Annotated in this window: 47 protein-coding genes and 2 pseudogenes (1 of these 49 running past the window's edge); 25 read left to right on the forward strand and 24 right to left on the reverse strand. The window is 70.7% G+C overall.

The features are described from left to right. A partial coding sequence (locus tag IF78_RS49995; RefSeq protein WP_244889805.1) for a hypothetical protein occupies positions 1–1,278 on the reverse strand: 1,278 nt, incomplete at its 3' end. A 69-nt stretch (positions 1,279–1,347) separates the two neighbouring features. Next, positions 1,348–2,538, reverse strand: a complete 1,191-nt coding sequence (locus IF78_RS0137030; RefSeq protein ID WP_031483164.1) for a PP2C family protein-serine/threonine phosphatase — start codon at positions 2,536–2,538, stop codon at positions 1,348–1,350. Between the two features lie 195 nt (positions 2,539–2,733). On the opposite strand from IF78_RS0137030, the gene IF78_RS0137035 reads away from it, so the two are divergent. Then, positions 2,734–3,192, forward strand: coding sequence for a hypothetical protein (locus tag IF78_RS0137035; RefSeq protein ID WP_031483166.1), 459 nt, complete (start codon positions 2,734–2,736; stop codon positions 3,190–3,192). A gap of 271 nt (positions 3,193–3,463) precedes the next feature. After that, positions 3,464–4,384, forward strand: a complete 921-nt coding sequence (locus tag IF78_RS0137040) for a hypothetical protein (protein WP_031483168.1) — start codon at positions 3,464–3,466, stop codon at positions 4,382–4,384. Here the strand turns inward: IF78_RS0137040 and IF78_RS0137045 are convergent. Next, positions 4,299–5,639 carry an aminotransferase-like domain-containing protein gene (locus IF78_RS0137045; protein ID WP_031483169.1) on the reverse strand — a complete coding sequence of 447 codons (1,341 nt, stop codon included), beginning with the start codon at positions 5,637–5,639 and terminating at the stop codon, positions 4,299–4,301. The genes IF78_RS0137040 and IF78_RS0137045 overlap by 86 nt on opposite strands. A gap of 93 nt (positions 5,640–5,732) precedes the next feature. Here IF78_RS0137045 and IF78_RS0137050 point away from each other — a divergent pair, with 93 nt between their 5' ends. Continuing rightward, on the forward strand, positions 5,733–6,521 hold the full coding sequence (locus tag IF78_RS0137050; protein ID WP_031483171.1) for an alpha/beta fold hydrolase: 789 nt from the start codon (positions 5,733–5,735) through the stop codon (positions 6,519–6,521). A gap of 42 nt (positions 6,522–6,563) precedes the next feature. Here the strand turns inward: IF78_RS0137050 and IF78_RS0137055 are convergent, their stop codons facing one another. Then, positions 6,564–6,764: a hypothetical protein gene (locus IF78_RS0137055; RefSeq protein WP_031483173.1), complete on the reverse strand. Its 201-nt coding sequence runs from the start codon at positions 6,762–6,764 to the stop codon at positions 6,564–6,566. A gap of 155 nt (positions 6,765–6,919) precedes the next feature. On the opposite strand from IF78_RS0137055, the gene IF78_RS0137060 reads away from it, so the two are divergent. Beyond that, complete coding sequence (locus IF78_RS0137060) at positions 6,920–7,921, forward strand: endonuclease/exonuclease/phosphatase family protein (RefSeq protein ID WP_031483175.1); 1,002 nt, start codon at positions 6,920–6,922, stop codon at positions 7,919–7,921. A gap of 29 nt (positions 7,922–7,950) precedes the next feature. After that, positions 7,951–9,894, forward strand: coding sequence for an FUSC family protein (locus tag IF78_RS0137065; protein ID WP_031483177.1), 1,944 nt, complete (start codon positions 7,951–7,953; stop codon positions 9,892–9,894). A gap of 201 nt (positions 9,895–10,095) precedes the next feature. On the opposite strand, the gene snpA is transcribed toward IF78_RS0137065, so the two are convergent. Next, positions 10,096–10,755: a snapalysin gene (gene snpA / locus IF78_RS0137070; RefSeq protein ID WP_031483180.1), complete on the reverse strand. Its 660-nt coding sequence runs from the start codon at positions 10,753–10,755 to the stop codon at positions 10,096–10,098. Between the two features lie 172 nt (positions 10,756–10,927). On the opposite strand from snpA, the gene IF78_RS0137075 reads away from it, so the two are divergent. Next, positions 10,928–11,872: a LysR family transcriptional regulator gene (locus IF78_RS0137075; RefSeq protein WP_031483182.1), complete on the forward strand. Its 945-nt coding sequence runs from the start codon at positions 10,928–10,930 to the stop codon at positions 11,870–11,872. 33 nt (positions 11,873–11,905) lie between these two features. On the opposite strand, the gene IF78_RS0137080 is transcribed toward IF78_RS0137075, so the two are convergent. Next, positions 11,906–13,987 carry a PhoX family protein gene (locus IF78_RS0137080; protein ID WP_031483184.1) on the reverse strand — a complete coding sequence of 694 codons (2,082 nt, stop codon included), beginning with the start codon at positions 13,985–13,987 and terminating at the stop codon, positions 11,906–11,908. 277 nt (positions 13,988–14,264) lie between these two features. Between IF78_RS0137080 and IF78_RS0137085 the strand changes: the two genes are divergently transcribed. The 3 genes from IF78_RS0137085 to metG (IF78_RS0137095) all read left to right on the forward strand — a co-directional run bounded on the left by IF78_RS0137085 (position 14,265) and on the right by metG (IF78_RS0137095) (position 19,509). Next, complete coding sequence (locus tag IF78_RS0137085) at positions 14,265–16,034, forward strand: VWA domain-containing protein (RefSeq protein ID WP_031498663.1); 1,770 nt, start codon at positions 14,265–14,267, stop codon at positions 16,032–16,034. A 134-nt stretch (positions 16,035–16,168) separates the two neighbouring features. Next, positions 16,169–17,884, forward strand: coding sequence for a methionine--tRNA ligase (gene metG / locus IF78_RS0137090; RefSeq protein ID WP_031483188.1), 1,716 nt, complete (start codon positions 16,169–16,171; stop codon positions 17,882–17,884). A gap of 41 nt (positions 17,885–17,925) precedes the next feature. Then, the gene (metG, locus tag IF78_RS0137095) at positions 17,926–19,509 is read left to right on the forward strand and encodes a methionine--tRNA ligase (protein WP_031483190.1); all 1,584 of its coding nucleotides are present in this window, start codon (positions 17,926–17,928) and stop codon (positions 19,507–19,509) included. On the opposite strand, the pseudogene IF78_RS45490 reads toward metG (IF78_RS0137095), so the two are convergent. Then, positions 19,502–20,251, reverse strand: a pseudogene (locus IF78_RS45490) (pectate lyase family protein). The gene metG (IF78_RS0137095) and the pseudogene IF78_RS45490 overlap by 8 nt on opposite strands. Positions 20,252–20,385: 134 nt before the next feature. On the opposite strand from IF78_RS45490, the gene IF78_RS0137105 reads away from it, so the two are divergent. Continuing rightward, on the forward strand, positions 20,386–20,862 hold the full coding sequence (locus IF78_RS0137105) for a hypothetical protein (RefSeq protein WP_031483192.1): 477 nt from the start codon (positions 20,386–20,388) through the stop codon (positions 20,860–20,862). An 84-nt stretch (positions 20,863–20,946) separates the two neighbouring features. Beyond that, the gene (locus IF78_RS0137110) at positions 20,947–21,312 is read left to right on the forward strand and encodes a PH domain-containing protein (RefSeq protein WP_031483194.1); all 366 of its coding nucleotides are present in this window, start codon (positions 20,947–20,949) and stop codon (positions 21,310–21,312) included. 53 nt (positions 21,313–21,365) lie between these two features. On the opposite strand, the gene IF78_RS0137115 is transcribed toward IF78_RS0137110, so the two are convergent. Continuing rightward, a complete protein-coding gene (locus IF78_RS0137115) occupies positions 21,366–21,713 on the reverse strand; it encodes a DoxX family protein (RefSeq protein ID WP_031483196.1) in 348 nt (115 codons plus the stop codon). Positions 21,714–21,893: 180 nt separating this feature from the next. Between IF78_RS0137115 and IF78_RS0137120 the strand changes: the two genes are divergently transcribed. Further along, the gene (locus IF78_RS0137120; protein ID WP_031483198.1) at positions 21,894–22,580 is read left to right on the forward strand and encodes a nucleotidyl transferase AbiEii/AbiGii toxin family protein; all 687 of its coding nucleotides are present in this window, start codon (positions 21,894–21,896) and stop codon (positions 22,578–22,580) included. Positions 22,581–22,774: 194 nt separating this feature from the next. Continuing rightward, positions 22,775–25,927: an FG-GAP repeat domain-containing protein gene (locus IF78_RS0137125; protein ID WP_051828485.1), complete on the forward strand. Its 3,153-nt coding sequence runs from the start codon at positions 22,775–22,777 to the stop codon at positions 25,925–25,927. Between the two features lie 165 nt (positions 25,928–26,092). Here IF78_RS0137125 and aspS read toward each other — a convergent pair whose 3' ends face one another. Further along, entirely contained in the window at positions 26,093–27,856 is a 1,764-nt protein-coding gene (gene aspS / locus IF78_RS0137130; protein WP_031483202.1) for an aspartate--tRNA ligase, read from the reverse strand. A 180-nt stretch (positions 27,857–28,036) separates the two neighbouring features. Here aspS and IF78_RS0137135 point away from each other — a divergent pair, with 180 nt between their 5' ends. Continuing rightward, the gene (locus tag IF78_RS0137135) at positions 28,037–30,217 is read left to right on the forward strand and encodes a SpoIIE family protein phosphatase (protein WP_031483204.1); all 2,181 of its coding nucleotides are present in this window, start codon (positions 28,037–28,039) and stop codon (positions 30,215–30,217) included. On the opposite strand, the gene IF78_RS0137140 is transcribed toward IF78_RS0137135, so the two are convergent. The 4 genes from IF78_RS0137140 to IF78_RS0137155 all read right to left on the reverse strand — a co-directional run bounded on the left by IF78_RS0137140 (position 30,139) and on the right by IF78_RS0137155 (position 34,659). Then, the gene (locus IF78_RS0137140; protein ID WP_078662732.1) at positions 30,139–31,182 is read right to left on the reverse strand and encodes an AI-2E family transporter; all 1,044 of its coding nucleotides are present in this window, start codon (positions 31,180–31,182) and stop codon (positions 30,139–30,141) included. The two genes, IF78_RS0137135 and IF78_RS0137140, sit on opposite strands and share 79 nt — an antisense overlap. A 194-nt stretch (positions 31,183–31,376) precedes the next feature. Next, a complete protein-coding gene (locus IF78_RS0137145) occupies positions 31,377–32,357 on the reverse strand; it encodes a pirin family protein (RefSeq protein WP_031483208.1) in 981 nt (326 codons plus the stop codon). Between the two features lie 191 nt (positions 32,358–32,548). Continuing rightward, entirely contained in the window at positions 32,549–34,021 is a 1,473-nt protein-coding gene (locus IF78_RS0137150; protein WP_234439847.1) for an MFS transporter, read from the reverse strand. Between the two features lie 164 nt (positions 34,022–34,185). Continuing rightward, entirely contained in the window at positions 34,186–34,659 is a 474-nt protein-coding gene (locus IF78_RS0137155) for an SseB family protein (RefSeq protein WP_031483212.1), read from the reverse strand. Positions 34,660–34,790: 131 nt separating this feature from the next. On the opposite strand from IF78_RS0137155, the gene IF78_RS0137160 reads away from it, so the two are divergent. The 4 genes from IF78_RS0137160 to IF78_RS0137175 all read left to right on the forward strand — a co-directional run bounded on the left by IF78_RS0137160 (position 34,791) and on the right by IF78_RS0137175 (position 39,340). Continuing rightward, entirely contained in the window at positions 34,791–35,627 is an 837-nt protein-coding gene (locus tag IF78_RS0137160) for an intradiol ring-cleavage dioxygenase (protein ID WP_031483214.1), read from the forward strand. A gap of 131 nt (positions 35,628–35,758) precedes the next feature. Then, positions 35,759–37,585 (forward strand): acyl-CoA dehydrogenase, encoded by a 1,827-nt coding sequence (locus tag IF78_RS0137165; RefSeq protein ID WP_031483215.1) that lies wholly within the window; start codon positions 35,759–35,761, stop codon positions 37,583–37,585. 136 nt (positions 37,586–37,721) lie between these two features. Next, positions 37,722–39,020, forward strand: coding sequence for a M18 family aminopeptidase (locus tag IF78_RS0137170; protein WP_031483217.1), 1,299 nt, complete (start codon positions 37,722–37,724; stop codon positions 39,018–39,020). 65 nt (positions 39,021–39,085) lie between these two features. Then, on the forward strand, positions 39,086–39,340 hold the full coding sequence (locus IF78_RS0137175; RefSeq protein ID WP_031483219.1) for a DUF6458 family protein: 255 nt from the start codon (positions 39,086–39,088) through the stop codon (positions 39,338–39,340). On the opposite strand, the pseudogene IF78_RS50000 reads toward IF78_RS0137175, so the two are convergent. Beyond that, a pseudogene (locus IF78_RS50000) lies at positions 39,328–39,686 on the reverse strand (hypothetical protein); the annotation flags it as partial. The gene IF78_RS0137175 and the pseudogene IF78_RS50000 overlap by 13 nt on opposite strands. Positions 39,687–39,810: 124 nt before the next feature. Here IF78_RS50000 and IF78_RS0137180 point away from each other — a divergent pair. Further along, positions 39,811–40,188 (forward strand): hypothetical protein, encoded by a 378-nt coding sequence (locus tag IF78_RS0137180; protein ID WP_051828487.1) that lies wholly within the window; start codon positions 39,811–39,813, stop codon positions 40,186–40,188. A 53-nt stretch (positions 40,189–40,241) separates the two neighbouring features. On the opposite strand, the gene IF78_RS0137185 is transcribed toward IF78_RS0137180, so the two are convergent. After that, positions 40,242–41,216 carry an RICIN domain-containing protein gene (locus tag IF78_RS0137185; RefSeq protein WP_031483223.1) on the reverse strand — a complete coding sequence of 325 codons (975 nt, stop codon included), beginning with the start codon at positions 41,214–41,216 and terminating at the stop codon, positions 40,242–40,244. A gap of 92 nt (positions 41,217–41,308) precedes the next feature. Further along, positions 41,309–41,695 carry a cupin domain-containing protein gene (locus IF78_RS0137190; RefSeq protein WP_031483225.1) on the reverse strand — a complete coding sequence of 129 codons (387 nt, stop codon included), beginning with the start codon at positions 41,693–41,695 and terminating at the stop codon, positions 41,309–41,311. A gap of 52 nt (positions 41,696–41,747) precedes the next feature. Here IF78_RS0137190 and IF78_RS0137195 point away from each other — a divergent pair, with 52 nt between their 5' ends. Next, positions 41,748–42,788: a GlxA family transcriptional regulator gene (locus IF78_RS0137195; protein WP_051828488.1), complete on the forward strand. Its 1,041-nt coding sequence runs from the start codon at positions 41,748–41,750 to the stop codon at positions 42,786–42,788. 30 nt (positions 42,789–42,818) lie between these two features. Here the strand turns inward: IF78_RS0137195 and IF78_RS0137200 are convergent, their stop codons facing one another. Then, complete coding sequence (locus tag IF78_RS0137200; RefSeq protein ID WP_031483229.1) at positions 42,819–43,325, reverse strand: hypothetical protein; 507 nt, start codon at positions 43,323–43,325, stop codon at positions 42,819–42,821. A gap of 133 nt (positions 43,326–43,458) precedes the next feature. On the opposite strand from IF78_RS0137200, the gene IF78_RS0137205 reads away from it, so the two are divergent. Next, positions 43,459–43,956, forward strand: a complete 498-nt coding sequence (locus IF78_RS0137205) for an LURP-one-related/scramblase family protein (RefSeq protein ID WP_031483231.1) — start codon at positions 43,459–43,461, stop codon at positions 43,954–43,956. A gap of 4 nt (positions 43,957–43,960) precedes the next feature. Here IF78_RS0137205 and IF78_RS0137210 read toward each other — a convergent pair whose 3' ends face one another. After that, complete coding sequence (locus tag IF78_RS0137210) at positions 43,961–44,758, reverse strand: carbon-nitrogen family hydrolase (RefSeq protein ID WP_031483233.1); 798 nt, start codon at positions 44,756–44,758, stop codon at positions 43,961–43,963. 202 nt (positions 44,759–44,960) lie between these two features. On the opposite strand from IF78_RS0137210, the gene IF78_RS0137215 reads away from it, so the two are divergent. Together IF78_RS0137215 and IF78_RS0137220 are read left to right on the forward strand one after the other, a co-directional pair. Further along, complete coding sequence (locus IF78_RS0137215) at positions 44,961–45,785, forward strand: maleylpyruvate isomerase family mycothiol-dependent enzyme (RefSeq protein WP_031483235.1); 825 nt, start codon at positions 44,961–44,963, stop codon at positions 45,783–45,785. A 259-nt stretch (positions 45,786–46,044) separates the two neighbouring features. Next, positions 46,045–46,821 (forward strand): SAM-dependent methyltransferase, encoded by a 777-nt coding sequence (locus IF78_RS0137220; RefSeq protein ID WP_031483237.1) that lies wholly within the window; start codon positions 46,045–46,047, stop codon positions 46,819–46,821. A 9-nt stretch (positions 46,822–46,830) separates the two neighbouring features. On the opposite strand, the gene IF78_RS0137225 is transcribed toward IF78_RS0137220, so the two are convergent. Together IF78_RS0137225 and IF78_RS0137230 are read right to left on the reverse strand one after the other, a co-directional pair. After that, complete coding sequence (locus IF78_RS0137225) at positions 46,831–48,126, reverse strand: MFS transporter (protein ID WP_031483239.1); 1,296 nt, start codon at positions 48,124–48,126, stop codon at positions 46,831–46,833. Further along, positions 48,123–48,785, reverse strand: coding sequence for a GntR family transcriptional regulator (locus tag IF78_RS0137230; RefSeq protein ID WP_031483241.1), 663 nt, complete (start codon positions 48,783–48,785; stop codon positions 48,123–48,125). Before IF78_RS0137230 ends, IF78_RS0137225 begins: the two co-directional genes overlap by 4 nt. 228 nt (positions 48,786–49,013) lie before the next feature. Between IF78_RS0137230 and IF78_RS0137235 the strand changes: the two genes are divergently transcribed. Beyond that, entirely contained in the window at positions 49,014–49,916 is a 903-nt protein-coding gene (locus IF78_RS0137235; protein ID WP_078662731.1) for a D-alanyl-D-alanine carboxypeptidase family protein, read from the forward strand. 66 nt (positions 49,917–49,982) lie between these two features. Here the strand turns inward: IF78_RS0137235 and IF78_RS0137240 are convergent, their stop codons facing one another. The 4 genes from IF78_RS0137240 to IF78_RS0137255 form a co-directional block, all read right to left on the reverse strand. After that, positions 49,983–51,413 carry a dihydrolipoamide acetyltransferase family protein gene (locus tag IF78_RS0137240; protein WP_031483245.1) on the reverse strand — a complete coding sequence of 477 codons (1,431 nt, stop codon included), beginning with the start codon at positions 51,411–51,413 and terminating at the stop codon, positions 49,983–49,985. Between the two features lie 10 nt (positions 51,414–51,423). After that, positions 51,424–52,416, reverse strand: coding sequence for an alpha-ketoacid dehydrogenase subunit beta (locus IF78_RS0137245; RefSeq protein WP_031483248.1), 993 nt, complete (start codon positions 52,414–52,416; stop codon positions 51,424–51,426). A gap of 1 nt (position 52,417) precedes the next feature. Beyond that, complete coding sequence (gene pdhA / locus IF78_RS0137250; RefSeq protein ID WP_031483250.1) at positions 52,418–53,599, reverse strand: pyruvate dehydrogenase (acetyl-transferring) E1 component subunit alpha; 1,182 nt, start codon at positions 53,597–53,599, stop codon at positions 52,418–52,420. A gap of 502 nt (positions 53,600–54,101) precedes the next feature. Continuing rightward, positions 54,102–55,667, reverse strand: coding sequence for a protein kinase domain-containing protein (locus IF78_RS0137255; RefSeq protein ID WP_031483252.1), 1,566 nt, complete (start codon positions 55,665–55,667; stop codon positions 54,102–54,104). A 352-nt stretch (positions 55,668–56,019) separates the two neighbouring features. Here IF78_RS0137255 and IF78_RS0137260 point away from each other — a divergent pair, with 352 nt between their 5' ends. Further along, positions 56,020–57,671 carry the 5' portion of a protein kinase domain-containing protein gene (locus tag IF78_RS0137260; protein ID WP_031483253.1) on the forward strand. The gene runs 76 nt beyond the window's last position, so the window shows 1,652 of its 1,728 coding nt (coding positions 1–1,652); its start codon is at positions 56,020–56,022; its stop codon lies beyond the right edge, outside the window.

Genomic DNA, 57,671 nt, shown 5'->3' on the forward strand with positions numbered 1-57,671 from the left:
GGTCTGGGGCTGGGTCGGGGGCTGTGCGGGGCGCTGCGGTGGGGTTGGTGCGGGGCTCGGGGCTGGGCTCAGCGACGGTGGGGGATTGTGCGCGGGCATCGGCGGAGAGGCCGGGGCAGGGATCCGTGTGCGGTCTTGCCCGGGGTTCTGCGCGGGGCTCTCCGAGGGGTGCTGCGGCAGAAACCCTGCGGGGAGCCGCGCCGGGAGCCGTGGGGGACCTTGCGCGGGTTGGTGCGGGGGAACCTCTGCGGGGAGCGGCGCGGATTGCTGTGGGAGGACCTGCACTGGACTCTGCCCGGGGGCGCCGGCGGCCGGGCTCTCCGAGGGACACTGCGGCTGAACTTCCGCGGGGACCCGCCCCGGGTTCTGCACGGGCTGCGGTTCGTACGGCCGAATCTGTGCCGGAGCTGGCGCCGCGCTCTGTGCCGGAGCCTGCGTCGGGCTCAAAGCGGGCCGCTGCGGCATGACCTGCGTCGGCGGAGCCGCCGGTACGGGGCCGGCCGTCAGCCTCTGCGGCACGGGATGTGCCGGCGCCTGCGCCTGCGCCTGCGCCTGCGCCTGCCCTGGTACCTGTGCCGGTGCATGCCCTGGAACCGGTGCCGGTGCCGGAAGCCGTGTGAGGTCCCGGGAGGGGAACTGCGTCGGGCCGTGGGCCGTCAGCACGATGTCGGTGCCGACGCCGCCGTCGGGGGAGATGCGGGTCAGTGCCTGCTGGTGGAGCTGGTCGAGGGGTGGGCGGTGGCCGCTGCGCAGGATGGTCGCGATGGCCTTCATGTACGTCGGCACCGCCACCGTACGGCGGCTCGGCGGCGGGGCGATGCGGCCGTGGACCGCGTTGTTGCGGCCCGAGTCGAGGGGGTTCGCGCGCAGCCATTCCCAGGTCTCCGCGTCGGCGTGCAGGTCGAGGACGAGGGACGTCGAACCGGGCGCGCGCAGGCGCAGTTCCTCGCGGATCCAGTGCCAGGGGAACCCGGTGTAGCGGACCGTCGCGGGGGTGGTGCGGGCCAGCGCGAGGTGGGGCAGGTGCTGGCGGCGGTCCAGTTGCAGCTGCCCGGTGACGAACACGGTGAGCGGGGTGTGCGCGGCCGCCGCGGCTCGCAGCCGGGTCAGGACGGCCTGCGGCTCCAGGGGGTCGGCGAGTTCCACGACGTTCGCCGTGTCCGTGCCGGACAGCACCGCGGGCGGTACGGCGGCGAGGACGGGGAGCACGGAGGCGGCGTCCACCAGACAGCCCTTGCCCGCGGGTGCGGCGGCCAGCAGCAGCACGGTTCCGGGCATCGGTCCCTCCCCATCCCCCGTCGATCACGTACGGCAGCACGGTAACCGCTGCGGCTGGAAAGCGGGTTCTCAGGACCGTTTACGCCCGATTCCATCCCCATTTCCCACCCCATTCCCCACACCGGCCCTCCTCCGCACCGCGAACACCGTCGTGTCGTCGGCCAGATGCCCCCCGCAGTGCTGCAGGGTGCGTTCCCGGACGAAGTCGACCAGGCGTGCGGGACGTGCGACACCGGGGTCGGCGGCGACGGCCGCGGCGACATCGGCGGCGAGCGGATAGAAAGCGCCCTCGCCATCCCTGGCCTCGGTCACGCCGTCCGTCGTCAGCAGCAGCGTCTCGCCGGGCGCGAGCGGCACGTGGAGCAGGGGCGGCGGACCTTCGGCGGGGGCGAGTTCGCCGTAGCCGAGGGGAAGGCCGTGGCCGGGCGGCAGGGGCCGTACGCCGTCGGGGCCGACGACCAGCGGGGCGTCGTGGCCGAGCACCACGGCGTCCAGCGCGCCCGGCTGCTCCTCGGGGAAGCCGAGCAGCACGGCGGTGGCGAACCGGTCGCCCTCCTCCCTGCCGAGCGCCGCGCGCATGAGGATGTGCCGCTGCATACGCAGCTCCAGGCATACGGCGACCGTCGTCAGGTCCGCCTCGTGATAGGCGGCCTCGCGGAACGTGCCGAGCAGCGCGGCCGCCGCCTCCACCGCGCCGAGCCCCTTGCCCTGGACGTCGCCGAGGATGACGCGGGTGCCGTGCAGGCCGATCTGGATGTCGTAGAAGTCGCCGCCGACCCTGGCCTCGCTGTCGGCGGAGAGGTAGACGGCCGCGTGGTCGAGGCCGCCCCAGCCCGGGGGCAGCGGGCGCAGCACGGTGCGGCGGATGGTCTCGGCGACGTCCTGGATGTGCAGCATGCGCCGCTCGCCGCGCACCCGGACCACGCAGGCCAGCGTGGCGAGGACGCCGCCGATGCCGGCGAGGACTAGGTCGGGCAGGCCGGCCTCGTACTCGTACGGCAGGACGGCGTCCGCGGCGAGATACGTGAGGGGGGCCAGCACCGCGTACACGGCCGTCCCCCACACCCCGCAGATCGCGGCGGCGATACCGGGCACCAGCACGATCCAGGACAGGATCCGGAAGTTGCTGCTGGTCCTGAAGTCGACCAGCACGATGCCGACGAGCAGCAGCAGCGGCGGCACCCAGGCGACACTCCGGCCGCGCACGCGCAGCAGCGTTCCGCCCTGCGGGCCGGCTGAACCGTCGCTTACGGCCCTCATGAGCCTCAGCGAAGCACGCCGTGGGTTCGGCCGCATCCGGGTGCCCGGGGTTGCGGCGACCGTCCCTGGGGGCTGCGGGCGGGTCGACGGGCTGAGAAGACCGTGACCGGCGCTGAAGACTGACCGCCGACTTGCCACCCGGTCCCCTCAGGTGTGCCCTTGATTGCGGGGGCGACGAGTGAGAGGAGTGCTCTCATGGCTCATGCGGCACCCGCGTCCGGTGGAGGGACGTCAAGGGCGGTGGGGACCGGGGCGAGTGGTCTGCCCGATGTGTTCAGTGCGCGGACGCACCGCATCGCGAGCGTCGCAGTGCCGGTGGTCCTCGGGCTGATCTACGGCTACTGGGCCGCGGCGAACCGGCGCTCCGGCGGCGAGATCACCGGCTGGAACCTGCTCTTCGGCTTCGTGACCTCGATCGCGTTCATGGTGCTCTACGTCGCCGTACGCGCCCTCGCGTCCCGCGTGCGGCGCGAGTTGCACGCGATCCTGTGGGCCGCCTTCATCGGCAGTGCGTTCGGGTTCCTGTACAACCAGAGCGACAACACCGTGCTGAAGTCCACGGCCATAGGGGTCACGGTCGGCGCGGTCTGCTTCGTCGTGCTGTTCTACCGCTACTACACGCACGAGGACGCCGAGGGCCACCGCATCCGGTGACGGACGCACGGATCGGCCCCGGTCACAACTGGCGCCGGGGCCGACCCGTTCCCCTTCATCTCCCCTTCATCCACCCACGGTCACGTCACCGCACAGTCACGCTCCAGTTCCACGACCCGGAAACCGTCACGCTCCACTCCTCGTCGTTCGATCCACTCCCCACATCCATGAGACACCCGTTCGGGTGAACGCTCCACCGGAGAGCGGATCCGTGCGGCCGTATGCACGCACAGTGCTGGCGCCCCCGCCCCCGTGACCCTTGCCTGAGAAGGTGCCCACCCGTCTGCGGAACGCCCTGTCGGCAGCGCTGATCGCCCTGTCGTGCCTCCTCGTGCCGTTCGGCGCGCTGGCGGCCTGGGTGACGTACGGGCTCGCCGACACCGGCCGGTACGTCACCGCGATGGCGCCGCTCGCCGCGGATCCGGCCGTGCAGGGTGCGGTGGCGGACACCGTCGGGGCGGGGATCGTGCAGGAGGTCGTCCCCCGGCTCGACCACGAGCTCGGCGCGCGCGACGAATACGGCGCCGTGCGCCCCTTCGTGTACGACGCGGTGCGCTCGTTCACCCGGACCGAGGCCTTCCGCACGGCGTGGGATGCGGGCAACAGGGCGGTCCACGACGCCGTGCTGAGTGCCCTTCAGGACGGTCGCCAGGGCGCGGTCACCGTCGACCTCGCCCCGGTCACCGCCCAGATCAAACGCCAACTCGCACGGGAACACGTGCCGTTCGCACACAACATCCCGGTCGAGCACACCGCGGTCCCGGTGCTCCCGGCGCACGAGCTGGACCGGCTCAGGAAGGGGTACCACGTGCTCGAAATCGCCGGTTTCTGGCTGCCCGTCTCGGCCGCCGTCCTCGCCGCGACCGGCATCGCCGTCGCCGCCTGCCGCCGTCGCGCCATCACGGCGACCGCGCTGGGCACGGCTCTCGGCGGCGCGTTCCTGCTGCTCGCGGTGGTCCTCGGCCGTCGGCTCACGCTGGCCGACCTGCCCGAGGCGGCCCACCGACCGGCCGCGGGCGCGGTCTACGACGCCCTGACGGCGACCCTGCGCACGGTGTCCTGGCTGCTCATCGCCCTCGGCCTGACGGCAGCCCTCGTCTGCCGGCTCACCGAGCTGCTCGCGCGACGCCGGCGAGCGTCCGCAGTGCCCGCCGCAGATCCGGCTCCGGGGCCGACGCGAGCCCGAGTCTGACCGCGTCCGGGGTGCGGTTCGGGTCGACGGCGAAGGCGGGGCCGGGGGTGATGGCGATGCCGTGCGCTGCCGCGGCGGCCGTGAAGGTGTCCGCGCGCCACGGCGCCGGCAGCTCCCACCAGGCGAAACAGGCGCGCGGATCGGACCGTACGGCGAACCCGCGCAGCTCCTCGCCGAGGATCCGCTGCCGGTGCGCCGCGTCCGCCCGCTTGGCCGCGACCAGCCGCTCCACCGTGCCGTCCGCGATCCACCGCACGGCCGCCTCCACCGCGAACCGCCCCGCACTCCACCCACCGGACCGCACCGCCGCCGCCACCGCCTCGACCCGCGCCTCGGGCACGACGGCGAAACCGACGGTGAGCCCGGGGGCGACGCGCTTGGAGAGGCTGTCGACGACATGGGTGAGGCCGGGCGCGTGGGCGGCGAAGGGGTCGTCGGCCGCTTCGCCCGTGCCACCCATGAGGAAGGACCAGATGCGGTCCTCGACCACGGGGATGTTCAAGTCGATGGCCAGACGGGCGAGTTGGCGTCGGCGCTCGGGGCTCGTCGTCGCCGACGTCGGGTTGTGCAGGGTCGGCTGCAGGTACAGCGCGGCCAGCGGCGCCGTGCGGTGGGCGGCGGCGACGGACTCCGGGCGTGGGCCCTCCTCGTCCATGGCCAGCGGCACCAGGGTGATGCCGAGCCGGGCGGCGATCTCCTTGACCACGGGGTACGTAAGCGCCTCGGCGCCGACCCGGCCGCCCGGCCGGACGAGGGAGGCGAGGGCGGCGGCGATGGCCTGGCGGCCGTTGCCGGTGAACAGGACCTGGGCGGGGGCGGGGCGCCAGCCGGGGGTGGCGAGAAGCGCGGCGGCCGCCTCCCGGGCCGCGATCGTGCCGGTGGCGGCGGCCGGACGCAGGGCCTCGGCCAGCACGTCGGGGCGCAGAAGCGGCGCGAAGGTGGTGGCGAGCAGCTCCGACTGGCCGGGCACGGAAGGGTAGTTGAGCTCCAGATTCACCGGCGCCGCGGTCGCCGCCTCGACGAGCGCCCGCCCGGACCCGGCCGGAGCGGCGGCCCGCACGAACGTCCCACGGCCGACCTCGCCGACGACCAGCCCTCGCCGTACGAGTTCTGCGTACACCCGCCCCGCCGTCGACCCGGCGATTCCGCGCCGCCGCGCGAACGCCCGCTGCGGCGGCAGCCGTTCGCCGGGCTTGAGCCGGCCGGCCGTGATGTCGTCGGCTATGCGGTCGGCGAGGTGCCGGTAGTCGTTCACGTGCGCTCCCCCTGACATTGCACCGAGCTGACATTGCACCGAGAGCAAAGATCTTATTGCACCGAGGAGTTGAGCCGATCTAGGGTCGTTCACATGAGCCCCTTCCTCGCATACGAGGACAAAGGCGACGCCGGCGTCGACACGCCGTCGACTCCCCTCGTCCTCGTCCACGGCCACCCCTTCGACCGCACGATGTGGACCCCGCAGCTCGAGGCGTTCTCCGCCACCCGCCGCGTGATCGCCCCCGACCTGCGCGGCTACGGCGCCTCCCCGGTCGTCCCCGGCATCACGCTTCTCTCGGACTTCGCCCGGGACCTCGAGTCCCTGCTGGACGACCTGAAGGTGGAGACCTTCGTGCTGGCGGGCCTGTCGATGGGCGGCCAGATCGTCATGGAGTGCTACGCCCGCTTCCCCGGCCGCATCCGAGGCCTGGTCCTCGCGGACACCTTCCCGGCGGCGGAGACGCCGGAGGGCAAGCGGGCGCGGGGCGCCATGGCGGACCGGCTGCTGCGTGAGGGCATGCGCGGATACGCCGACGAGGTACTGGAGAAGATGGTCGCGCCGTACGCGAACGCCCAGGTCAAGGCCCACGTCCACCGCATGATGACGGCGACTTCACCCGAGGGCGCCGCGGCGGCCCTGCGCGGCCGCGCCGAACGCCCCGACTACCGCGCCCTGCTGACCCGCGTCACGGTCCCCACCCTGGTCGTCGTAGGCGCGGACGACGCCTACACCCCCGTCGCCGACGCGGAGTCGATGCACACCGCGCTCCCGGACTCGACACTGCGGGTGATCGACGGGGCGGCCCATATGCCGAACCTGGAGCGGCCGGGGGAGTTCAACGAGGCGTTGGGGGCGCTTCTGGCGCGGGTCGACGGGTGAGCCGTAATCCGGGCAACGGTTGACTCGTTGCTCCGCCGCCTCCTATGAACCGCTCACAGCCATGTTCATGACGGCCACGAGCAACACGCAAGTGATCGCCACCCCCTGCATGGCCGTCGCCCAGCCGGGCATCGGTTCGCCCTTCCTGGACGCCGACTGCCTGGCGGTGACGGCGATCACCAGCCCGACGACGGCGATGGGGGCGAGGAGCAGGGTCAGCCAATCGACCTGTACACGCGTCATCCCGGATCTCCTTGCTTCCGCTCGATGACCGGCGCCCCATCATCGACGCGTACCGCCGGGACCCCTCCCGACCGGCCGCCACGCAACCTTCGCCCCACGGTCCCCGTCTTTGAGGGAGGATTCGGGCATCCCACCCGCGAGCGGAAGGCCGGGCCTTGGAGACTGCGGCTGCCGAGTGGACGGCCTTCCCGGACGGCGTGCCGGAACGACGGCGTGGGCGGCGGCTCGGCACCTGGTCGGCCGCCCTGCTGTTCCTCGGCGTCAGCGCGGTCGTCGGCTGTCGCGTCGCCGACACCGACGGCATCACCCCCGTCCCGCAGTTCCTCGCCTTCCTGCCGTGGCTGCTGGTGCCCACCGGCTTCGGGCTGCTGCTCGCGCTGTTCTCCCGCTGGTGGGCCGGCGTCGTGTGGGCCGTCGCGCTGCTCGGGCTGCTGGCGTGGTTCATCGAGCCGTACGGGAAGAGCAGTGAGCCGGGCGGGCCGCCGCTCGCCTCGTTCCGGGTGCTGACCTCGAACGTCGAGTTCGGGCACGCGACCGACGCCCTGGTCGCCGCCGTCCGTCGCGAGAAGCCGGACATCGTGTTCGTCCAGGAATGCGAGTACACCTGCGACGCCACACTCAGGCAGGCCCTCGGCACCGACTATCCGCACCGGGCTGCCCAGGTGGCCGCAGGATCGGCGGGCTCCGTCGTGCTCAGCCGGTTCCCGCTCACGTCCGCCGAGGGCGTCCCCAGCACCATGGCGATGCCCGGCGCCGTCGCCGACGTGCACGGGCACGCCGTACGGCTGCAGCTCGCGCACCCCATGCCGCCGCTGCCCGGCGGGACCGACCTGTGGCGCCGCGAACTGGGCGAGCTGCGCGACTTCGCCGCCAAGGAGGACAGCACCCCCCTGATCCTCGCCGGCGACTTCAACGCCTCCCAGGACCACGCCGCCTTCCGCCGCATCCTCGACACCGGGTTGCGCGACGCCACCCGGCTCACCGGCGACGACCGCACACCCAGCTGGCCCGCGCGCACCGCCCCGACGTTCGGCGTGCAGATCGACCACGTGCTGCTCTCCGCCGACATCTCCGCCCGCACGGCCCGCTTCCTCGACCTGCCCGGCACGGACCACCGCGCGCTGCTCACCGAAGTCACACTTCACCGGCGCCGATAGGCCGAACACGGGTGCTCATAATGGGGCGCATGCCCCGCGAGTTCCCCATCGGCCTCACACCTCCCGACTGGCTGGTGCGGAACCTCCGGGCCCAGCCGGCCCCGGTCAGCCGGTCGGCCGTGGTCCGCGCCGCGATCGCGATCCCCCTGCCCCTGGCCCTCGGGCTCGCCACCGGCCGGCCCGACTACGGCGCCCTCGCCGCGATGGGCGCCCTCAACGGCGTCATCAGCGACACGGCCGCCGCCTACCGCGTCCGCATCCCCACCATCGCGATCCCCCAGCTGTTCGGCGCCGTCGGCATCACCCTCGGCTCCCTCGTGCACGGCCACGGCTGGGCCGCCGTCGCCGCCGTCACCGGCGTCGCACTGGTCTCCGGGATGATCTCGACGATCGGCGCGGTCGCCTCCGTGTCGGGGCTGTTGCTGCTGCTGACCTGCGTGGTCGGGGCGGGGCTGCCGCTGCCGGGCGCGTGGTGGCACGCGCCGCTGCTGATGTCCGGCGGCGGCCTGCTCGTCCTGGTCCTCGGACTGCTCGCCTGGCCGCTGCGGATGGGCGTGCCGGAGCGGAGCGCGGTCGCGGACACCTACCGGGCGGTCGGTGAGCTGCTGAGGGCCGTCGGCGGCACCAGCCGGGCGTACGACGACGCCCGGCACGCCGTCACCCAGTCCCTGAACCAGTCGTACGACACCGTCCTCGCCCACCGCGCCCGCCAGCACGGCCGAAGCCCCGAACTCACCCGCCTGCTCGCCCAGTTGAACGCCATCACTCCGGTGGTGGAGTCCGCCCCCGCCGCCCACCTCGGCGGCAGCCCCCTCCCACCCGAGGTTCCCGAGTCCGTACGGCACCTGGCCTCCGCCGTGGAAACCGGCTACACGGGCCCGATAGGTCTGAAGCTCCCCGCCCCCACCACCGAGGCCACCCGCGCCGTCGACCACGCCCTGCGCCACGCCGCCGAGGTCGTCACCACCCCGGACGTGGACCCCCGAGGCATCGACGACCGCCTCGGCCGACCGGCCGCCCTCGGCATCCGCGCCGCACGCGCCCTGCGCAACGTGACGCTCTCCGCCGCCTCCTGGCGCTACGGCCTGCGCCTCGCCCTGTGCATCGGCCTGGCCCAGACCCTGGTGTCGATCATCGCCGTCCCCCGCTCCTACTGGGTCGCCCTCACCATCACCTTCGTCCTCAAGCCCGACTTCGGCTCCGTCTTCTCCCGCGCCCTGCTGCGGGCCCTCGGCACGGTCGCCGGGCTGGTGATCGCGGCGGCGGTGCTCGCCCAGGTGCCGCGCGGCTGGGCGGACGTACCCACGTTGCTGCTGCTCGCACCGCTGATCCCGGCGTTCACCGCGCGCGGCTACGGCTACCAGACGGCCGCCATCACGCCGGTCATCCTGCTCCTGTCGGACGTCCTGAACCGCGAGGGCACCGACCTGCTGCTGCCCCGCCTCGTCGACTCCCTCCTCGGCTGCGCGATCGCCCTGGTCGCCGGATACCTCCTGTGGCCGGAAAGCTGGCACACCCGCGTCGGCGACCGTCTGGCCGACGCCGTCGACGACACGGCCCGCTACGTGGAGAGCGCCTTCGGCCCGGCAGCCGTCGACCCCCCGGCCCGCGCCCGCATGCGACGCGGGCTGTATCGCAACCTGTCCGCCATCCGCACGGAATTCCAACGGGCCCTGACCGAACCACCCCCGACCGGACGCCGGGCGGCGGCGTGGTGGCCGCTGGTCGTCGCGGTGGAACGGATCGTCGACGCGACGACGGCGGCAAGGGTACGGGTGAAACACGGGGCTCCCCCGCCCTCAGCGAACGAGGTCACCCAGGTCGCACGTCAACTACGGGAGTTGGCGCAAGGCGTACGCGAGGCCGACACCCCGTACCCGGTCCGCACAGACCTCACGGGCCCACCGGACAGCGTCCTGGAGCCCCTACGGCAAGAAGTGGCAGCGGCACGCGCAATCACGTCCCCGCACTGAGGCTCCTTAGGGGCGCGAGGAACTGCGCGATCAACCACCGACAACCCGCAGCCGCAGCCGCAGCCGCACAACGACACACACCACCCGAGCCATTGGCGAACCTGCCCCGCAACACCCCGGCGCGGCCGCCCTGTGCAGGAGGGCGACCGCGCCATGTGGGGGGTGGTTCCTGGTGACCGGCGCTGCCGGCGCGCGGCGTCGCTAGCGCGCGGCCTTGTGCAGCGCCTTGTCCATCGCGGCAGCGAACCCGTTGGCCCACAGCTGCTCGACCTTGGCCCGCTCGTTCGCGTCCGGAATGGCGTTCGTGCAGGACGGCCCGGGCCCGCCGCCCGACATCAGCTCACTGCACGGCCCCTCGTAGTGGTCCGGCAGCCCGAGAACGTGCCCCGTCTCGTGCGCCGTCACACGCGTGGAGTCGTACTCCTGGTTCTGCTGGTAGTCGAGGAAGATGTATCCGTTGCCGTGGCCGTCGGTCGAGGCGTACGAGCCGCGCGGGTCGTTGCCCTCCCGGTAGGTGAAGTCGGCGGTCGAGCCCTCCTGGAGCTTGACGTTGGACACCGAGCCGTTCCATATCTCGGTGCTGCGGGCTATCTGGGCGCTGAACGCGGGCGCGGCGGAGGCGTCGTAGACGACCGTGACGGCCGCCGCGCTCGGGTTCGCGGCGCGCTTCTCGGCGACGGACTTCAGGACCGCCTCGAAGAACGCCCGACTTGCGTCGGATTCGGCCGACTTGGCAACGTAGCCGGCATGGACGGGCGCCGCCGTGGCCGGAGCGGCCGTACCCAGGCCGAGTGCCGCGACACTGAGGCCGACCGCCACCGCCGTACGGGCGGAAACGGACATGGACAGGGACATACGCATTGATGACTCCTAGGTGGGGGGTGAGTCGTCAAGGCGAGTGTCGGCGCCTGTGAGGCGGCTGTGATGATGGCAACCGGTGATAGCCCGGTCCTATCAGGGCCCCAATTGGCAGGCATCAGGGCGGTTTTGTGCGGCTGGTGAAACCGGTGCCTCCGCTTTAGTCTCCGAGGGCATGGACCTCGAGGTCAGACACCTCCGCGCGCTGTGCGCCATAGCCGACACCGGCAGTCTGCACCGGGCCGCCCGCCAACTGGGCGTGGCTCAGCCGTCGTTGAGCACGCAACTGCGGCGGATCGAGCAGGAGCTCGGCGGCGCGCTGTTCCTGCGCGCGAGATCCGGCTGCCGCCCCACCCCGCTGGGCCGCCTGGTCCTCAGCCGCGCCCGCCCGCTGGTGGCCGATATGCGCTCCCTGGTCGCCGAGGCGAGGGCGGCCGCGGTGGGCGGCCCGGAGCTGCGGATCGGCTCGACGGCCAGCAAGGCCCTGGCGGGCTGGCTACGACGCCTGCGCGCGCACGGCCAGGACCCGACCCTCCATATGAACGTCTCCCCGAACGCCCTGCTGCGCATGGTCGCCGACGGCCAGCTCGACGTGGCCTTCGTGCACGAGGTGGAGGGCTGCCCCCTGCGCATCCCACCCGAACTCCGGCTACGCGTGTTGATGGACCGCGAGCCGCAGTTCGTGTCCCTGCCCGCCGACCATCCGGCCGCGGCGAAGCCGGTGGTCGCCCTGCCCGACCTGGCCGCCGACCGCTGGATGATCGACCCGACGGTCGACGGCGAATGGGACGCCGTGCAGCGGATGTTCCGGGCGGCCGGGGTCAACCCCCATGTCCTGCACGGCGACTACCACACGGCCGGCGCCCTGGTCGCCACCGGCGAGGTGGTCACCGTCTGCCAGCCGACCCACGCGTCCAGCGCGGACATGGCGGTACGGCGCCTGCACGGCGACCCCCTCGGCGTACGGCTGCTCCTCGCGGCCCGTACGGAGACGGACCTGGACGGCGTCTATCCCGCCCTGGAGGAGGCGTACTGGGAGGCGGCACGGCAGGCGCCGGCGTACCGGGAGTGGCTGGAACGCGACGGTGAGCGGCAGCCGCCGGTCCCAGCACTCCCGTAGAACCTCTACCGGTTCTCTCGGCTTCTCCTCGGCTCAGACGCCGATGTCGCAACCGTCCTTGCGCCAGACCGCCACGACCGCCGGGCGGTTGATCTTGCCGGCGCCGTCGGGCCAGGCGCTCAGCGGCTGCTCGGCCGTCGCGCCGTCGATCTCGCCCGGGTGCTGCACGGCGACGAGCACGCGGCGGTCCTGGATGACCGGGCCGCAGGTCTCCGCGCCCTTCGGCACCGTCAGGAACTGCTTGAGCTCACCGCGCCGCTCACCGCGCGTAGCGACGCCGAAGAGGCCGTCGTGCGAGCCGAGCTGGTTGCCGTCGGTGGAGATCCACAGGTTGCCGTACGAGTCGAAGGCGACGTTGTCCGGGCAGGAGATCGGGGAGACCTGGTCCTTCGGGAACCCGGCGAAGTAGGTGGCCGGGTCGGTCGGGTCACCCGCGACCAGGAACAGCGACCAGGCGAACTTCTTGCTGTCGGCGCAGTTCCAGCGCTCGGTCAGCTCCAGGACCTGGCCGTGCTTGTTGCTGTTGCGCGGGTTGGCCTCGTCGGCGGCGGCGAAGCCGGTCTTGCCCCGGTTGGAGTTGTTGGTGAGGGCGACGTACACCTTGCCGGTGTGCGGGTTCGGCTCGACGTCCTCGGGCCGGTCCATCTTCGTGGCGCCGACCTTGTCACCGGCGAGGCGGGTGAAGACGAAGACCTCCTCGGCCGTCATCCCCTCGACGTGCGACTCGGCGCCGTCGGCGGTGGCGGTGGCCAGCGGGATCCACTCACCGCTGCCGTCGAACTCGCCGTCGGACGGCAGCTTGCCGGTGCCGTCGATCTCGATGGCGGGCGAGTCACCGGTGAGCTTGGCGACGTAGAGCGTGCCCTCGTCGAGCAGCGAGAGGTTGTGCTCGCGCACGGCGCGGCTCGTCCCCTTCTTCATCCGCTTGCTGCCGACGAACTTGTAGAAGTAGTCGAAGCGCTCGTCGTCACCGGAGTAGACGACCGGGCGGCCGTCCTCGGTCAGCCGGACCGTGGCACCCTCGTGCTTGAAGCGGCCGACCGCGGTGTGCTTGCGCGGCTTGGAGGTGGGGTCGTACGGGTCGAGCTCGACGACGTACCCGAACCGGTGCGGCTCGTTCGGCTCCTGGGCGACATCGAAGCGCTTGTCGAAACGCTCCCACTTGCGCTCGCTGGCGCCGGTCCCGAGGCCGTACCGCTTGTCCGTCGCCCGGGTGGCGTTGGCGAAGTACTGGTTGAAGTTCTCCTCACCGTGCAGCGTGGTGCCCCACGGGGTGACGCCGCCGGCACAGTTGTTGAGGGTGCCCAGGACCTTGGTGCCGGTCGGGTCGGCGGAGGTCCTCAGCAGGTCGGAGCCGGCGGCGGGACCGGTGACCTTGAACTCCGTCGTTGCCGTGACGCGGCGGTTGAGCGGGTGCCGAGGCACGGCGGTGAGCTTGCCCGTCCTGCGGTCCCCCTCCACGACGACGGCGGAGAGCCCGTGCGCGGCCCAGGCGACCTCGACCTGCTGCTTGGTCGGGTTGGCGGCATCGTACCCACGGAACATGAGCACTTCATCCGTGTACTCGTGGTTCGCGACGAGGATCTGCCGGTTCCGCTCGCCCGGCAGCGGGAGCAGCGCGAGGAAGTCGTTGTTGTACCCGAACTGCTTGGACTGCGCCTCGCCGGTCTGGTTCTCCGGGTCGAAGGCGGGGGCGCCGCGCAGGATGGGCTCGCCCCAGCGGATGACGATGTTCTGCGCGTAGCCGTCCGGGACGGTCACGGTGTCGGCGGTGTTCGGCGCGACGGGGCTGAAGCGCAGGCCACGCGCACCGCGGCCGAATGTGCCGGTCCGCTCGGTGGCGGCGGCGCCGGCGGCCTCGGCGGCATCGGCCTGCGGCGCGGCGACGGTGGCGGTGGCGCCCACGGCGGCGGCCGCGCTGACGACGGCGGCGGCGCGCAGCGTCGTACGGCGGCTGATGGCCTCAGCGATGACGTCACCGACGTACGGGTTCGTGGAGGTGTTGGGCACCTCGTGGAAACAGGCGTCACCGCACCGGAACCGACAGGTCAGAGCGGACCGGTTGGCATGGTGCGAGTCGCTGTTCGTTCGGATGATCGGCAACGGTATGCGCATGGCGTTTCGTTCTCCCCTTGCTTCCCCTTGAGTGCAGCGTGGGGGACGGTAGGGGCACGTTTGTGCGGGAGCGGGGCGACCGGGTGAACGACAGGTGAACCAGAGGTAGATGTACGGCAGTTGGGTGCGCGCCCCGACTCGACTCGATGCAGCCCTTGACGGACCAGGACCCCTAGTGTCCGCCCCTCCCCAAGATCACCATCTGGGGCCGCTAACCTTACGTGTCCGTCCTGGCCAGGGATCGACGGGCATCAACTCATCGCGAAGGGTTGCGCACATGGGCATTCTCACTCTCCTGCGGAACGCGTTCGGCCGGTCACGCAAGGGGCGTACCGCCGAAGCAGAGGGTGCGGTCTCTTCGCCGGAACCCCAGCGAACGGTTCCGTCCCCGTCGCCGGAACCCCAGCCGACGGCTACCGCGCAGGTGCCGGAACCGCGGGTTTCGGAACCGAGCGCGCCGGAGGCGTCGTCGCCGGAGCCGGCACCGGCGGACAGGGCCGAGAAGTCGGACAACTCGGACAAGTCAGAGCACGAGCTGGTCTCGGCCGCCTTCGACAACGTCACGGTGCCGAAGCCGGCGCAGCCGGTGGATACGGCGGAGACGGCGGCGGAGACGGCGGCGGAAGCGGCGGTGGCTGAGGAGCCGGTCACCGAAGAGCCGGTGGTGGAAGCGCCGGTCGCTGAGGAGCCGGTCACCGAAGAGCCGGTGGTGGAAGCGCCGGTCGCTGAGGAGCCCGTGGCGGATACGTCGGTGGCTGAGCAGCCTGTGGCGGATACGTCGGTGGCTGAGGAGGCCGTGGCGGAGGCGGCGGCGGTCGAGGAGCCGGTTGCCGAGGAGCCTGCTGCCGAAGAGACCGTCGCCGACGAGCCCGTCACGGAGACGGCCGTGGTCGAGGAGCCGGTCGTAGAGGAGCCGGCTACCGAAAAGCCTGCTGCCGAAGAGCCCGTCACGGAGACGCCGGTCGCCGAAGAGGCCGAGCCGGTCGCGGAGACCCCCGTCGACCAGGAGACCGTCGTAGCAGAGCCTGCCGCGGAGACCCCGGTCGCCGCAGAGCCCGAGCCCGAGCCGGTCGTCGAGGAGCCAACCCCGGTTGCCGCAGCCGAGGAGGCCGCGCCCGAACCGGAGCCGGTCGCCGAGGTCGCGCCCGAGCCGCACGACGAGCCCGCGGCCGCCGACGGCGAGAACGCCCCACAGGGGCCACTCGCAGCCGACGACGAAACCAGCACGGGTGGTGCGGGTGGGAACACGGACGCCGAAGGCGAAGCCGAGGCGACGCCTGCCACAGACACCCCCGCGGCCGCCGACGGCGAGAACGCCCCGCAAGAACCACTCGCAGCCGACGACGAAACCAGCACGGGTGGTGCGGGTGGGAACACGGACGCCGAAGGCGAAGCCGAGGCCCCGACCCCGCCCCTCCCCGCCGGCCTCCTCACCGCCTACAAGGCCGCCCGAACCGCCCTCCAGAACCGCGACCTCACCACCACCCGCGCCAAGGTCTACCTCGTCCTCGACCGCTCCGCGAGCATGCGCCCGTACTACAAGGACGGCTCCGCCCAGGCCCTCGCCGAGCAGACCCTCGCCCTCGCCGCCCACCTCGACCCCGAGGACACCAAGGTCCACGTCACCTTCTTCTCCACGGAGGTGGACGGCACCGGCGAGCTCACCCTCCCCGACCACGAGAACAAGATCGACGACCTGCACGCGGGCCTCGGCCGCATGGGCCGTACCAGCTACCACGCCGCCGTGGAGGACGTCCTCGCCCACCACGGCAAGGAAGCCCCCGGCACCCCCGCCCTGGTCGTCTTCCAGACGGACGGCGCCCCCGACGCGAAGACCCCCGCCACCCACGCCCTGACCGAGGCGGCGAAGAACCACCCCACCGTCTTCTTCTCCTTCGTCGCCTTCGGTGACCCGGCGAACAAGGCCTTCGACTACCTCCGCAAGCTGAAGCTGGACAACACGTCCCACTTCCTGGCCGGCGAGACCCCGAAGGAGCTCACGGACGCGGAGATCTACGAGGGCATCCTCGCCACGTGGCGCCCGTGACGCCGTAGCACCGCCCAACCGTCGGAGACAAGCGGCCGCCCCTTCCACCCCTCAAAACAGGAAGCGGGCGGCCCACCCATGTCGGCTACCATTTCGAGGTTCCTAAAACAACCCCGACCTGGGAGCAGCCCCCGATGGCTCGACACCTCATCACCAGCGCCCTTCCGTACATCAACGGAATCAAGCACCTGGGCAACATGGTGGGGTCCATGCTCCCGGCGGACGTGTACTCCCGGTACCTCCGCCAGCGCGGCCACGACGTCCTCTACATCTGCGCGACGGACGAACACGGCACCCCGGCCGAACTGGCGGCCAAGGAGCAGGGCCTCCCCGTGGCGGACTTCTGCGCGCAGGCGCACGACGCCCAGAAGGCGGTCTACGACGGCTTCGCGCTGGCCTTCGACTACTTCGGCCGCAGCTCCAGCTCCCAGAACGTCGAGATCACCCAGCACTTCGCCCGCAAGCTGAACGAGAACGGCTTCATCGAGGAGCGGGCGATCCGCCAGGTGTACTCGCCCGCCGACGGCCGCTTCCTCCCGGACCGCTACGTCGAGGGCACCTGCCCCCACTGCGGCTACGACAAGGCCCGCGGCGACCAGTGCGAGAACTGCACCCGCGTACTCGACCCCACCGACCTGATCGACCCCCGCTCCGCGATCTCCGGCTCCACGGACCTGGAGGTCCGCGAGACCAAGCACCTCTTCCTCCTCCAGTCCAAGCTGCAGAGCGAGGTCATGGAGTGGGTCGCCCGCCACGACGGCGTCTGGCCGCACCTGGCGTCCTCCATCGCCCACAAGTGGCTCACCGAGGGCCTGCACGACCGCGCCATCACCCGTGACCTGGACTGGGGCGTCCCCGTCCCGGCGGACACGTGGCCGGAGCTGGCGGCCGAGGGCAAGGTGTTCTACGTCTGGTTCGACGCCCCGATCGAGTACATCGGCGCGACGAAGGAGTGGTCGGACCAGGACCCGGAGAACCGGGACTGGAAGTCGTGGTGGTACGACGTCGACGCCGACGTCCGCTACACGGAGTTCATGGCGAAGGACAACGTGCCCTTCCACACCGTGATGTTCCCGGCCACCGAGCTCGGCATCCGCGAGCCGTGGAAGAAGGTCGACTTCGTCAAGGCCTTCAACTGGCTGACGTACTACGGCGGAAAGTTCTCCACGTCCCAGAAGCGCGGCGTCTTCACCGACCAGGCCCTGGAGATCCTCCCCGCCGACTACTGGCGCTACTTCCTGATCGCCAACGCCCCGGAGTCGGACGACTCGTCCTTCACCTGGGAGCACTTCACGGCGACGGTGAACAAGGACCTCGCCGACACCCTCGGCAACTTCGTCAACCGCGTCCTGTCCTTCTCCCGCAAGCGCTTCGGCGACGACGTCCCCGCGGGCGGCGAGCCCGGCGAGGCGGAGGCGAAGCTCGGCGAGGAGATCGCCCGCCTCCTCGCCGAGTACGAGGAGCACATGGAAGCCCTCCAGTTCCGCAAGGCCGCCGCCGCCCTGCGCGCCCTGTGGTCGGCGGGCAACTCCTACCTGGAGGAGAAGGCCCCCTGGCTGGAGATCAAGACCGACAAGGACGGCGCCGCCCTCACCCTCCGTACCGCGATGAACCTGATCCACCTGTACGCGGTGGTCTCGGAACCGTTCATCCCGTCGACGGCGAAGACGATGCGCGAGGCCTTCGCCCTGACGGACGACACCGCCACCTGGGTGAGTGCCGACGAGGCGAAGTCCCTGACCGCCGTCCCCGCCGGCACCCCCTTCACCGTCCCGCCGGTCCTCTTCGCCAAGCTCACGGACGAGGACCTGGAGGCGTACAAGGAGCGCTTCGGCGGCGAGCCGGCGTAAACGATGTGAGGGCCGCTGCGAGGGTGTGATGGAGTGAGGTCATGACGTACTACGTCACGACCCCCATCTACTACGTCAACGACGCCCCGCACCTCGGCCACGCCTACACCACCCTGGCCGCAGACGTCCTCGCCCGCTGGCACCGCCGGCGCGGCGAGGACGTCTGGTTTCTGACCGGCACGGACGAGCACGGCCAGAAGATCCTGCGCACCGCGCAGCAGAACGGGGTCGGCCCGCAGGAGTGGGCCGACCGGCTGGTCCATGACTCCTGGCAGCCGCTGTGGCAGCACCTGGAGATCGCCAACGACGACTTCATCCGCACCACGCAGCGACGCCACACGGACCGCGTCCAGGAGTTCGTCCAGGACCTGTACGACAGGGGCGAGATCTACAAGGGCGGCTACGAGGGCCCGTACTGCGTGGGCTGCGAGGAGTACAAGCTCCCCGGTGAGCTGATCGACGGCGAGGGCGAGTACGCGGGGCAGAAGCTCTGCCCGATCCACCGCAAGCCGGTCGAGATGCTCCAGGAGGAGAACTACTTCTTCAGGCTGAGCGCGTACGCCGACAGACTGCTCGACCACTATGCGGCGAACCCCGACTTCATCCAGCCGGAGTCCGCGCGCAACGAGGTCGTCAACTTCGTACGGCAGGGCCTGCAGGACCTCTCCATCTCGCGCTCGACGTTCGACTGGGGCGTCCCGGTCCCGTGGGACGACAAGCACGTCATCTACGTCTGGGTCGACGCGCTGCTGAACTACGCCACGGCCGTCGGCTACAACGAGAACCCGGAGAAGTTCGCGTCGACCTTCCCGGCCGACGTCCACCTCGTCGGAAAGGACATCCTCCGCTTCCACGCGATCATCTGGCCGGCGATGCTGCTGGCGAACGGCCTGCCGCTGCCCGGCCGGATCGCGGCCAACGGCTGGCTGATGGTGGGCGGCGAGAAGATGTCGAAGTCCAACCTCACCGGGATCAGGCCACAGGATCTGACCTCGCACTTCGGTGTGGACGCGTACCGCTGGTACTTCCTGCGCGCGATCGCCTTCGGCCAGGACGGCTCGTTCTCCTGGGAGGACTTCACCGCCCGCTACACCAGCGAGCTGGCGAACGACTACGGCAACCTCGCCTCCCGCGTCACCGCGATGGTCGGTAAGTACTTCGGCGGCACGCTGCCGGAGGCCACCGCCGTCGGTGAGGCCGAGCAGGCGATCCACGACGGCCTGACCAGGGCGGTCGCCGAGGCCGACCGGAGGATCGGCGACGAGCTGGACTTCCAGGGCGGCATCGTGGCGGTCTTCGGCTTCATCAAGCAGGTCAACGGCTACCTCACGGAGCAGGAGCCGTGGAAGGTCGCCAAGGACGAATCCCCGGAAGGCCGGGCCCGCCTCGCGACCATCCTCTACACGGCCGCGGAGTCCCTGCGGGCCATCGCCGTCCTCCTCGACCCGGTCATGCCGGAGACCTCCCGGAAGCTCTGGGACTCCTTGGGCGCCGAGACATCCCTCGGCGCCCTCGCGGACCAGAGGATCCAGGAGTCCGGCGAGTGGGGCAGGCTGCCGGCCGGCACCACGGTCACGAAGGGCGCGGTGCTCTTCCCTCGTCTGGAAGAGGCGCCGGCTACTTGAGGACGCCGACGCCCGTCGTCGTCGCCAGCTCCGTGACCAGGTTCTTCGCCGAGGTCTGCAGGCCCGCCGTCAGCGCCGGCTTCCAGTTCACCGTCGTCTTGATCTTCTTCGAGCTCGCGGCGTTGTAGGCGGCTACGAGGTCGGTCGCCGTGCCGTTGACGAGGTTGCCGCCGCCGGCGATCGCGCCGGTGCCGTCGCCGCTCAGCAGCTTGGCGGCCTTGGCGCCGGCCGGCAGCCGCCAGGCGTTGTGCTCGGCGACGACCTGGGCCTTGGCGCGGGAGTCGATGCTGTACTTCGGCGCGTAGCCGTTGAGGGTGGTCGTGTCGTAGAGGTTGTTGTAGAGGTGGATCTGGCCGATGCGGGCCAGGGGCGCCCGCTGCACGATCCCCTTCCACACGTTGTGGTGAATGGTGACGCGCAGCTTGCCGGTGCTGTCGCTGTCGGTCGTAGGCCTTGAGGTAGGCGGAGAGGGAGTAGAGCTGGGCGCGGGTGCTGACGGTGTACGTGTGCGCGGAGTCGGCCTTGGCGCCACCCGTCGTACCGGAGCCGGAGGCCGCCCAGCCGTCCTTGGCGGGCAGGGTCTGGTGGTACAGGTCGACCGTCCCGGCGTTCCGTTCATCACGAGGACACCGGCGCCGAGGCCGGCGGCCGCGACGGCGGCGGTGCCGACGACGGTGCGGCTCGCGCGTCTGCGAGCCGGCCCGCGTGAGCGGGCGTCCGCCCCCTCTGTGGTCGCGAAGATCTGAAAGGTTGCCGTGAATTTCTTGGCTGACCGGTGATCAACCCGGGGACATCACGGGGATGTTGGCCATTGGCTTGGCATCGATCTCCCCCCACCGGCACCATGCCCCCGGCCACGACCGTAAGGTTTCCGCCATGGCAGTCCCAGAGGTCATCCCGATCGCCTACGAGCCGCACGGCCGTACCGAGGCGATCGGCTGTTACGCGGACGGGCAGTTCATGGGATCGGTCACGTACGCCTTCCCCAAAGGGTTCGAGCTCGAGGCCGGCTGGGAGGACCACAAACGCCTCTACTCGGTCCTGCACACCTTCGACGCCGACGGCAGGCACCGCGACTCGGAGATCTGGTGCGCCGGCACCTGGGCCGAGCAGCAACGCGCCCCGCACGGCCCGGAGTCCGTCCTCGCCCGCGCCCGCGCCCACCTGGCGACCATGCTGCGCAGCCTCCCCCGGCGCACCTACACCGACATCGCGATACGTCCCTTCCAACTCACCGTCGAGGGCGTGCTGTTCGGCCTGCTGACCGGAGAGGACGAGGGTGAGCCCTGGGCCGAGCTGTACCCCGACCACCTGGGTTTCGGGGCGCCCTGGGACGGTACGTACGACACCTGATCGTTTACGCCTCTATGCCTGGACACCCCCCAGGCGCTATACATTGCGAAGATCATGTGAAGCCATTAGTGGGGGGATCCATCCATGGCACTGTTCGGAAACGCGCACACCATCGATCAGGGGCAGGCGCAGCAGGACTACGCCCGTCTGCTGGGCCAGGGTGAGCAGGTGCACGCCGCGTACCTGCTGATACGCGACACCATCCTGTTCACCGACCGCCGTCTGATCCTGGTCGACAAGCAGGGCATCACCGGCAAGAAGGTGGAGTACCACTCCATCCCCTACCGCAGCATCACGCACTTCGCGGTGGAGACCGCTGGCACGTTCGACCTGGACGCCGAGCTGAAGATCTGGCTCTCGGGTTCGGCGACCCCGGTCCAGAAGACGTTCACCAAGGGCGTCGACATCTACGAGGTGCAGGCGATCCTGACGCAGTTCGTGGCGAAGTAGCCGCGAGGGGCGGTTCGGGTCCCGCGCCGGAACCGAACCGCCCCACCCAGGCATCAGGCGGCGTAGCCCAGGGCGAGCGCACCGACGATCGGGGCCGCGTACACCAGGGGGAACGGGATGTGCGCGTACCGGCGGGCCCTGGCCACGGTGACGGCGGCCCCGGCGAAGTAGAGCACCAACCCGGCACCGGCCACCGCCCCGATCATCGGCAGGAACAGCCCGGCCAGCAGCCCCACGGCTCCCGCGGCCTTGGCCAGCCCGAGCCAGGTCCACCAGGCGCGGGGCACCTGGTAGTCGGTCAGCGCCTCGACGATCCACCGGGCCCGCAGAAGCAGGACGGTGCCGGAGAATCCGGCCATCAGCGCGGCAAGAACAGTGACGACGACGTGGGCGACATGCATGGCGGGGCTCCTCGACGAGTGAAGGCCGGTACGACGGTGTTTCCGTCACCTGCCTGACGCCGGGCGCCGGAAGAGTGTGACGGAGACGTCCACTCGTCATGGACGTGAGGTGGACCACACCTGTACGGCGGCATGTTGGCGCCGGGCCGATACGGACGCCGCCGCGATAATCGGGGCACCATGCTCCCGCCCCCGCCTCGCGATCTGCTGACCGACATCCTCACGGTCGGCGCCCGCTACCCGCTCGTCCTGGCCGGCGACTGCGCGGTCCGGGCGCACGGTCTGGCCCCGGAACCCTCTCGGGAGACGGTCCCCCTGGAGCTGGCGACGGAAAACCCCGAGCCGATGGACCAGATCGCGGCCATGGTCCGTTACGGCCTGACGGAGCGAGGCCGACGGGTACGTCCCCTGGAGACCGACCCGCTCTCCGCCCGCATGCTCGTCACGGACCCCGACACGGGTGAGGAACGTACGGTCGACCTCCTGAAGGAAACCTTCTGGCGCCCGCCGGTCATGACCGACCTCGGCCCGGCGCTCGCTCTCGAGGACCTCATCGGCACGAAGGTCCGCGCCCTCACCGACCGCGGCGCCGCCCGCGACCTGATCGACGTCCACGCCGCCGCCGCTCACTGGAGCTTCCCCGACCTGGAGGAACTGGGCCGCCGTCACGCGTGGGACGAACTGGACCTGGCGGACCTCCAGTCCCGCCTGGAGGCGACGGAACTCCTGGACGACAGGGAGTTCACGGCCCGTGGCCTCGCCGAGGAGTCGGTGGCGTCGCTGCGCGGGTGGGCCCGGGCGTGGGCCGACGACATCGCGGAACGGCTCCTGGAGGAGGAGGCACTCAGGCCGCCGACGGAGGAGTGACGAGGCCCGGGTGACGGGCCCTGCCGCCCCTCTTCTCACCTGCGGGAACACCATCCCCTCCAACCCCACCCCCTGGTAGGATCCGGCCACTTGTGCGAGGGCACGTGCCCTCGTAGGGGAGGGAAACTCACGTGGGCAGACACGCCCTGAGACGGGGCGGTCGGGCCGCTCTTGTCTCTGCGCTCACGGTCGCCGTGGCGGCCGGATCCATCACCTTGTTCTCCGGGACCGGGGACGGCGGGGGCTCCGCGCAGGCCGCCATCAGCACCACCGCGGCCACCGCCGGCGCGGCCACCGGCACCGCCGAACTCGGCTTCGACGATCCGCGGAACGAAACCCGCCGCTCCGACCGCCTGCTCTCGGCCGGCGAGACCGGCTTCCTGCACCGGCAGGCCGGTACCGCCGGACTCCTGTGGACCGACTACGACGACGGCACGACCGTCACCGTCCAGGGCCCGTTCGGCGTCTACAAGCCGACGACCACCTCCTGCTGGGACATCGCCGTGCGCTGCCCCTCGGGCATGTACGGGCAGGGCACCGACACCGTGGCGCTGCCGGACCGCACCTACACCGAGCCGGTGTCCCTGTGGCGCCCGGACGGCAGCGCGCTGCAGACCGTGGACCTGGGGTCGACCGACTACGTGGGCACGTACGGCAGCACGGTCGTCGGGGTCGACCGGGAAGGTGTCTACAACGGCGAGAGCTTCGACGGCACCCGGCTGTTCCTCTTCGACCTCGTCGACGGCAAGGTGCGGCAGCGCCCGGTGACGGGTTACCCGTCCGAGCGGCACTGGTGGTCGGACAACTCCCGCACCGGCGACGACACCGGCATGATCTTCGCCTACCCCATCCCCGACGCGGTCGGCGGCATCGCGTCGTACTCCGTCGGCTACCTCGACTTCGCCACGGCGCAGTTCACCACGGTCTTCACCGACCTGCCCACCAAGCCGGAGCTCGTCCTCACCGACGACCGCATCGGCTGGTACACCGTCTCCGGCGGCCTGCACCTGAAGCCGCGCGCGGACCTCACCGCCGAGGAGACGGTGCCGGTGGCCGCCGGGTTCGCGGGATCCGGCTACCCCACGCTCGTCGGCGACTGGCTCATGATCACCACCGACAGCCGCGTGTACGCCGTGTCCCTGACCAACGGCACCAACAAGACCCTGCTGACCAGGTCCTACGGCACTCCGCTGGCCACCCCTGACGGCAGTGCCCTCGTCACCGGCGGCACGGACGCCGCCGACTGGTGGATCCAGCGCGTCTCGATCGGCACCGACGGCACCCCGCAGCTGCAGAAGCTGTACAAGGTCGCGCCGTACGAGAACCCCAAGACCGGTCTCGCGCTCAGCCGCGGCAGCCTGCGCATCGCCGAGGAGAACCCCGGCAGCAGCATGGACACGACCTCGCTGCGCACGCTCACCACCAACGGCGGCACCGAACTGACCGCGTCCGCCGCGACGGACGGATCGTCGATCATGCCGGTGTGCCCGTACCCGGGCGCCGACTGTTCCGCGATGTGGGGCAACTACACCGGCAAGCCCCGGGACGCCTACCTCGAGACCTTCGACGACTCCAACGAGGGCGGCACCGGGCTGAACAACGTGGACCGGGTGGCCCGCACCGGTGACGGATCGGGCGTGCCCGACCTGGAGTTCGGCACCCGGGACGGCGGCATCGTCGACGTCTCCGACGACTACGCCGTCTACAACTCCGGCGGCGACACCGCCATGCAGTACGTCGGCCAGTTCGGCTGGGGCCAGCAGCTCAAGCGGTCCGTCCGCGCCGCCGCCCTGAACGGCTCCACGCTCTGGAGCGCCACCGCCACCTCCGGACAGCTCACCTCGTACAGCCTGGCCACCGACAAGACCCTCGCCACGGTGACCGTCCCGGGCCTCGGCTGCGTGCCGAGCGAGCTGCAGGCGGCCGGCCGGTGGGTGTACTGGGCGTGCGGGACGGGCTCGGCGGGCGTGTACGACACCCAGGCGGCCACGTCGCGCCCGGTCACCCCCGGTGATGTCCTCCTCGGCGACGGCTTCACCGTCCGCCACGACCACGACGCCGACCAGCTCGTCCTGACCGAGGCGGCCACGGGCACGACGCGGGTGATCGCCTCCGGGCTGCCCGACAGCGGGCTCGCCGTCGACCGCCGCTACCGCTGGGCGGTCGACGAGTACACGGGTCTGGTCGCCTGGTTCGACGCGTACGAGCAGACGCACGTCGCCACCACCGGCGTGACCCCGTCCGCGGTGACGGCCTTCGAATCGGAGGCCACCTACTACGTGTCCCCGACGGTGCCGTTCACCGGCCGGTGGCTGCCGTCCCGCCCGGTCACCTCCTGGTCCCTGACCTTCACCTCGGTCCAGAGCGGCGCGAACGGCAAGGCCACCCGCACCGTCACCGGCGGCGCGTCCCCGGCGTGGATCTCCGCGGACTGGGACGGCAGGGCGGCGGACGGGAGCCTCTTCCCCAACGGCCGGTTCACCTGGACCCTCAAGGCGACCGGCCTCGGCACCTCCACCCCCGTCACGCTGACCGGCGGCGAGGGCCGCCTGACCGGAGGAGCGCCCGTACGCCGGGACTTCACCAGCCCCGACGGCCCCGACGGCCGCGGCGACCTGCTCACCCTGAACTCCTCGGGCGGCCTCACCTTCCACAGCGGCACCGGCACGGGCAAGGTCAACGCGAAGTACACCGGCACGGGCTGGGCCACCGGCATCACGGCCGTTCCCTTCGGCGACCTGAGCGGCGACCGCTGCAACGACGTCCTGGTCCGCTACAGCAGCGGCGCCCTGCGCCTGTACAAGCCGGGCTGCGGAAAGGCCGTGACGCCCTCCACGTCGTACACCACGCTCGCGAGCAGCGGCTGGACGCAGTACAACGCACTCACCTCGCCCGGCGACATCAGCGGTGACGGACGCCCCGACCTGATCGCCCGCCAGGCCTCCACCGGCACGGTCTACCTCTACAAGGGCACCAGCACCGGCAAGCTCGCCGCCCGAGTGAAGCTCTACGACAACTGGAAGGGCTACAAGAAGATCGTCGGCGTCGGCGACATCACCGGCGACGGCAGGCCCGACCTCCTCGCCCAGGACACGGCGAACACCCTCTGGCGCTACAACGGCAAGGGCGACGGCACCTTCGCCGCCCGCGCGAAGCTGTTCACCAACTGGGGCGGCAACTACAACGTCGTCGTCGGCATCGGCGACATCACCGACGACGGCAAGGCCGACATCGTCTCCCGCGACACCAGCGGCAACGTCTGGCGCAACAGCGGCGACGGGAAGGGGTCGTTCGGCTCGCGGGCACAGATCGCGAGCGGATGGAGCGGCTACAAGTCCTTGAGCTGACAGGCTCGGTGAAGCGAAAGGGGGGCGGTCCTTCGGGGCCGCCCCCACCACGCCGCACACAGAGCGCTGTAAGCAACATGGGTATGGGCTGTGGCTACCTGTGAAAGCTGAAAGGGCCCGGAACCGTGATCGGTTCCGGGCCCTTCCTCGACTGCCTGCTGCCGCCTACTTCGGCTGCGGCTTGCGCACCGACAGGTGCAGCTCCTTCAGCCGCGCCTCCTCCAGCTCCGTCGGCGCGCCCATCATCAGGTCCTGGGCGTTGCCGTTGAGCGGGAAGGCGATGGTCTCGCGGATGTTCGGCTCGTCGGCGAGCAGCATGACGATGCGGTCGACGCCGGGCGCGATGCCGCCGTGCGGCGGGGCGCCGAAGCGGAAGGCGCGCAGCATGCCGGCGAACTTCTCCTCGACGGTCTCACGGTCGTAGCCCGCGATCTCGAAGGCCTTGAGCATGATCTCCGGCTCGTGGTTCCGGATCGCGCCGGAGGACAGCTCGACGCCGTTGCAGACGATGTCGTACTGCCAGCCCAGGATGTCCAGCGGGTCCTGGGTCTCAAGGGCCTCGAGACCGCCCTGCGGCATGGAGAACGGGTTGTGCGAGAAGTCGATCGCGCCGGTCTCCTCGTCCTTCTCGTACATCGGGAAGTCGACGATCCAGCAGAACCGGAAGACGCCCTCCTCGAAGTGCCCGGCCCGCTTGGCGGCCTCGACCCGCACCGCGCCCATGATCTTCGAGACCTCGTCGAACTCGCCCGCGCCGAAGAACACGGCGTGACCGGCCTCCAGGCCGAGGCGCTCGGTGAGGACCTTGACGTTCTCCTCGGTGAGGAACTTGGCGATCGGGCCGGTGAGGGAACCGTCCTCGGCCACACGCACCCAGGCCAGGCCCTTCGCGCCCTGCGAGACCGCGAAGTCACCGAGCTGGTCGAAGAACTTCCGAGGCTGAGCGGAGACGTCCGGCACCGGCAGCGCGCGCACGTGCTTGCCGGCGAACGCCTTGAACTCCGAGCCCTCGAACACGTCGGTGATGTCGACGAGCTCCAGCTGGGCACGCAGGTCCGGCTTGTCGGAGCCGTACTTCAGCATCGCCTCGCGGAACGGGATCCGCGGGAACGGGGACGTCACGTGACGGCCGTTGCCGAACTCCTCGAACAGCTCGGTCATCAGCTTCTCGACCGGCTGGAAGACGTCCTCCTGCTCGACGAAGCTCATCTCGATGTCGAGCTGGTAGAACTCGCCCGGCGAGCGGTCGGCACGCGCGTCCTCGTCACGGAAGCAGGGCGCGATCTGGAAGTAGCGGTCGAAGCCGGAGATCATCAGCAGCTGCTTGAACTGCTGCGGGGCCTGCGGCAGGGCGTAGAACTTGCCCGGGTTGAGTCGGGAGGGGACGACGAAGTCGCGGGCGCCCTCGGGGGAGGTCGCGGACAGGATCGGCGTCGCCATCTCGTTGAAGCCCAGCGCCGTCATCTTGTGGCGGATCGCCGAGATGACCGACGTACGCAGCAGGATGTTCTTGTGCATGCGCTCGCGGCGCAGGTCCAGGAAGCGGTACTCCAGGCGCCGCTCCTCGTTGACCCCGTCCTCGGTGTTGATCGTGAACGGCAGCGGGGCGGCGGCGCCGAGCAGCTCGACCTCGCCGACCTCGACCTCGACCTCGCCGGTGGGCAGGTCGGGGTTGATGTTCTCGGTGCCGCGGGAGACGACCTTGCCGTCGATACGGACGGTCGACTCCTTGGAGAGCTTGTCCAGGGCCTCGTACGCGGGCGTGCCGGGACGGGCGACGAGCTGCGTGATGCCGTAGTGATCGCGCAGATCGATGAAGAGGATGCCGCCCAGGTCGCGCCGATTGTGCAGCCAGCCACTCAGCCGGACGTCGGTGCCGACGTCAGAGGAGCGGAGCTCGCCGCAGGTGTGGGACCTGTACCGATGCATCGTCGTTCATCCAGTCTTCGCGGATCGGGGGGCTTGTTTCACGTGAAACTCCCCCCAAGCCTACCGGGGACCCCAAGATCGCCTCCCCACCATTTCCCCGCGCCCCTTGACCCTCTCCCGACCAGATGCCCCATACAGCTTCGGTGGCAGTGTGCGATCACCTGTTCTTAAAGTAGGGCAATGCGCACTGGTGAGCCCCTGCCCACCGTGGGGGAGGTTCTCGCCGCCCTCGCGACCGGACTGTGGCACTGGAACACCGCCACGGGACTCGTCACGGTCGACGCGGAGGCGGCACGACTGCTGGGGCTGCCCGCCGAGCGGGCCACCCTCAGCCAGGCGCAGGTGCGCGCCCGGCTGCACCCGGTCGACTGGAACGAGATCAGCGGAGTGATCCAGCTGGCCGTCGCCGAGGGCACGCTCGGCGAGGTGCGGGTGCGGATCATGGACGGGCAGGGCCGGGTCATCCGGGTCGGCCGCAGCCGCTTCCACGCCTCCTTCGACCGCGAGAAACGGTCCTACGAGGTGACCGGCTCCCTCCAGGAGGTCACCGAACCGGCACCGGGCACCTCCGCGGGGCGTACGGCGGTCACCGGTGACTGGCGGCGCTCGCGGGAGGCGTTCCTGCTGGACGCCGGCCGGGCGCTGGCCGAGGCGCGCTCGACGGCGGAGGTGCTGCGGGTCGCGGCCGGTCTGTCGATGCCGGGTTTCTCACCGGACGGGCTCGCGGTGTTCGGGGTGACCGGCGATCGCCTGACGATCATCGGCCACCACGGCCATGAGCCCGGCGACGAGGACCCGTTCACGCACATGGCCCTGGACACGGACTACCCGGCCGCGGAGGTCGTCCGCACCGGCCGTGCCGTCTACCTCTCCTCCCCCGAGAGGTACAAGGAGCGCTATCCGGCCACCTGGCCCCTCGCGGCGCACTTCAAGCGGCAGTCCTGGGCGTTCCTGCCGCTGACCGTGGCCGGCCGCACGATGGGCGCCTGGATGGCGGCGTTCACCTATCCGGTCGCCTTCACACCCGACGAGCGGTCCGTGCTGACGACGGTCGCCCGCATGCTCGCCCAGGCCCTTTCCCGCGCCGAGGCCGCCGAGTCCGCGCGGGAGCTGACGGACGGCCTCCAGCGCTCGATGCTGCCCAAGCTGGGCCCCGAGATACCGGGCATGAGCGTCGCCGCCCGCTATGTCCCGACCGGCGGCGGGCTCCAGGTCGGCGGCGACTGGTACGACATGATCCCGCTGCCCAACGGCCGCTTCGCCCTGGTCATCGGCGACGTCCAGGGCCATGACGTGCGGGCGGCGGGCCTGATGGGCCAGCTCCGTATCGCCCTGCGCGCCTACGCCTCCGAGGGCCACCGCCCCGACGCCGTACTCTCCCGCGCCTCCCGCTTCCTGCACGGCATGACGTTCGGCTCCCTCGACGAGGACCCGTCCGACCTGCGCTTCGCGACCTGTCTGTACGTCGAGGTGGACCCCACGACCGGCCTGCTGGACATCGCCCGCGCCGGCCATCCGGACCCGGCGATCCGTATGAGCGACGGCACGGTGCTCGCCCGCCCGACGGCCGGCGGTCTCCCCCTGGGCATCGACCCGGACGCCGACTACCCGACGACCAGGATCACCCTGGAACCCGGCGAGACCATGCTGATCTGCACGGACGGCCTGATCGAGACCGGCGGCCACGACCTGGAGACCGGCTGGAAGCGCATCCGCACGATCCTGGAGGAGCACGACGGTGACCTGGAGGCGCTCGCCGACGGCCTCGTCCAGGCCGTCCACGGACCGTCCTCCCACCACACCACCGGCCCGCTCGCCGACCGGCGTGAGGACGACATAGCGGTGCTGCTGCTGCGCCGGCAGGGGGAGGGCTGCGGCTGCGGCGACACCCTCGTCGTCCCGCCGACGATCCGGCGCACCATGCTGTCGGTGGCGCAGGCCGAGCCGGAGCGGGTCGCGGCGGCCCGTCAGCAGCTGCGGGAGCTGCTGCACGACTGGGCCTCCGAGGACCAGGTCGACTCGGCGGTCCTGCTCCTCTCCGAGACGCTCACCAACGTCCTCGTCCACACCGACGCGGACGCCCTGCTCCTCGCCGAGGTCCGGGGCGATCCGGGGGACCGCCGGCTGCGCGTCGAGGTCACGGACACCAGCGACGACCTGCCGCACAAGCGCCGGCCCGGGGAACTGGCGTCGTCCGGGCGGGGGTTGATGCTGATCGAGCTGCTCGCACACGGGTGGGGCGTGGATCCGCGGGGCGAGGGCAAGAGCACGTGGTTCGAGCTCTACGAGTCCAAGGGCGCGGACGGCGGCGTGGACGGCTCGGAGGGCTCCGGCGACTCGGGGGGTTCCGGGCTTCCGTAGAGCTCGCGCAGTTCGTGTACGACGCCGGTGGCGGCGGCGGTGAGCGGTACGGCGAGCAGCATGCCGAGGACGCCGGCCACCGAGGCCCCCGCGGTGATCGTCACCATGACGACGGCCGGGTGCATCTGCACCGTCCGGCTCTGGATCATGGGCTGCAGGACATGCCCTTCCAGGACCTGCACGGCGAGCACGACTCCCAACACCCACAGCGCGATGACGAACCCCCGGTCGGCGAGCGCGACCAGCACAGCGACCGCCCCCGAGATGAAGGCGCCGAGATAGGGGATGTAGGCCCCGACGAAGACGAGCGCACCGAGCCCGACCGCACCCGGCACGTCGAGCACGAGCAGCCCTACGGTGATGCAGACGGCGTCGATGAAGGCGATGAAGGTGGTCCCCCGCATGAACCCCTCCACCGCATGGAAGGCACGCCGGGCCATGGCCTCCACGACGTCCCCGCTGTGGCCCGGGACGACGGACCGCAGGACGCCGGGGGCCCGATGGGAGTCCCGCAGGAAGAAGAACACCAGCAGCAGCGCGAGCACCGCCATGGCGACGGCCTCGCCTACGACGCTCACCCCGCTGATGACTCCCGAGGCGGCCGTCCCGCCGAACTTGGTCAGCAGCTCCTTGGAATTGGACGCGAGGTCGTCCAACGAGGTCCCGGCGGCCCCGAAGTGATCGGCGAGGTCCTGGCCGGCCTGCCTGAGCGAATCGACGATCTGGTCGCCGGTCTCGACGATCGCGGCGACGACGATGTACACGGCCCCACCGACGACGGCCACGACGGCGACGCAGGTGAGCCCGGCGGCCACCGACCGATTGACCTTGGCCTTCACCAGCCGCCGGTGCAGCGGCCTGAGCAGACCCGTCCCGAGCAGCGCCAGCAGCACGGGCACCACAGCCGTACGGAACTCCACGGTCAGCCGGATCGCGACGTAGACGACCCCGGCGACCAGCAGCATGACGACACACCAGGCGGCGAGCCGCCGGACGGGGTCGGGGAGCAGCGGGGTGGGGGCCGGCACGCTTCCAGCTGATCATGAGCGCGGCGGTGTTGTCGTGCGCGGGCGGACCGGGTGGGTGACGAGGAGACGAAAAGGCCGGAGCCGCACACCAGGGGTGCGGCTCCGGCCTAGGCCCTGTCGTACTGCCCGGATCAGGCCTCGGACGGCCCGCTCTCGCTCATTCCGTGCACCGCGGGGATCGTCCCCAGCCGGCCCTTCTGGAAGTCCTCGAAGGCCTGCTGGAGTTCTTCGCGCGTGTTCATCACGAAGGGGCCGTAGTGAGCCATCGGTTCGCGGATCGGCCGGCCGCCCAGCAGGACGACCTCCAGGTCCGGCGTGTGGGAGTCCTGCTTCTCGTCCGCACGGACCGTCAGCGAACCGCCCTCGCCGAAGACCGCGGTCTGGCCGAGGTGGATCGGGCGGCGCTCGGCGCCCACCGCGCCCCGCCCCGCGAGGACGTAGGCGAGGCCGTTGAAGTCCTCGCGCCACGGCAGGGTGATCTCCGCGCCCGGCGCGAGGGTCGCGTGGATCATCGTGATCGGGGTGTGGGTGACGCCGGGTCCCTGGTGGCCGTCCAGCTCGCCCGCGATGACACGCAGGAGCGCGCCGCCGTCGGGGGAGGTGAGCAGCTGGACGCTGCCGCCGCGGATGTCCTGGTAGCGGGGCGCCATCATCTTGTCGCCGGCCGGGAGGTTCACCCACAGCTGCAGGCCGTGGAAGAGACCGCCGGACATGACCAGCGACTCCGGCGGCGCCTCGATGTGCAGGAGGCCCGAACCGGCTGTCATCCACTGCGTGTCGCCGTTGGTGATGGTGCCGCCACCGCCGTTGGAGTCCTGGTGGTCGAAGATCCCGTCGATGATGTAGGTGACGGTCTCGAAGCCGCGGTGCGGGTGCCACGGGGTGCCCTTGGGCTCGCCCGGCGCGTAATCCACCTCGCCCATCTGGTCCATCATGATGAACGGGTCCAGGTAGCGGTAGTTGATCCCGGCGAACGCACGGCGCACCGGGAAGCCCTCACCCTCGAAACCGCTCGGCGCGGTCGTGACGGCGAGCACGGGACGGGCCACGGCCTCCGCGGGCGCGGCGACACGGGGCAGCGTCAGCGGGTTCTCGACGGTCACTGCAGGCATGTCGGTACCTCCTTGTGCGGCCAGTTTAGTTGAGCGTTGAACTTTCTGCCACCTCTAACGGGAAAAGCCGGGCTGCCATTCCCTCCGGGCACGACCGAAGGCCGGCACCCGGGGCGGGCGCCGGCCTTCGTCACGAGGACCCGGTGCTTCGGCGGCGGCTCAGTGTGTCAGCAAGAGCCGGGACGGTGGGGTCAGACAGCTGGTTCGGGCTGCTTCTCGCGGGTGCTGTCCGCCTCAGCGGTCCCGTCGGCATCACCGGCACCCTCCGCCTCCTCCCGCGGCTTCCTCCGGTCGTCCCGCGTCACCAGCGTCGCCAGCAGCGCCGCGGCCGCGACCCCGATCGCGCTGACCGTGAAGGTGGTGGACATCGAGGCGGTGAAGGCCTCGCGGGCCACCGCGACCAGCCCGGCGTCGCCACCGGCCACCGCCCCGGCGATCGAGTGCCTCGCCTCGTCCGGCACACCCTCGGGCATCCGGTCCGCGAAGCCGCTCGACAGCAGCGAGCCCAGGATCGCGATGCCCAGCGCCGTACCGGCCTGCTGGATGGTGTCGTTCAGGGCCGAGCCGACGCCCGCCTTGTCCTCGGGGATGGTGCCCATCAGGGCGCCGACCGCGGCCGGCATCGCGAGACCCGCGCCGAGCCCGAGCAGCCCGAGCGCCACCGCCGGGACCGTGAAGCCGGAGTCCGCCGAGACCGTGGCCAGCAGGGCGAAGCAGGCCACCATCACCAGCATCCCCGCGAGGATCACCCACCGGTTGCCGTACTTCGCGGCGAGCTTGACGCCCACGCCGTTGCCGACGAGGGCCGTGATCGCCAGCGGCAGGAAGGCGAGGCCCGCCTTGACCGGCGAGTAGCCGAGCACGAACTGCAGGTACTGGGTGAGGACCAGCAGCAGACCGCCGTTGCCGATCTGCACGAGGGCCAGGGAGAGCGAACCGCCGCTGAAGTTGCGGTGCTTGAACAGGACCAGCGGGACCATGGGGGACTTGGTGACGTTCTCCCAGATCACGAAGCCGGCCAGGGACACGACGGCCACGGGCAGGGCGACGGTCCACACGCCGTTCTGCGGGAGCTCGATGATCCACCAGACCAGGGCCGTCATCCCGGCCGCCGACAGCACCGCGCCCAGCGGGTCGGCCTTCTGCCAGGGCGCCCTGGACTCCGGCATCAGCGTCAGACCGGCGACGATCGCGAGCGCCACGATCGGGACGTTGATGAAGAAGATCGACTGCCACGAGAAGTGGTCGATCAGGACACCGCCCAGGACCGGGCTGCCGACCAGGCCGAGCATCGACACCGAGCTCCAGGCCGCCATCGCCTTGCCGCGCTCCTCCTCGTCGAAGACGGTGATGAGGATCGACAGGGTGGACGGCATGATCAGCGCCCCGCCGACGCCCATCGCGACGCGTACGGCGATCACCTCACCTGGATTCGTGCACCAGGTCGCGGCGAGTGAGGCCGCCCCGAAGAGCAGGAGCCCGATCAGCATCACCTTCCGGCGCCCGAACCGGTCACCGAGGCTGCCGGAGGTGAGCAGGAGACCCGCGAACACCAGGATGTAGGAGTCCAGGATCCACTGGGTCTCCTGGGCACTCGCCCCGATCTCCCCGGTCATCACGGGCACCGCGACGGTCAGCGCCATGCTGTCGACGACCAGCACCAGCGGACATCGTGCTGGACGGACTGACCCTGCGCCTCAAAGCAACGGCATCCTGAACGCCCTTGGGGGCGCGGGGCCCTATCAATATGCGGCTCCGCCGCGTGGGCGCGACCAGCCACAACGAACCCGCAGCCGCCGAACAACCCGGCGCGGCACCCCGCAAGGCGCTACCCGTACATCCGCCGCATCGCGAACTCCACCATCTGCTCCACAGCCTTCGCATCGAACACCATCCGGTGCTCGCCCTCCATGTCGAGAACGAACCCGTACCCGGTCGGCAGCAGGTCGATCACCTCGGCACCGGTGATGACGAAGTACTTGGACTCCTTGCCCGCGTACCGCCGCAGCTCCTTCAGCGAGGTGAACATCGGGATCACCGGCTGCTGGGTGTTGTGCAGGGCGAGGAATCCGGGGTTGTCGCCGCGCGGGCAGTAGACCTTCGACGTCGCGAAGACCTGCTGGAAGTCCTCCGCGGACATCTGCCCGGTGGTGAAGGCCCGCACCGCGTCCGCGAGGGAGGGCGGGGACGGCTCGGGGTAGAGCGGCGGCTGCTGGCCGTATCCGCCGACGCCGCCGGCCATGGGCTGTTGCGGCGGGGCGTATCCCTGCTGTGCACCGACGTTCTGGTCGTAGCCGTACATGGGCGCAAGCGTACCGAGCGCGGCCGGGAGGACGGGCCGGTACCGCCATGCGGGCAAACCGACAGTGACTTGACAGCGACTCGACAGTCCGCGCGCTGGTTTCCGACAGCTGCCGCTCCTAGCGTCTTTCCATGCACCGAGACCACGCCGAAGCAGTCCACGAGCACGACCGTGGGCTCTCCTACGACCTTCCGGTCCTCGCCCGCCGCCGGATGATCCGGCTGATGGCGGGGGCGGGCCTGATCCCGTTGGTGGGCTGCACCTCGGACGAGGAAACCTCCGCATCCTCCACGGCCACCTCCTCCGCCCATGGCGCCTCGCCCTCCGCGACCGCCGAGTGCGCGACCATCCCGGACGAGACCGCCGGCCCCTTCCCGGGCGACGGCTCGAACGGTGTGAACGTCCTGAAGGAGAGCGGTGTCGTCCGCAGCGACATCACCAAGAGCTTCGGCGACTCCGCGGGCGGCACCGCCGAGGGCGTGCCCCTGACCGTCACGCTGACGGTCGTGGACGCCGCCTCCGGCTGCGGGACGCCGAAGAAGGGCGCCGCCGTCTACATCTGGCACTGCGACCGGGACGGCGACTACTCCCTCTACTCCGAGGGCGTCACCGACGAGAACTACCTGCGGGGCGTCCAGGAGACCGACGACAAGGGCCAGGTCACCTTCACCAGCATCTTCCCCGGCTGCTACACGGGCCGCTGGCCGCACATCCACTTCGAGGTCTACGGCAGCCTGGCCGACGCCACGGCCGCCACCTCCATCACCAACACCTCGCAGCTCGCGTTCCCGAAGGACGTGTGCGACACGGTCTACGCAACGGACGGATACGACCAGAGTGTGACGAATCTCGCCGAGCTGTCCCTGGAGACGGACGGCATCTTCAGCGACGGTTACGAGCAGCAGCTGGCGGCGATGAAGGGCAGCGTGGCCGACGGCTACACCGCGACGCTGACCGTTCCGGTGTGACCTGTCACAGATGACGGGATCGGGGTTGCGTCTTATTACTGACGGGTAGCATCATCGTAGCTACTTGTTGGTACGTGAACTAGCGCGAGGATCCAAGTGCCTCGCCGATCCCTCTCTACGGAGCCGTGACCATGGGGCACTACAAGTCGAACCTCCGCGACATCGAGTTCAACCTCTTCGAAGTACTCGGACGCGACAAGCTGTACGGCACGGGTCCGTTCGAGGAGATGGACGTCGACACCGCGAAAAGCATCCTCGAGGAGCTGACGCGGCTCGCGGAGAACGAGCTGGCCGAGTCCTTCACGGACGCCGACCGCAACCCGCCGGTCTTCGACCCGGAGACCAACACCGCGCCGGTCCCGGCGTCCTTCAAGAAGAGCTACAAGGCCTTCATGGAGTCGGAGTACTGGCGGCTCGGGCTGCCCGAGGCGATCGGCGGCACCACCGCCCCGCCGTCGCTGATCTGGTCGTACGCGGAGCTGATCCTCGGTTCGAACCCGGCCGTGTGGATGTACTCCTCCGGTCCGGCGTTCGCCGGGATCCTCTACGACGAGGGCAACGACGTCCAGAAGAAGATCGCCCAGATCGCGGTCGAGAAGACCTGGGGCTCCACCATGGTGCTGACCGAGCCGGACGCCGGCTCGGACGTGGGCGCCGGCCGCACCAAGGCGATCCAGCAGGAGGACGGCTCCTGGCACATCGAGGGCGTGAAGCGGTTCATCACGTCCGGTGAGCACGACATGGAGGAGAACATCCTCCACTACGTCCTCGCCCGTCCCGAGGGCGCCGGCCCCGGCACCAAGGGCCTGTCCCTCTTCCTCGTCCCGAAGTACCTCTTCGACTTCGAGACCGGCGAGCTGGGCGAGCGCAACGGCGTCTACGCCACGAACGTCGAGCACAAGATGGGCCTGAAGGCCTCCAACACCTGCGAGATGACCTTCGGCGACCAGCACCCCGCCAAGGGCTGGCTGATCGGCGACAAGCACGACGGCATCCGCCAGATGTTCCGCATCATCGAGTTCGCCCGCATGATGGTCGGCACGAAGGCGATCTCCACGCTGTCGACGGGCTACCTGAACGCGCTGGAGTACGCCAAGGAGCGCGTCCAGGGTCCCGACCTCGCGAACTTCATGGACAAGACCGCGCCCAAGGTCACCATCACGCACCACCCGGACGTCCGCCGCTCGCTGATGACGCAGAAGGCGTACGCCGAGGGCATGCGCGCCCTCGTCCTCTACACCGCCTCGATCCAGGACGCGATCGCCGTCAAGGAGGCGGCCGGCGAGGACGCGAAGACCGAGCACGCGCTCAACGACCTGCTCCTGCCGATCGTCAAGGGCTACGGCTCCGAGAAGGGCTACGAGCAGCTCGCCCAGTCGCTGCAGACCTTCGGCGGCTCCGGCTTCCTGCAGGAGTACCCGATCGAGCAGTACATCCGGGACGCCAAGATCGACACCCTGTACGAGGGCACCACGGCGATCCAGGGCCAGGACTACTTCTTCCGGAAGATCGTCCGCAACCAGGGTGCGGCGCTGAACTCGCTCGCCGAGGACATCAAGAAGTTCCTGGCGCTCGGTGAGGGCGGCGACGAGCTGGCCGGCGCCCGCGAGCACCTCGCGAAGGCCGCCGTCGAGCTGGAGGCGATCGTCGGTCTGATGCTGACCGACCTCGCGGCCACCGAGCAGGACGTCAAGAACATCTACAAGGTGGGCCTCAACACCACCCGCCTGCTCATGGCCTCCGGTGACGTCGTCGTCGGCTACCTGCTGCTCAAGGGTGCCGCGGTCGCCGCCGAGAAGCTGCAGACGGCGTCGGCGAAGGACAAGGCCTTCTACACCGGCAAGATCGCGGCGGCGAAGTTCTTCGCGGCCAACGTCCTGCCGGGCGTCACCGGTGCGCGCAAGCTCGCCGAGGGCGTCGACCTGGACCTGATGGAGCTGGACGAGGCGGCCTTCTAGGCGATCCGGCCGCTCGGTTCCAGCGGCAGACTTCGGCCACTGGTTCCGGTCACTCACGGACAATCCACATCGCCCTCACGAGGGCCCGCTCTCCTTCACCGGGAGCGGGCCCTCGTACGTCGTTAAGGTGAACCCCATGAGCGCACCCCCCCGCTTCGACCGCGGCCATACCGACGACCTCATGTCCTTCCTGGCGGCGAGCCCGTCGCCGTACCACGCCGTGGCGAACACCGCCGAGCGGCTGGAGAAGGCCGGCTTCCGGCAGGTCGCCGAGACGGACGCGTGGGACGGGTCGAGCGGCGGCAAGTACGTGCTGCGCGGTGGCGCGATCGTGGCCTGGTACGTGCCCGAGGGCGCGGCGCCCCACACGCCCTTCCGGATCGTGGGCGCGCACACGGACTCCCCCAACCTGCGCGTGAAGCCGCTGCCCGACAGCGGGGCGCACGGCTGGCGGCAGGTGGCCGTGGAGATCTACGGCGGACCGCTGCTCAACTCCTGGCTCGACCGCGACCTGGGCCTGGCGGGCCGGCTGACGCTGCGGGACGGTTCGTCGCGGCTGGTCAACGTGGACCGTCCGCTGCTGCGCGTCCCCCAGCTCGCCATCCACCTGGACCGCTCGGTGTCCGCCGAGGGGCTGAAGCTCGACAAGCAGCGGCACCTGCAGCCCGTCTGGGGTCTCGGCAACGACGTGCGCGACGGCGATCTGATCGCGTTCCTGGAGGAGACGGCGGGGATTCCGGCAGGGGAGGTCACGGGCTGGGACCTGATGACGCACTCCGTGGAGCCGCCGGCGTACCTGGGCCGGGACAAGGAGCTGGTCGCGGGCCCGCGCATGGACAACCTGCTGTCGGTGCACGCGGGCGCGGCGGCGCTGACCGCGGCGGCGACCTCGGGCGCGGCCCTGCCCGCCATCCCGGTGCTGGCCGCCTTCGACCACGAGGAGAACGGCTCGCAGAGCGACACGGGGGCCGACGGGCCGCTGCTGGGCAGCGTCCTGGAGCGCTCGGTGTTCGCGCGCGGGGGCTCGTACGAGGACCGGGCACGCGCCTTCGCGGGCACGGTCTGTCTCTCCTCCGACACGGGCCACGCGGTCCACCCCAACTACGCGGAGCGCCACGACCCGACGCACCACCCGCGCGTCAACGGCGGACCGATCCTCAAGGTCAACGTCAACAACCGCTACGCGACCGACGGTTCGGGCCGCGCGGTGTGGGCGGCCGCCTGCGAGAAGGCGGACGTGCCCTTCCAGTCCTTCGTCTCCAACAACTCCATGCCCTGCGGCACCACCATCGGCCCGATCACCGCGGCCCGGCACGGCATCAGGACCATCGACATCGGCGTGGCGATCCTGTCGATGCACAGCGCACGGGAGTTGTGCGGCGCGGACGACCCGTGGCTGCTGGCGAATTCGCTGGTGGCGTTCCTGGAGGGGTAGTCCCTACGGGACGGGGTACCCGCCTCCGACCGGAAGCACCGGACCGGACAGGGAGGCGACAACTCATGGGCCTCGGCGGGTGCATCATTCTCATCGCCGTGGGAGCCATCCTCACGTTCGCGACCGACTGGGAGATGGAGGGGGTCAATCTCGACCTGGTCGGGATCATCCTGATGATCGTGGGGCTGATCGGCACCACGACGTTCAGCAGCATCGCCAGGCGCCGGCGCGTGGTGGTGCCGCCCTCGACGCCGGTCGTCGACGAGGAGGGGCACCACCATCGGCACCGGGAGGGCTACAGCGACGGTTACGGCGTCTGAGCCACTGCCGTCTCCATTCCGGCGAGCACCAGGGGCAGGCGATCGGCGCCGCCCTCGGTGAGCCGGACCGGCACACCCAGTCCTGTCGATGGACGTGACAGGCCGGGTACTCGTCGGTCCCCGCGGCGGAACCGCCGTCGGACGCGGTGTCGTCGCAGGACGCGGCCATCGCGGAGATGTGCAGGACGCCCTCCGGCACGGAAGGGTCGAGTTCGAGGGTGCGGGAGAGATCGGTTCCCGCACCCTCACCCGTGCGCAGCAGCCCGGGCGGGGTCCACCCGGCACCGACAGTCCGGTTCGTGGAGGTGTCCTGCCTGGTCAGGGCTGTCCCGGACAGGGGCCGCTGTCCGGGACAGTCCGGGACACGGCGTATGCGTTGCCCGGCGTTGTCGGCGCCTGTCAGCGTCGGTTCTGCCCGGCCGATCCGGCCCACGGGCACCACCTGTCACAGCGACTCATGGAGAGAACGCATGCGTGTACGTCATGCCCTGATGGGCTCCCTCGCCGGTGCGGCACTCGTCCTCGGCGGACTCGCGGCGCCGGCCGCACAGGCGGCCGACGTCGGCGCGACCGCGGTCACGTGCGGCAACGCCAACTGGCCGCACAGCAACAAGGACAGCGGCTCCGGCAAGGTGACCAAGTCCGGCAGCGCCGCCGTGCACACGGGACCGTACGGTGCCTGCACCATCGTGGGATACGTCTCGCAGGGCGCCACGGTCCACTACGACTGCTACGCCGTGAACGACTACGGCAACACCTGGACCTGGGTCCGCGACGCGGGCGGCAGCAGCCTCGGCTGGATCTACGACGCCTACCTGGACGACGGGGGCGCCACGGCCCGCTGCTGACGACCGGTCACCGAGCCGGTCCGGCGGGGTGGGGGGTGCCCCGGCGGACCGGCTCAGTCGCCCGCAGGGCCGATGAGGTACTGCTGGGCCTTCGCGCCGTCACATGTCTGCACGGTGGCCTCGGTCCCCGCCTCCGGCCGCGCGGCCGCCACTCCCACGCACCGGCTTTCGTCGACGCGCAGCATGTACGTCGTCGCCTTCGACACCGACATCGACCTGCCGCCCTCGGGCCGTGCCCGCACGGGCTCGATGCGGAACACGGTCGCCGCGGCGCAGTTGTTCTGCGGTTCCAGCAGGCCACGGGTCGTTTCGCCGGTCAGGACCTTCAGGCAGCCCGAGGCGTGCACCGGGTGGGTCCACCGCACGCGGTAGGTGCCGTTCCCGGCCGCCACCAGATCGGTCACCGGCGGTTCCGCCTTGGCGCACGGGCGGTGCACCGCCACCTGCGACTCGTAACGGCCGTCCTGGAGGAAGCCGTCGGTCAGGCACAGCGTGGGGGACTGGACCGGCCGGATGCGCAGCGGACCGTCCCCGAAGGGGGAGGCCGTGGGGGAGGCCGAGGCGTCGCCTGCCCCGGCCGGGTCGGTGGCGTCCGGGTCGTCGGACCAGGGCCGGGCCAGGAGGCCGACCGTCGCCAGGGCCAGGCACGCGACCGCGGCGGTGGTGATCCAGCGGAAGCTCCACGCGCGCGTGCCCCGTTCACGGGCGGGGGGTCCGGCCGCACCGGGGACGGCCGGGGCCTGCGCCGTGGACGCCGCGATCCGCTCCCGGGCTTCGAGCCACTGCGGTACCCGGTCGTCGCCCTCGCACGCCCTGACGAACGCGGCGACGAGTTCGGCCCGGGGCAGGCCGTCCCGGGCGAGCACGTTGGCGAGCGTGCTCTTGGCCAGGACGTCACCCCGGGCCGCCGCCCGCTGCTCCAACTCCCGGTAGGTCAGACCGGAACGTTCCTTCGCCCGCCGCATCGACGCGACGAACTCAGCGGCGTCGGAGGCCTCTTCGGGCCGCGGAAATCTCTCGCTCCCCATGAACTCCAATGTCCCGGGCGCCCAGGAGAAAGCGCAATCCAAGATCCCGTCATTCCCGTGCGCACCGCCACGCGCGCGTGCGGGTGGTTCGGTCAGGTGAGCGCATGCCCCGGGGTCACGTCCACGTGGTCCGGTACGTCGTCGTGCCGGTCGCCGACGGTGAGGGTGCCCGTGGGTTCGAAGAGGAGGAGGGCGGTGGGGACGGGGGCGTACGGCTTGTGCTCGGTGCCGCGCGGGACGGTGAAGACGCTGCCCTTGGGGAGGACGACCGTGCGTTCCCCGGAAGGCTCCCGCAGGAAGATGTGCAGCTCCCCCTCCAGGACGAGGAAGAACTCGTCGGTGTGGTCGTGCACGTGCCAGAGGTGCTCGCCCTCGACCTTCGCGATGCGTACGTCGTAGTCGTTGACGGCGGTGACGATGCGGGGGCTCCACCGGTCGGTGAAGGAGGCGAGGGCGTCGGACAGCGCGATGGGTTCCATGGGTTCATCGTCGGGCGTGGTGGGAGCGCCCCACGAGTGCTAGGAATCGCACATGCCGCAAGGATCCTCTCAGCAGCCGCATCGTGTGGTTCTCGTGGTCGACGAGAACTCGAACCCCTTCGAGATGAGTTGCGCCATCGAGATCTTCGGGCTGCGCCGCCCCGAACTGGGCCGGGAGCTGTACGACTTCCGGCTGTGCGCCGCCGAACCGCTGACGCGGATGCGGGACGGCTTCTTCACGCTCACCGGGGTGGCCGGTCTCGAGGCCGCCGAGGAGGCCGATACGCTGATCGTGCCGAACCGGCCGGACACGGAGGTGCCCCGCTCCCCCGAGGTGCTGGACGTCGTAGGCCGGGCACACGCGCGTGGCGCCCGCCTGCTCGGCTTCTGCTCCGGGGCGTTCACGATCGCGGAGGCCGGGCTGCTGGAGGGGCGGCGGGCGGCGTGTCACTGGATGTGGGCGGAGTCGTTCCGGACCCGGTTTCCCCTGGTCCGGCTGGAACCGGACGTCCTGTTCGTCGACGACGGCGACATCCTGACGGCCTCCGGGAGTGCGTCGGCACTGGACCTGGGCCTGCATGTCGTACGGCGTGACCACGGGGCCGAGATCGCCAACCATGTCTCCCGGCGCCTGGTCTTCGCCGCCCACCGCGACGGCGGTCAGCGGCAGTTCGTGGAGCGGCCGGTCCCGGACGTGCCGGACGAGTCCCTGGCCCCGCTGCTGGCCTGGGCGCAGGAACGGCTGGGCGAGCCGCTGGCGGTGGCCGACCTGGCGGACCGGGCGGCGATGTCGCCGGCGACCCTGCACCGCCGCTTCCGGACACAGTTGGGGACGACTCCGCTCGCGTGGCTCACGGGGGAGAGGGTGGCGCTGGCCTGCAGGCTGATCGAGCGGGGGGAGGAGCGGCTCGATGTGGTGGCCGCGCGAAGTGGGCTGGGGACGGCCGCGAACCTACGCGCGCACGTGCGGCGCGTCACCGGGCTCAGCCCGTCGCAGTACCGGCGGCGTTTCGGGCCGTCGGCCGTCGGACCGTCGGCCGCGGGAATGCCGGTGGCCGCGTGGGATGACGCGGTGACGCCCGGCCCGTCCTGAGCAAGGAGCCGGGCGTGGAGTTCCCCGGGATCAGGGGGACACGGAAGGGTCGGCCGCCGCGGTGGCCCCGGACCTGACCTGCTGGAGCCAGGCCGCCGAGATGTTCTTCGGGACCTCCGGCATCAGACCGTCCTCCTTGGCGAAGGCGAGGGCCCGGTGGTACGCGCCGCCGCCGCAGCCGTCGGACTGGTGAAGGAGCTTCACGTCGACGGAGTCGTCGATGACGGGCGTGGTGGCGTCGTCGCGGGTGACGCGGAGACGGACCGGGGCGGTGTCGGGGTCGACGTCGTCCGGCAGCCGGAGACTGACATGCGAGACGCCCTCCTGCCTGAACTCGCCTTTGACGCACTCACCGCGCGTGCACAGCTCGTAGGACGCGCCCGCGAGACCGTCGTAGCCGTCCTGCACGACGTACACGCCGACCTCGGACACCACGCCGACCCCGGCGCAGACCTGTGTGCCCGCGCATCCGGACACGCCTGCGACCATGGCGGCGACACCGCCGAGCACGCGCGCGTATCCGATCCGGATCACCACTTCTGCACCCCTCCTGGAAGCACCTTCTCCACGAGGGAGACGTCGGTGCAGACTACGCGGCGCGGCCCGTCGTGATCATCCTGTCGGGCTACCGGTTGAGTCCGGCTCCGGTCGTCGGGGAAGCCGTAACGGCATGAGATTCCTCGTACGCGACCGGATCCTCGGCATCGGTGACGACTACTGGATCGAGGACGACCGGGGCAACAAGGTGTTCCTCGTCGACGGCAAGGCGATGCGGCTGCGGGACACCTTCGAGCTGAAGGACACGCAGGGGCGCGTTCTCGTCGACATCCACCAGAAGATGCTCGCCCTGCGCGACACGATGGTGATCGAGCGGGACGGCGCGCCGCTCGCGAAGATCCGCCGCAAACGGCTGTCCCTGCTGCGCAACCACTACCGGGTGTCCCTGGCGGACGGCAGCACGGAACTCGACGTCAGCGGCAAGGTCCTGGACCGGGAGTTCGCCATCGAGTACGACGGCGAACTGCTGGCCGTGGTCTCCCGGCGGTGGCTGCACGTGCGGGAGACGTACGGCGTGGACGTCGTACGGGACGACGCGGATCCGGCGCTGCTGATCGCGGTGGCGGTGTGTGTGATCCATCTCGCGGAGAAGGAGAGCGGGGACGACTGAGCCGTCAGCGGCGCGGCGCCGCCAATCCCAGCACCCGGTCCTTCAGCGCGGGGAACTGATCCCGCGTCACCGCGACCTTACCCGGATCGAACTCCACCGTGAGGACCTGCTCCCCCGCCCCGGCCTCCGCCAGCACCTCGCCCCACGGATCGACCACGATCGAGTGACCGGCCTGCGGAACTCCCGCATGTGTCCCGGCCGTTCCACAGGCGAGCACGAACGCCTGGTTCTCCACCGCCCGCGCCTGAGCCAGCAGCGTCCAGTGCGCCCGGCGGCGCTCCGGCCAGCCCGCCGGAACGACCAGGGTCTCGGCGCCGGCGTCGACGAGGCCGCGGAACAGCTCGGGGAAACGGAGGTCGTAGCAGGTGGCCACGCCAAGAGTCGTCTCGGGCAGACGGACCGTCACCAGTTCCTCGCCCGCGCCCATCAGGACGGCCTCGCCCTTGTCGAAGCCGAACCGATGGATCTTCCGGTACGCGGCGACCAGCTCACCGGAGGGGGAGAAGACCAGAGAGGTGTTGTAGAGCGGCCCCTCCGGGTCCCGCTCGGGGATCGAGCCCGCGTGCAGCCACACTCCGGCGTCGCTCGCGGCCTTCGCCATCGCCTCGTACGTCGGCCCTTCGAGCGGCTCGGCCTCGCTGCCGAACTCCTCGTAGGCGAAGGCGCCGGTGGTCCACAGCTCGGGCAGGACGACGAGGTCCGCCGCCCCGGCCTGGTCCCGCACGAGCGAGGCAATCCTCACCCGGCGCGATTCGATCGATTCGCCCTCGTTTACGTCGATCTGGAGCAAAGAGGCGCGCACACTACCACCGTCCTGGCATTCGAGCGGTCCACACGGGCTTCCAAGCGGGCCTACGATCGTCACACGAAAGCACTGCCGGGGTGCCTCACAGCAGCGTAACTTAGCGTTTCAAGACACCCGCCGACAGCTGCCGCCTCCCACTGGCAACGCCGCCACAACCTGCCCGCGTACCGACGTACCAACCGCCGAGGGGTCCCGTTCCGTGAGTCTGCATCCCACCCTCCAGCCCTACGCCGACGCCTGGACCCACTCCATCGAAGCGATATCCGAGCTGGTGACGCCGCTCGTGGAAGGCGAGTGGAACCGGCGCACACCCTGCCCCGGCTGGTCGGTGCGCGACGTGGTCTCCCATGTCATCGGCCTGGACTGCGAGATGCTCGGCGACCCGCGCCCCATCCACACGCTCCCGCGCGACCTCTTCCACGTCACCAACGACCACCAGCGCTACATGGAGATGCAGGTCGACGTCCGCCGCCATCACACGGCGCCGGAGATGACGTCCGAGCTGGAGTACACGGTCATCCGCCGCAACCGCCAGCTGCGGAACGAGTCCCGCGACCCCGGCACGAAGGTGCGCGGCCCGCTCGGCGCGGAGCTCACCCTCGAGGAATCCATGCGGGGCCACGCCTTCGACGTGTGGGTGCACGAGCAGGACCTGCGCGCCGCCCTCGGCCGCCCCGGCAACCTCGACTCCCCCGGCGCACACGTGGCCCGCGACGTACTGCTCGGCAAGCTCCCCGACCTCGTCGCCAACAAGGCCGACGCCCCGCGCAGCTCGGCGATCGTCTTCGACGTGCACGGCCCGATCGAGTTCCTGCGCACGATCCGCGTCGACATCCAGGGCCGCGGCACCCTCGAAACGGCCCCCGCCCTCGGCCCCGCGGCCACCCTCACCCTCGACTGGGAGACGTTCGTCCGCCTGGCCTGCGGCCGTGTCACGCCGGAAGCGGTCGCGGACCGGGTGAAGGCGGAGGGTGACCCCGGCCTGACGACGGCGATTCTGCGCAACTTCACGGTGACGCCGTAGCGAGGGCCACCCGGGGGGCTCCGCCACACAGCACCAGCGGTCACTTCCCAGCGCCGGCCGGCATCTTCCAGCCCGTCCGGCGTTTGAGGACGAGGCCCCTTCAGGTCCGAAGCGGGGGTCCCCGGGGCGGCAGCCCCCTGGCGGGGTCGAAGGGGCAGCGCCCCTTCAGGATGGGACGGGTAGGGGCGGCGGGGCCGAGGAAACCAGGACCCCGGAAAACCGCTGTCCCCCCGTACCCGCCCGCGGCTAACGTCCCGCCGTGACCAACACCACTGACGCCACCACCAGCCACCCCCCACGCCTCACCCGGCTGACCTTCCACGGCCCCCTGTCCGAGACACGGGCGAACGCCCTCGTCCAGCGCCTCACCCGCACGAACCCCCGCACCGTCCTGGACATCGGCTGCGGCTGGGGCGAACTGATGCTGCGCATACTGACCGCCGCCCCCGAAGCGACGGGGGTCGGCATCGACATCAAGGCCGAGGATCTCGCCCGCGGCCGCCGCGACGCCGAGGCCAGAGGGCTGACACAGAGGGCGGAATTCGTCGAGGAGTCCGCCGTCGGAACCTCACGCGGACCCGCCGACCTGGTCCTGTGCGTCGGAGCGAGCCAGGCCCTGAGCTCGGCCCGGCCGCCGGAGTACACCACCGAGGCCCTGCGCGCACTACGCCGCCTGGTCACCGACGACGGCCGCGTGCTGCTCGGGGAGGGCTTCTGGCAGCGCACACCGACCCCCGCCGAACTCTCCGGCATGTGGCCGGGCGCCTCCGCCACCGACCATCACGACCTCGCCACCCTGCTCGATCTCGCGGTCGACGCGGGCTTCCGCCCGGAATGGACCGAGACGGCGAGCCTCGACGAATGGGAGGAGTTCGAGTCGGCGTATCAGGCGGACGTCGAGGTCTGGCTCGCCCAGCACCCCGGCCATCCGCTCGCCGCCGAGACCCGCGACCGCCTCGACCGCCACCGTGCCCAGTGGATGAGCTACCGCGGGGTCCTGGGGCTGGCCTACCTCACTCTCGCCCCGGCCCGCTGACCCACCGGCTCACGCGGGAACGTGCACCGTCTCCACCCTGCTGGCGACCAGCCGTTCCCGCTCCCTGCGCGCCGCCCGCCGCCGCAGCCGCAGGATCTGGCTGACCCCCAGCGCCTGCAGCACGAACACCACCGAGAAGGCGACGGCGTAGTCCCCGCCCGTCGCGTCCAGCAGCACGCCGATCGCAAACAGCGTCGTCATCGAGGCGACGAAACCGCCCATGTTGGTGATCCCGGACGCCGTTCCCTGGCGCTCCGGCGGATTCGCCGGGCGCGCGAAGTCGAACCCGATCATCGAGGCCGGCCCGCACGCCCCGAGCACCGTGCACAGCACGATCAGCAGCCACATCGGCGCCGTCTCACCGGGCCAGGCCAGAGTCGTCGCCCACAGCACCGCCGTCGCCCCCACGGTCCCCAGCGCCAGCGGCAGCCGCGCCCCGTGATGCCGGGCGACGATCTGGCCGTAGACGAGCCCGACGACCATGTTGGACAGCACGACCAGGGTGAGCAGCTCACCGGCCGCCGCCCGGGACAGCCCCTGCGCCTCGACGAGGAACGGCAGCCCCCACAGCAGCAGGAACACCATCGCCGGGAACTGCGTCGTGAAGTGCACCCACAGCCCCAGCCGCGTGCCCGGCTCCCGCCAGGACGCGGTGATCTGGCGTCGTACGTAGGCCGCGCCCAGATGCGGAAGCGGCTCCGGCTCGTGTCCCTCGGGGTGGTCCTTGAGGAACAGGAGCAGCAGGACGAGTACGACCACGCCCGCGCCGGCGCTGCCCGCGAACGCCGCCGTCCAGCCCACCCCGTGCAGCAGCCGCGCCAGCACCAGCGTGGAGACGAGGTTGCCCGCCATGCCCGCGAGGCCCGCGAGCTGCGCGATCAGCGGACCGCGCCGGGCCGGGAACCACCGGCCGCCGAGCCGCAGCACGCTGATGAACGTCATCGCGTCGCCGCAGCCGAGCAGCGCGCGCGAGGCCAGGGCCATGCCGTACGACGGCGAGAAGGCGAAGCCCAGCTGGCCCGCCGTGAACAGCACCACGCCGATGGTCAGCACCTTCTTGGTGCCGAGCCGGTCGACCAGCAGGCCGACGGGTATCTGCATGCCCGCGTACACGAGCAGCTGGAGGATCGAGAACGTCGACAGGGCCGAGGCGTTCACGTCGAAGCGGTCCGCGGCGTCGAGGCCGGCGACCCCCAGGGACGTACGGAAGATGACGGCGACGAAGTAGACCGAGACACCTATGCCCCAGACGGCGACGGCGCGGCGGCCGCCCGGAGGATCGCCGGGGAGTGCGGCGGGCTTCAACGCTCCTCACCTCGCGCGAGGTGCGAGAACCAGTCGATGTGCCGGTGGACCAGCCCGACCGCCGCCTCGGCGTCCCCGGAGCGCAGTGCCTCGAGGATCTCCTCGTGCTCGACGAGGGTCTTGGCGACCCGGTCGGGGTGGGAGTGCAGTACGGCGACGCCCATGCGCAGTTGCCGGTCGCGCAGTTGGTCGTACAGCCGCGACAGGATCTCGTTGCCGCCGCTGCGGACGATCTCGGCGTGGAAGCACCGGTCGGTGACGGCGGCTCCGGCGAGGTCTCCGGCGGCGGCCTGCGCCTTCTGCTGGGCGAGCAGTTCCTCGAGCCGCTCGATGAGGCCGGGCGGTGCGGGGACGGCCTTGCGCGCCGCGTGCTCCTCGACGAGGAGCCGCGTCTCCACGACGTCCTTGATCTCCTGCGCGGAGACCGGCAGGACCAGTGCGCCCTTCTTCGGGTAGAGCTTGATCAGCCCTTCGACCTCCAGGCGGAGCAGCGCCTCCCGCACCGGTGTGCGCGAGACCCCGACGGCCTCGGCGAGCTCGCCCTCGGTCAGCAGCGTCCCGCCCTCGTAACGGCGCTCCAGTACGCCCTGCTTGACGTGGGTGTAGACGCGGTCGGCGGCTGGCGGCTGCTTCAGGGGTGCGGGCGGGGCGGTAGGCATGCGCACAGCATAGATACAACAGGTACGCATCGGGGTTCCGGTCCATCATGCGGACGCCCCCGGAGGCCCGTATCTATCAAATTCCTGTCAACCGCCCCCTAAAGGCAACCCGCCTCATCAACCACACAACCTTCTGTGCTACTTACGTGTCACATACGTGCGGCCCACTCGCCTTCCCCACCAACTCGGCCGCATTCTGGGGCATTCGACGCAATCGGGGTATTTCAGTTGATAACCGCCACCAAGGGCTTCCGTGCCCGCAGAGCCGCAGCCGTCGCCGTGACGACCGGCGCGATGCTCGTCGCCGGAGCCCTCACCGCGGCGCCCGCGCAGGCCGTGACGGCGCCCACCATCACCGCCAAGGGCGGGTTCCTGATGAACAGCGCGACCGGCACGACCCTCTTCACCAAGGCCGCTGACACCAAGAGGCTCACCGCCTCCACCACGAAGATCATGACCGCGAAGGTCGTGCTCTCGCAGTCGAACCTGAACCTCGACACCAAGGTGACGATCAAGAAGGCCGTCAGCGACTACATGGTCGCCAAGGGCTACCCCTCGTCGGCCCGTCTGATCGTCGGCGACAAGGTCACCGTCCGTCAGCTGCTGTACGGGATGATGCTGCCGTCCGGCTGCGACGCGGCGATGGCCCTCGCCGACAAGTTCGGCACCGGCACGACGGTGAACGCGCGCGTGAAGTCGTTCATCGGCAAGATGAACACCATGGCCAAGAACCTTGGCATGACCAACACGCACTTCGACTCGTTCGACGGCATCAGCAACGGCTCCAACTACTCGACGCCGCGCGACCTGACGAAGCTCGCCCGGAGCACGATGAAGAGCACCACGTTCAAGACCGTCGTGAAGACCAAGTCGTACACGGCGAAGACGATCACGAGCTCCGGCTCCACCCGCACGATGGCACCATGGACCAACACCAACACCCTGCTCGGCTGGAACGGCACGCTGGGCATCAAGACCGGCTCCGGCACCGAGGCCAAGTACTGCCTCGTCTTCGCCGCCACCCTCAACGGGGAGTCGGTGATGGGCACCGTCATGACCGCCCCCTCCGCGACCGACCGCACGGCGGACGTGAAGAAGCTCATCAACTACGGCTACGCCAGGATCAGCTGACGCCCGCGGTGACGTGAAAGGGGCGGCCACCCGTCGGTGGCCGCCCCTTTCATTGCCGCTTCTGTCTCACGCCCAGGTGATCAGCCGCTTGGGCTGCTCCAGGATCGCCGCCACGTCCGCCAGGACCTTGGAGCCCAGCTCGCCGTCCACCAGGCGGTGGTCGAAACTGAGCGCCAGGGTCGTGACCTGGCGGGGCTTCACCTTCCCCTTGTGAACCCACGGCTGGAGCTTGATCGCGCCGACCGCGAGGATCGCGGACTCGCCCGGGTTGAGGATCGGGGTGCCGGTGTCGACTCCGAAGACGCCGACGTTGGTGATGGTGACCGTGCCGCCCTGCATCGCGGCCGGCGTGGTCTTGCCCTCCCGAGCCGTCGACACCAACTCGCCGAGCGCCTCGGCCAGTTGCGGCAACGTCTTGGCGTGGGCGTCCTTGATGTTCGGGACGATCAGACCGCGCGGGGTCGCCGCCGCGATGCCCAGGTTGACGTAGTGCTTGCGCACGATCTCCTGGTTCGCCTCGTCCCAGGACGCGTTGACGTCCGGGTTGCGCCTGATCGCGACCAGCAGGGCCTTGGAGATCAGCAGCAGGGGGTTCACCCGCAGGCCGGCGAACTCCCTGTCCTCCTTGAGCTCCTCGACCAGCTTCATCGTGCGCGTCACGTCGACCGTGACGAACTCGGTGACATGCGGCGCCGTGAACGCCGAGCCGACCATCGCCGCAGCCGTCGCCTTGCGCACGCCCTTCACCGGGATACGGGTCTCACGGACCGCGTCGTACGTGGCTACCGGCGCCGGGGCGGCGGCGGGAACGGCGACCGGGGCGGCCTGGGGCACCGGCTCGGCAGCCGGGGCCGGGGTCGGCTGAGCCACCGCCGCGTGCACGTCCTCGCGCGTGATGATGCCGTCCGGGCCGGTGGGCGTCACCGTGGCCAGGTCGACCCCGAGATCCTTCGCCAGCTTGCGCACCGGCGGCTTCGCCAGCGGGCGGGGCGGCTGCACCACCTGGGCGGGACCATGCCCGTTCAGCCCGTTCAGCTCGGACTGCAGGGCCTGTGCCGCCGCCGCGGGCTCCTGGCGTGGGACATCGGCCCCCTTGCGCGGGCGGCGCTTCGTCGAGGACGCGGCCACGCCGTAGCCGACCAGAACCGGCTGCCGGCCCGAGCCCTCCGGCTTGGGCTCCTCCGCCGGGGCCGCCGCCGGCTGCGCGACGGGCGGCTCAGCGGCCGGCGCCGTCCCGCCCGCGACGTCCACCGCGATGATCGCCGTACCGACGTCCACCGTCGTGCCCTCGGGGAAGTGCAGCTCACTGACCACCCCGTCGTACGGGATGGGCAGTTCGACGGCCGCCTTGGCCGTCTCGACCTCGCACACCACCTGGCCGTCGGTGACCGTGTCGCCCGGCTGGACGTACCACTTGAGGATCTCGGCCTCGGTGAGTCCCTCGCCCACATCGGGCATCTTGAACTCGCGCACGGACGCTTCAGTCATCGTCGTCATGCCCCTCTCCTCAGTACGCCAGGGCACGGTCGACGGCGTCGAGCACCCGGTCCAGGCCCGGCAGGTACTCCTCCTCCAGGCGCGCCGGCGGATACGGGGCGTGATAGCCGCCCACCCGCAGCACCGGGGCCTCCAGGTGGTAGAAGCAGCGCTCCGTGATCCGGGCGGCGATCTCCGCGCCCGAGCCGAAGAACACCGGAGCCTCGTGGACCACGACCAGGCGGCGGGTCTTCTCGACGGAGGCCTGGATGGAGTCGAAGTCGAGCGGGGAGACCGAGCGCAGGTCCAGGACCTCCAGGTTCCTGCCCTCCTCGGCGGCCGCGTCGGCGACCTCCTGGCACAGCTTCACCATCGGACCGTAGGCGGCCAGGGTGAGGTCCGTGCCCTCGCGGACGACCTTCGCCTTGTGCAGCGGGCCCGGGATGGCCTCGGTGTTGACCTCGCCCTTGTCCCAGTAGCGTCGCTTCGGCTCGAAGAAGATCACCGGGTCGTCGCTCTGGATGGCCTGCTGCATCATCCAGTACGCGTCCGACGCGTTGGAGGGGCTGACGATCTTCAGGCCGGCCACGTGCGCGAAGAGCGCCTCGGGGGACTCGGAGTGGTGCTCCACCGCGCCGATGCCGCCGCCGTAGGGGATGCGGACGACGACCGGCAGCTTGACCTTGCCCAGCGAGCGCGCGTGCATCTTCGCGAGCTGCGTGACGATCTGGTCGTAGGCCGGGAAGACGAAGCCGTCGAACTGGATCTCCACCACGGGGCGGTAGCCGCGCAGGGCGAGGCCGATCGCCGTGCCCACGATGCCGGACTCGGCCAGCGGGGTGTCGATGACCCGGCTCTCGCCGAAGTCCTTCTGCAGGCCGTCCGTCACACGGAAGACGCCGCCGAGCTTGCCGACGTCCTCGCCCATGATGAGGACCTTGGGGTCGGAGTCCAGGGCGCGGCGCAGCGACTCGTTGATCGCCTTGGCCAGAGCCATGCTTTTGAATGTCACAGTCTCTGCCATCTCAGTGACCCCCCTCTACGTCCGCGAACGACGCCTGGTAGGCGGCGAACTGGGCGCGCTCCTCGTCGACGAGCGCATGCCCGTCCGCGTACACGTTCTCGAAGATGGCGAAGTGGTCCGGGTCCGGCATGGCACGGACCGCCTCGCGCACTCGTTTGCCCAACGCCTCGCTCTCGGCCTCCAGTTCCGCGAAGAATCCCTCGTCCGCGTGGTTTGAAGCCTCGAGATAGCGGCGAAGGCGCAGGATCGGGTCCTTCGCCTCCCAGGCCTGGCGCTCCTCGTCACCCCGGTACCGGGTGGGGTCGTCGGAGGTGGTGTGAGCGCCCATGCGGTACGTGTACGCCTCGACCAGCGTCGGACCCTCACCGCTGCGGGCACGTTCCAGCGCCCACTTCGTCACGGCGAGGCAGGCCAGGACGTCGTTGCCGTCGACGCGGACGCCGGGGAAGCCGAAGCCCTGTGCGCGCTGGTAGAGCGGCACGCGGGTCTGCTTCTCGGTCGGCTCGGAGATCGCCCACTGGTTGTTCTGGCAGAAGAACACCACGGGGGCGTTGTAGACCGCGGAGAAGGTGAACGATTCCGCGACGTCGCCCTGGCTGGAGGCGCCGTCGCCGAAGTACGCGATCACCGCGCTGTCGGCGCCGTCCTTGGCGATGCCCATCGCGTAGCCGGTGGCGTGCAGCGTCTGGGAGCCGATGACGATCGTGTAGAGCTGGAAGTTGTTGCTGTTGGGGTCCCAGCCGCCGTTGTTCACGCCGCGGAACATGCCGAGCAGGTTGGTCGGGTCGACCCCACGGCACCAGGCGACGCCGTGCTCACGGTAGGTCGGGAAGACGTAGTCGTCCTCACGGGTGGCCCGGCCGGAGCCGATCTGGGCGGCCTCCTGGCCGAGCAGCGACGCCCACAGGCCCAGCTCGCCCTGGCGCTGCAGGGAGGTGGCCTCGGCGTCGAAGCGGCGGGTGAGCACCATGTCGCGGTAGAGGCCGCGGAGCTCTTCGGGGGTGATGCCGGCGACGTACTTGTCGTACTCGGCGTTCTTCACGCGCTTGCCCTCGGGCGTCAGCAGCTGAACGAGCTCGGGGTCCGCGCTTGGCGATTTCCTTGCGGTTGTGGTCTTGCCGGCCGTGCTCTTGGTACCGGCGCTGCGTCGCGGCTTCCGCGCGGCAGTGCTCTCCACGGTCACGTGTGCTCCTCCGTCGGTCCGGCATCCCGGGTTCGCCGGGTGCCAGTGCGGCTCACCTGAAGCCCTCCGGACGCACGGGGTGGGGTGCGGCCCATTGGGGACAGGCGTGACAGGTGCCCCGGCGAGCGCCCTGCAAAAGGCACGTTACCCAGTGCTCCACATTTCTGTGAAACCCCTCCTGACCTGCGATTTTGCTTGGATATCCAAGTAAATCGCGAAAGCCGGGAACAACTCCAGGTCACAGCCTTGCAGGGGGCCGGAACAACGGCACGTTATATCGGTGACCCAGGTCACGGGAAGAGTCGACGAGGGTGAGGTCACTGAAGTCGTGTGACGCTGATCTCGTGCATGAAAGCGGATAAATCAGGTTGTGCCTGCTGGGCGATTCAGCCAGCCGCGATTCCGTCACCCGCCGTAAACGCCACGCGCGCGTGGAGCCCGCTTCCGGGCCGCACGCGCGCGTGGGGATGTTCTCTTCCGCCTGGCCGTGCCGGCGGGCCGGTCAGGCGCCGCCGCCTCCGGTTTCACCCGTGGGGGCGGTCGGCAGCGTCGGCGGCGTGCTCGGGTCCTCCGTGGGCTCCTCGGTCGGCTCCTCCGTCGGGTCCTCGGTCGGCTCGGCCGTGGTCGGGTCCTCGGTCGGCTCGTACGTCGGATCCTCCGTCGGCTCGTACGTGGGGTCCTCGGTCGGCTCGTAGGTCGGGTCGGTGCCCGTGCCGGTGCCGTCGTCCGTGTACTCGTCGGTCGGCTCGTCCGTCGGCTCGTCGCTCGGCGTCTCGCTGGCCTTGTCCTCGTCGGTGGTCTGCGACGTGGTCGGCGTCTGCTTGGTGCCACCGCCCCCGCCGTCACCGCCGCCGTTGTTCATCGCCCACGCGACGCCCGCCGCGATCGCGATCACCGCGAGGACGGCCAGGATCCACAGCTTGCCGCGGCCACTGCCCCGGTTGCCGTGCCCCTCGAAGCCGCCGTCGTCGCCACCGCCGTACCTGTTGGGCAGGATCGGCTGCGGGATCTGCGTCGTGCCGGAGGCCGGGGTGCCCGGATGCCCCATGACGGTCGTGTTCGCGAAGCCCGCGGCCGGGGTGTGCCGGCCGTCGTGCATCGCCACCGGGCCGGTGTTCCAGGTGCCGGTGTGGCCGCCCTGGTCGTACAGCATCTGCAGGCCGTACTGGACGAGGCCGCGCATCTCCTCGGCCGTCTGGAACCGGTCGTCCGGCTCCTTGGCGAGCGAGCGCATGACCAGGCCGTCGAGCTCCGGCGGCACGCTGTCGGAGACCTCGGACGGCGGCGTCGGGATGTCCTGGACGTGCTGGTAGACCACCGACAGCGGGGTCTCGCCGGTGAACGGCGGGCGCAGCGCGAGGAGTTCGTAGAGCAGGCAGCCCGTCGCGTACAGGTCGGAGCGGTGGTCGACCGCCTTGCCGAGCGCCTGCTCCGGGGACAGGTACTGCGGCGTGCCCATGACCATGCCGGTCTGCGTCATCGTCGACTGCGCGCCGTGCAGCGCGCGGGCGATGCCGAAGTCCATCACCTTCACGGCGCCGTTGTGGGTGATGATGACGTTGGCCGGCTTGATGTCACGGTGCACGATGCCGTGCTGGTGCGAGTAGGCGAGCGCCTCCAGGACACCGGAGACGATGATCAGTGCCTGCTCGGGGCCCGGCGCCTCGGCGTTGAGGAGGAGGTCGCGGATCGTGCGGCCCTCGACGATCTCCATGACGATGTACGGCACGCTCTGGCCGTTCACGAGGTCCTCGCCGGAGTCGTACACGGCGACGATCGCGTGGTGGTTGAGGCCGGCCACCGACTGGGCCTCGCGCGTGAAGCGGGCCTTGGACACCGGGTCCTCGGCGAGGTCTGAGCGCAGCAGCTTGACCGCCACGGTGCGCCCGAGGCGCACGTCCTCGGCCGCGAACACCTCGGCCATGCCGCCCCGGCCGAGTCTGCGGGTCAGCCTGTAACGGCCGTCCCCGACAAGTCCGCCATTACCCCACATCTCCGGCGCGTCTGACATACCGCCGCCAGCCGCCTCGGGGTCGGACGGGCCCTGAGCGCGCTGCTGCTGTGCCATCAGTCCTCGCCGTCGTTTCTGCCCGCGGTGCGCGCGGTGTTGTTACGGTCTCCGTCGGCCACGCTACAGCCTTCACGCAAGCCGTCGGTCCGAGACGGTCGCCCCAAACCGGAAGGAGCCGGACCGGCCATAAAACCGGTACCCCGTCCCCTCGTGCAAATTCTGTGGACCGGCCGCACCTCCCCTGTAACGCTTCCGCGACTCTTCTTTCGCGTACGGTCACGGAACGGGCACCTCGCTTGACCTGTCAGTGCCGTGGGGCAGACTTGGCCCGGAATAGCACTTTGGATCACTCGGATCACCTGATCCACGCCAATCGCAGGCGCCCAAGAGGCTACGGGGGAAGCAGAACATGAGCCAGGACGGCGCACAGGGCGGCCACGCGGGGCGGGCACTGGCCGGTGGCCGCTATCAGCTGCGGGATCTGCTCGGCCAGGGCGGCATGGCCGCGGTGCACCTCGCCTACGACACCGTGCTCGACCGGCAGGTGGCGGTCAAGACGCTGCACACCGAGCTCGGCCGCGAGCAGGCCTTCCGCGAGCGCTTCCGCCGCGAGGCCCAGGCCGTGGCGAAGCTCACGCACACCAACATCGTCTCGGTCTTCGACACCGGCGAGGACACCGTCGACGGCATGACGACGCCGTACATCGTCATGGAGTACATCGAGGGCCGGCCGCTGAGCTCGGTCTTCGACGAGGACATACGGCAGTTCGGCGCGGTGCCCGCCGACAAGGCGCTGAAGATCATCTCCGATGTGCTCGCGGCCCTGGAGATCAGCCACGAGATGGGGCTGGTCCACCGGGACATCAAGCCGGGCAACGTCATGGTGAACAAGCGCGGCGTCGTCAAGGTGATGGACTTCGGCATCGCGCGCGCCATGCAGTCCGGTGTGACGTCCATGACGCAGACCGGCATGGTGGTCGGCACCCCGCAGTACCTCTCGCCGGAACAGGCGCTGGGCCGGGCCGTGGACGCCCGCTCCGACCTGTACTCGGTCGGCATCATGCTGTTCCAACTGGTCACCGGGCGGCTGCCGTTCGACGCGGACTCGCCGCTGGCGATCGCGTACGCGCATGTGCAGGAGGAGCCGGTGGCTCCCTCCTCGATCAACCGCGCCCTGCCGCCGGCGGTGGACGCGCTGGTCGCCCGCGCGCTGAAGAAGAATCCGAACGAACGCTTCCCGAGCGCCGAGTCCATGCGCGAGGAGTGCCTGCGCGTGGCCGCGTCCTTCCAGGCCGCCCCGCCGAGCATCGTGCCGGGCGCGCAGACGCAGAGCGGTCAGGGCGTCGGCGCCTCGGTGTTCCCGCCGGTCAGCCCCCAGACCCCACCGCCGGCCCCGCATCAGACGCCGCCACCGCCGGTCGGCCCGCAGACGCCCCCGCCGGCTCCCGTCCAGACGCCGTACCAGCAGACCCCGGCCCCGAACCCGTACGGCACGCCGCCGCCGTCGATGCCCTCGCCGTCGTACGGCTATCCGCAGCAGCCCGGCTACCGTACGCCGCCGCCGGCCGCGTACTCCCCGCAACCGGGCGCCTCGACCCCGCCGCCCGGTGCCCCGCAGCCGTACACCATCTCGCCCCAGCGGCAGCCCTCTTCGGGCGGCGGCAGGAACAACCGGCCGGTGATCATCGTCTCGATCGCCGTGTCCGTCGTGGCGGTGATCAGCCTGATCCTGGCGACGACGCTGAACGACGGCGGCACCGACGACGACGATCCGTACAGCCTGCCGACGAGCGACTACAGCTACAGCAGCCCGACCGCGACGGGCACGGGGACGAACGCCCCGGGCTATCGGGAAGGGGACAGCACGAACACGGTGAAGACGACCGAGTGCACCGAACCGTTCAAGACCTACGACGACAGCGGCAACGTGCGGGCTCCGAGCTTCATGTTCAAGTCCTGGCCGTCGGTCAAGAAGTGCCTCGACGCCGCGGGCTGGGAGTACGAGACGACCGAGGTGAACGAGAACCTGTTCGGTCATGACACCGTCATGAAGCAGTCGCC

This window comes from Streptomyces bicolor (genome assembly GCF_000719285.1).
Classification (GTDB): domain Bacteria; phylum Actinomycetota; class Actinomycetes; order Streptomycetales; family Streptomycetaceae; genus Streptomyces; species Streptomyces bicolor.

Bases quoted from the DNA above. Each gene is read 5' to 3' on its own strand.
- IF78_RS0137035 (WP_031483166.1), top strand. From the start codon at position 2,734: ATGGCTCATGCGGCACCCGCGTCCGGTGGAGGGACGTCAAGGGCGGTG.
- IF78_RS0137240 (WP_031483245.1), bottom strand. From the start codon at position 51,413: ATGACGACGATGACTGAAGCGTCCGTGCGCGAGTTCAAGATGCCCGAT.
- IF78_RS0137115 (WP_031483196.1), bottom strand. From the start codon at position 21,713: ATGCATGTCGCCCACGTCGTCGTCACTGTTCTTGCCGCGCTGATGGCC.
- snpA (WP_031483180.1), bottom strand. From the start codon at position 10,755: ATGCGTATGTCCCTGTCCATGTCCGTTTCCGCCCGTACGGCGGTGGCG.
- IF78_RS0137055 (WP_031483173.1), bottom strand. From the start codon at position 6,764: ATGACGCGTGTACAGGTCGATTGGCTGACCCTGCTCCTCGCCCCCATC.
- IF78_RS0137110 (WP_031483194.1), top strand. From the start codon at position 20,947: ATGGCACTGTTCGGAAACGCGCACACCATCGATCAGGGGCAGGCGCAG.
- IF78_RS0137105 (WP_031483192.1), top strand. From the start codon at position 20,386: ATGGCAGTCCCAGAGGTCATCCCGATCGCCTACGAGCCGCACGGCCGT.
- IF78_RS0137050 (WP_031483171.1), top strand. From the start codon at position 5,733: ATGAGCCCCTTCCTCGCATACGAGGACAAAGGCGACGCCGGCGTCGAC.
- IF78_RS0137160 (WP_031483214.1), top strand. From the start codon at position 34,791: ATGCACCGAGACCACGCCGAAGCAGTCCACGAGCACGACCGTGGGCTC.
- IF78_RS0137085 (WP_031498663.1), top strand. From the start codon at position 14,265: ATGGGCATTCTCACTCTCCTGCGGAACGCGTTCGGCCGGTCACGCAAG.
- IF78_RS0137185 (WP_031483223.1), bottom strand. From the start codon at position 41,216: ATGGGGAGCGAGAGATTTCCGCGGCCCGAAGAGGCCTCCGACGCCGCT.
- IF78_RS0137255 (WP_031483252.1), bottom strand. From the start codon at position 55,667: ATGGCACAGCAGCAGCGCGCTCAGGGCCCGTCCGACCCCGAGGCGGCT.
- IF78_RS0137155 (WP_031483212.1), bottom strand. From the start codon at position 34,659: ATGTACGGCTACGACCAGAACGTCGGTGCACAGCAGGGATACGCCCCG.
- IF78_RS0137195 (WP_051828488.1), top strand. From the start codon at position 41,748: ATGCCGCAAGGATCCTCTCAGCAGCCGCATCGTGTGGTTCTCGTGGTC.
- IF78_RS0137245 (WP_031483248.1), bottom strand. From the start codon at position 52,416: ATGGCAGAGACTGTGACATTCAAAAGCATGGCTCTGGCCAAGGCGATC.
- IF78_RS0137080 (WP_031483184.1), bottom strand. From the start codon at position 13,987: ATGCGCATACCGTTGCCGATCATCCGAACGAACAGCGACTCGCACCAT.
- IF78_RS0137180 (WP_051828487.1), top strand. From the start codon at position 39,811: ATGCGTGTACGTCATGCCCTGATGGGCTCCCTCGCCGGTGCGGCACTC.
- IF78_RS0137175 (WP_031483219.1), top strand. From the start codon at position 39,086: ATGGGCCTCGGCGGGTGCATCATTCTCATCGCCGTGGGAGCCATCCTC.
- IF78_RS0137030 (WP_031483164.1), bottom strand. From the start codon at position 2,538: ATGAGGGCCGTAAGCGACGGTTCAGCCGGCCCGCAGGGCGGAACGCTG.
- IF78_RS0137145 (WP_031483208.1), bottom strand. From the start codon at position 32,357: ATGCCTGCAGTGACCGTCGAGAACCCGCTGACGCTGCCCCGTGTCGCC.
- IF78_RS0137135 (WP_031483204.1), top strand. From the start codon at position 28,037: ATGCGCACTGGTGAGCCCCTGCCCACCGTGGGGGAGGTTCTCGCCGCC.
- aspS (WP_031483202.1), bottom strand. From the start codon at position 27,856: ATGCATCGGTACAGGTCCCACACCTGCGGCGAGCTCCGCTCCTCTGAC.
- IF78_RS0137140 (WP_078662732.1), bottom strand. From the start codon at position 31,182: ATGCTGCTGGTCGCCGGGGTCGTCTACGTCGCGATCCGGCTGACCGTG.
- IF78_RS0137165 (WP_031483215.1), top strand. From the start codon at position 35,759: ATGGGGCACTACAAGTCGAACCTCCGCGACATCGAGTTCAACCTCTTC.
- IF78_RS0137170 (WP_031483217.1), top strand. From the start codon at position 37,722: ATGAGCGCACCCCCCCGCTTCGACCGCGGCCATACCGACGACCTCATG.
- metG (WP_031483188.1), top strand. From the start codon at position 16,169: ATGGCTCGACACCTCATCACCAGCGCCCTTCCGTACATCAACGGAATC.
- IF78_RS0137190 (WP_031483225.1), bottom strand. From the start codon at position 41,695: ATGGAACCCATCGCGCTGTCCGACGCCCTCGCCTCCTTCACCGACCGG.
- IF78_RS0137230 (WP_031483241.1), bottom strand. From the start codon at position 48,785: ATGCCTACCGCCCCGCCCGCACCCCTGAAGCAGCCGCCAGCCGCCGAC.
- IF78_RS0137075 (WP_031483182.1), top strand. From the start codon at position 10,928: ATGGACCTCGAGGTCAGACACCTCCGCGCGCTGTGCGCCATAGCCGAC.
- IF78_RS0137065 (WP_031483177.1), top strand. From the start codon at position 7,951: ATGCCCCGCGAGTTCCCCATCGGCCTCACACCTCCCGACTGGCTGGTG.
- IF78_RS0137205 (WP_031483231.1), top strand. From the start codon at position 43,459: ATGAGATTCCTCGTACGCGACCGGATCCTCGGCATCGGTGACGACTAC.
- IF78_RS0137120 (WP_031483198.1), top strand. From the start codon at position 21,894: ATGCTCCCGCCCCCGCCTCGCGATCTGCTGACCGACATCCTCACGGTC.
- metG (WP_031483190.1), top strand. From the start codon at position 17,926: ATGACGTACTACGTCACGACCCCCATCTACTACGTCAACGACGCCCCG.